46 protein-coding genes and 4 pseudogenes are annotated in these 52967 nt (G+C 62.0%); 26 read left to right on the top strand and 24 right to left on the bottom strand.

What is annotated here, in order from left to right:
* Positions 1-211 precede the first annotated feature (211 nt).
* A complete protein-coding gene (locus LD110_RS21235) occupies positions 212-487 on the bottom strand; it encodes a hypothetical protein (RefSeq protein WP_225501920.1) in 276 nt (91 codons plus the stop codon).
* A gap of 589 nt (positions 488-1076) precedes the next feature.
* On the opposite strand from LD110_RS21235, the gene LD110_RS21230 reads away from it, so the two are divergent.
* Both LD110_RS21230 and LD110_RS24140 read left to right on the top strand, forming a co-directional pair.
* Complete coding sequence (locus LD110_RS21230) at positions 1077-1283, top strand: DUF4177 domain-containing protein (RefSeq protein ID WP_225501919.1); 207 nt, start codon at positions 1077-1079, stop codon at positions 1281-1283.
* Between the two features lie 1130 nt (positions 1284-2413).
* Positions 2414-2623: pseudogene (locus tag LD110_RS24140) on the top strand (nucleotidyltransferase domain-containing protein); the annotation flags it as partial.
* A gap of 54 nt (positions 2624-2677) precedes the next feature.
* Here LD110_RS24140 and LD110_RS21220 read toward each other — a convergent pair.
* On the bottom strand, positions 2678-2920 hold the full coding sequence (locus LD110_RS21220; protein ID WP_225501925.1) for a hypothetical protein: 243 nt from the start codon (positions 2918-2920) through the stop codon (positions 2678-2680).
* A 59-nt stretch (positions 2921-2979) separates the two neighbouring features.
* On the opposite strand from LD110_RS21220, the gene LD110_RS21215 reads away from it, so the two are divergent.
* Together LD110_RS21215 and LD110_RS21210 are read left to right on the top strand one after the other, a co-directional pair.
* Positions 2980-3249 carry a hypothetical protein gene (locus LD110_RS21215; protein WP_225501924.1) on the top strand — a complete coding sequence of 90 codons (270 nt, stop codon included), beginning with the start codon at positions 2980-2982 and terminating at the stop codon, positions 3247-3249.
* A gap of 606 nt (positions 3250-3855) precedes the next feature.
* Positions 3856-4146 carry a hypothetical protein gene (locus tag LD110_RS21210; RefSeq protein ID WP_225501918.1) on the top strand — a complete coding sequence of 97 codons (291 nt, stop codon included), beginning with the start codon at positions 3856-3858 and terminating at the stop codon, positions 4144-4146.
* A gap of 124 nt (positions 4147-4270) precedes the next feature.
* On the opposite strand, the gene LD110_RS21205 is transcribed toward LD110_RS21210, so the two are convergent.
* The gene (locus LD110_RS21205; protein WP_225501917.1) at positions 4271-5209 is read right to left on the bottom strand and encodes a hypothetical protein; all 939 of its coding nucleotides are present in this window, start codon (positions 5207-5209) and stop codon (positions 4271-4273) included.
* 290 nt (positions 5210-5499) lie between these two features.
* On the opposite strand from LD110_RS21205, the gene LD110_RS21200 reads away from it, so the two are divergent.
* On the top strand, positions 5500-6744 hold the full coding sequence (locus LD110_RS21200) for a UPF0158 family protein (protein WP_225501916.1): 1245 nt from the start codon (positions 5500-5502) through the stop codon (positions 6742-6744).
* A 580-nt stretch (positions 6745-7324) separates the two neighbouring features.
* Here the strand turns inward: LD110_RS21200 and LD110_RS21195 are convergent.
* The gene (locus LD110_RS21195) at positions 7325-8050 is read right to left on the bottom strand and encodes an ATP-dependent DNA ligase (RefSeq protein WP_225501915.1); all 726 of its coding nucleotides are present in this window, start codon (positions 8048-8050) and stop codon (positions 7325-7327) included.
* On the opposite strand from LD110_RS21195, the gene LD110_RS21190 reads away from it, so the two are divergent.
* From LD110_RS21190 to LD110_RS21175, 4 genes are all read left to right on the top strand, one after another.
* Positions 8049-8258 (top strand): hypothetical protein, encoded by a 210-nt coding sequence (locus LD110_RS21190; protein WP_225501914.1) that lies wholly within the window; start codon positions 8049-8051, stop codon positions 8256-8258. The two genes, LD110_RS21195 and LD110_RS21190, sit on opposite strands and share 2 nt — an antisense overlap.
* A 332-nt stretch (positions 8259-8590) precedes the next feature.
* A complete protein-coding gene (locus tag LD110_RS21185) occupies positions 8591-13417 on the top strand; it encodes a DUF6531 domain-containing protein (protein ID WP_225501913.1) in 4827 nt (1608 codons plus the stop codon).
* Positions 13417-13812: a hypothetical protein gene (locus tag LD110_RS21180; RefSeq protein ID WP_225501912.1), complete on the top strand. Its 396-nt coding sequence runs from the start codon at positions 13417-13419 to the stop codon at positions 13810-13812. The genes LD110_RS21185 and LD110_RS21180 overlap by 1 nt, the downstream gene beginning before the upstream one ends.
* 78 nt (positions 13813-13890) lie before the next feature.
* Complete coding sequence (locus LD110_RS21175; protein WP_225501911.1) at positions 13891-14214, top strand: hypothetical protein; 324 nt, start codon at positions 13891-13893, stop codon at positions 14212-14214.
* Between the two features lie 146 nt (positions 14215-14360).
* On the opposite strand, the gene LD110_RS21170 is transcribed toward LD110_RS21175, so the two are convergent.
* From LD110_RS21170 to LD110_RS21160, 3 genes are all read right to left on the bottom strand, one after another.
* Positions 14361-14711 carry an SOS response-associated peptidase family protein gene (locus LD110_RS21170; RefSeq protein WP_225501910.1) on the bottom strand — a complete coding sequence of 117 codons (351 nt, stop codon included), beginning with the start codon at positions 14709-14711 and terminating at the stop codon, positions 14361-14363.
* 314 nt (positions 14712-15025) lie between these two features.
* Positions 15026-15346 carry a hypothetical protein gene (locus LD110_RS21165; protein ID WP_225501909.1) on the bottom strand — a complete coding sequence of 107 codons (321 nt, stop codon included), beginning with the start codon at positions 15344-15346 and terminating at the stop codon, positions 15026-15028.
* Positions 15309-15659 (bottom strand): hypothetical protein, encoded by a 351-nt coding sequence (locus tag LD110_RS21160; protein ID WP_225501908.1) that lies wholly within the window; start codon positions 15657-15659, stop codon positions 15309-15311. The genes LD110_RS21165 and LD110_RS21160 overlap by 38 nt, the downstream gene beginning before the upstream one ends.
* A gap of 452 nt (positions 15660-16111) precedes the next feature.
* Between LD110_RS21160 and LD110_RS21155 the strand changes: the two genes are divergently transcribed.
* A complete protein-coding gene (locus LD110_RS21155; RefSeq protein WP_225501907.1) occupies positions 16112-16570 on the top strand; it encodes a T6SS immunity protein Tdi1 domain-containing protein in 459 nt (152 codons plus the stop codon).
* A 12-nt stretch (positions 16571-16582) separates the two neighbouring features.
* On the opposite strand, the gene LD110_RS21150 is transcribed toward LD110_RS21155, so the two are convergent.
* Positions 16583-17809 carry an IS110 family transposase gene (locus tag LD110_RS21150; RefSeq protein WP_225501906.1) on the bottom strand — a complete coding sequence of 409 codons (1227 nt, stop codon included), beginning with the start codon at positions 17807-17809 and terminating at the stop codon, positions 16583-16585.
* A gap of 291 nt (positions 17810-18100) precedes the next feature.
* Here LD110_RS21150 and LD110_RS21145 point away from each other — a divergent pair, with 291 nt between their 5' ends.
* The 3 genes from LD110_RS21145 to LD110_RS21135 all read left to right on the top strand — a co-directional run bounded on the left by LD110_RS21145 (position 18101) and on the right by LD110_RS21135 (position 19838).
* Positions 18101-18592 carry an RHS repeat-associated core domain-containing protein gene (locus LD110_RS21145; protein ID WP_225501921.1) on the top strand — a complete coding sequence of 164 codons (492 nt, stop codon included), beginning with the start codon at positions 18101-18103 and terminating at the stop codon, positions 18590-18592.
* A gap of 40 nt (positions 18593-18632) precedes the next feature.
* Positions 18633-18881, top strand: coding sequence for a hypothetical protein (locus LD110_RS21140; RefSeq protein WP_225501905.1), 249 nt, complete (start codon positions 18633-18635; stop codon positions 18879-18881).
* Positions 18882-19133: 252 nt separating this feature from the next.
* Positions 19134-19838: an RHS repeat-associated core domain-containing protein gene (locus tag LD110_RS21135; RefSeq protein ID WP_225501904.1), complete on the top strand. Its 705-nt coding sequence runs from the start codon at positions 19134-19136 to the stop codon at positions 19836-19838.
* 1414 nt (positions 19839-21252) lie between these two features.
* Here the strand turns inward: LD110_RS21135 and LD110_RS21130 are convergent.
* Positions 21253-21615 carry a hypothetical protein gene (locus tag LD110_RS21130; protein ID WP_225501903.1) on the bottom strand — a complete coding sequence of 121 codons (363 nt, stop codon included), beginning with the start codon at positions 21613-21615 and terminating at the stop codon, positions 21253-21255.
* A gap of 175 nt (positions 21616-21790) precedes the next feature.
* On the opposite strand from LD110_RS21130, the pseudogene LD110_RS21125 reads away from it, so the two are divergent.
* From LD110_RS21125 to LD110_RS21115, 3 genes and pseudogenes are all read left to right on the top strand, one after another.
* Positions 21791-22584 (top strand): annotated as a pseudogene (locus LD110_RS21125) (TniB family NTP-binding protein); the annotation flags it as partial.
* A pseudogene (locus LD110_RS24135) lies at positions 22581-23066 on the top strand (TniQ family protein); the annotation flags it as partial. The pseudogenes LD110_RS21125 and LD110_RS24135, both read left to right, overlap by 4 nt.
* Before the next feature lie 99 nt (positions 23067-23165).
* Positions 23166-23540: a hypothetical protein gene (locus tag LD110_RS21115; RefSeq protein WP_225501923.1), complete on the top strand. Its 375-nt coding sequence runs from the start codon at positions 23166-23168 to the stop codon at positions 23538-23540.
* On the opposite strand, the gene LD110_RS21110 is transcribed toward LD110_RS21115, so the two are convergent.
* Both LD110_RS21110 and LD110_RS21105 read right to left on the bottom strand, forming a co-directional pair.
* Positions 23525-24127 (bottom strand): recombinase family protein, encoded by a 603-nt coding sequence (locus LD110_RS21110; protein WP_225501902.1) that lies wholly within the window; start codon positions 24125-24127, stop codon positions 23525-23527. The two genes, LD110_RS21115 and LD110_RS21110, sit on opposite strands and share 16 nt — an antisense overlap.
* A 930-nt stretch (positions 24128-25057) precedes the next feature.
* Positions 25058-29542, bottom strand: coding sequence for an RHS repeat domain-containing protein (locus LD110_RS21105; RefSeq protein ID WP_225501901.1), 4485 nt, complete (start codon positions 29540-29542; stop codon positions 25058-25060).
* 2017 nt (positions 29543-31559) lie between these two features.
* Between LD110_RS21105 and LD110_RS21100 the strand changes: the two genes are divergently transcribed.
* Positions 31560-31898, top strand: a complete 339-nt coding sequence (locus tag LD110_RS21100) for a hypothetical protein (protein WP_225501900.1) — start codon at positions 31560-31562, stop codon at positions 31896-31898.
* A gap of 100 nt (positions 31899-31998) precedes the next feature.
* On the opposite strand, the gene LD110_RS21095 is transcribed toward LD110_RS21100, so the two are convergent.
* Positions 31999-32217, bottom strand: coding sequence for a hypothetical protein (locus LD110_RS21095; protein WP_225501899.1), 219 nt, complete (start codon positions 32215-32217; stop codon positions 31999-32001).
* A 1010-nt stretch (positions 32218-33227) separates the two neighbouring features.
* Between LD110_RS21095 and LD110_RS21090 the strand changes: the two genes are divergently transcribed.
* From LD110_RS21090 to LD110_RS21075, 4 genes are all read left to right on the top strand, one after another.
* Positions 33228-33713 carry a helix-turn-helix domain-containing protein gene (locus tag LD110_RS21090; protein WP_225501898.1) on the top strand — a complete coding sequence of 162 codons (486 nt, stop codon included), beginning with the start codon at positions 33228-33230 and terminating at the stop codon, positions 33711-33713.
* 14 nt (positions 33714-33727) lie between these two features.
* The gene (locus LD110_RS21085) at positions 33728-34135 is read left to right on the top strand and encodes a hypothetical protein (protein WP_225501897.1); all 408 of its coding nucleotides are present in this window, start codon (positions 33728-33730) and stop codon (positions 34133-34135) included.
* Positions 34136-34428: 293 nt separating this feature from the next.
* Positions 34429-34785 carry a type II toxin-antitoxin system RelE/ParE family toxin gene (locus tag LD110_RS21080; protein ID WP_225501896.1) on the top strand — a complete coding sequence of 119 codons (357 nt, stop codon included), beginning with the start codon at positions 34429-34431 and terminating at the stop codon, positions 34783-34785.
* The gene (locus LD110_RS21075) at positions 34785-35087 is read left to right on the top strand and encodes a helix-turn-helix domain-containing protein (RefSeq protein ID WP_225501895.1); all 303 of its coding nucleotides are present in this window, start codon (positions 34785-34787) and stop codon (positions 35085-35087) included. The genes LD110_RS21080 and LD110_RS21075 overlap by 1 nt, the downstream gene beginning before the upstream one ends.
* A gap of 601 nt (positions 35088-35688) precedes the next feature.
* On the opposite strand, the gene LD110_RS23755 is transcribed toward LD110_RS21075, so the two are convergent.
* The 3 genes from LD110_RS23755 to LD110_RS23980 all read right to left on the bottom strand — a co-directional run bounded on the left by LD110_RS23755 (position 35689) and on the right by LD110_RS23980 (position 36646).
* Positions 35689-35817: a hypothetical protein gene (locus LD110_RS23755; RefSeq protein ID WP_263855416.1), complete on the bottom strand. Its 129-nt coding sequence runs from the start codon at positions 35815-35817 to the stop codon at positions 35689-35691.
* A 351-nt stretch (positions 35818-36168) separates the two neighbouring features.
* Positions 36169-36486 (bottom strand): thermonuclease family protein, encoded by a 318-nt coding sequence (locus tag LD110_RS23750; RefSeq protein ID WP_263855415.1) that lies wholly within the window; start codon positions 36484-36486, stop codon positions 36169-36171.
* Positions 36461-36646 (bottom strand): thermonuclease family protein, encoded by a 186-nt coding sequence (locus LD110_RS23980; protein ID WP_308012471.1) that lies wholly within the window; start codon positions 36644-36646, stop codon positions 36461-36463. The genes LD110_RS23750 and LD110_RS23980 overlap by 26 nt, the downstream gene beginning before the upstream one ends.
* Before the next feature lie 297 nt (positions 36647-36943).
* On the opposite strand from LD110_RS23980, the gene LD110_RS21065 reads away from it, so the two are divergent.
* Both LD110_RS21065 and LD110_RS21060 read left to right on the top strand, forming a co-directional pair.
* Positions 36944-37438, top strand: coding sequence for a hypothetical protein (locus LD110_RS21065; RefSeq protein WP_225501894.1), 495 nt, complete (start codon positions 36944-36946; stop codon positions 37436-37438).
* Positions 37439-38704: 1266 nt separating this feature from the next.
* On the top strand, positions 38705-38887 hold the full coding sequence (locus tag LD110_RS21060) for a hypothetical protein (protein WP_225501893.1): 183 nt from the start codon (positions 38705-38707) through the stop codon (positions 38885-38887).
* A gap of 283 nt (positions 38888-39170) precedes the next feature.
* Here LD110_RS21060 and LD110_RS21055 read toward each other — a convergent pair whose 3' ends face one another.
* Positions 39171-39335: a hypothetical protein gene (locus LD110_RS21055; RefSeq protein ID WP_225501922.1), complete on the bottom strand. Its 165-nt coding sequence runs from the start codon at positions 39333-39335 to the stop codon at positions 39171-39173.
* A gap of 53 nt (positions 39336-39388) precedes the next feature.
* Positions 39389-39709: pseudogene (locus tag LD110_RS24130) on the bottom strand (serine hydrolase); the annotation flags it as partial.
* A 300-nt stretch (positions 39710-40009) separates the two neighbouring features.
* On the opposite strand from LD110_RS24130, the gene LD110_RS21045 reads away from it, so the two are divergent.
* On the top strand, positions 40010-40306 hold the full coding sequence (locus LD110_RS21045; RefSeq protein ID WP_225501892.1) for a hypothetical protein: 297 nt from the start codon (positions 40010-40012) through the stop codon (positions 40304-40306).
* A gap of 1482 nt (positions 40307-41788) precedes the next feature.
* Here the strand turns inward: LD110_RS21045 and LD110_RS21040 are convergent.
* From LD110_RS21040 to LD110_RS21030, 3 genes are read right to left on the bottom strand one after another with little or no spacing between them, the layout of a single operon-like run.
* The gene (locus LD110_RS21040; protein ID WP_225501891.1) at positions 41789-42583 is read right to left on the bottom strand and encodes a carbon-nitrogen hydrolase family protein; all 795 of its coding nucleotides are present in this window, start codon (positions 42581-42583) and stop codon (positions 41789-41791) included.
* A gap of 35 nt (positions 42584-42618) precedes the next feature.
* Positions 42619-43974 carry an APC family permease gene (locus tag LD110_RS21035; protein ID WP_225501890.1) on the bottom strand — a complete coding sequence of 452 codons (1356 nt, stop codon included), beginning with the start codon at positions 43972-43974 and terminating at the stop codon, positions 42619-42621.
* Positions 43975-43984: 10 nt separating this feature from the next.
* Positions 43985-44863: a carbon-nitrogen hydrolase family protein gene (locus tag LD110_RS21030; RefSeq protein ID WP_225501889.1), complete on the bottom strand. Its 879-nt coding sequence runs from the start codon at positions 44861-44863 to the stop codon at positions 43985-43987.
* Positions 44864-44960: 97 nt separating this feature from the next.
* Between LD110_RS21030 and LD110_RS21025 the strand changes: the two genes are divergently transcribed.
* On the top strand, positions 44961-45719 hold the full coding sequence (locus LD110_RS21025; protein WP_225501888.1) for a FadR/GntR family transcriptional regulator: 759 nt from the start codon (positions 44961-44963) through the stop codon (positions 45717-45719).
* Between the two features lie 194 nt (positions 45720-45913).
* Here the strand turns inward: LD110_RS21025 and LD110_RS21020 are convergent, their stop codons facing one another.
* From LD110_RS21020 to LD110_RS21005, 4 genes are all read right to left on the bottom strand, one after another.
* A complete protein-coding gene (locus LD110_RS21020; protein WP_225501887.1) occupies positions 45914-47146 on the bottom strand; it encodes a M20 family metallopeptidase in 1233 nt (410 codons plus the stop codon).
* A 26-nt stretch (positions 47147-47172) separates the two neighbouring features.
* Positions 47173-48648, bottom strand: coding sequence for an MFS transporter (locus LD110_RS21015; protein ID WP_225501886.1), 1476 nt, complete (start codon positions 48646-48648; stop codon positions 47173-47175).
* Between the two features lie 79 nt (positions 48649-48727).
* Positions 48728-49897 (bottom strand): acyl-CoA dehydrogenase family protein, encoded by a 1170-nt coding sequence (locus LD110_RS21010; protein ID WP_225501885.1) that lies wholly within the window; start codon positions 49895-49897, stop codon positions 48728-48730.
* A 13-nt stretch (positions 49898-49910) separates the two neighbouring features.
* The gene (locus LD110_RS21005; protein WP_225501884.1) at positions 49911-51440 is read right to left on the bottom strand and encodes a long-chain fatty acid--CoA ligase; all 1530 of its coding nucleotides are present in this window, start codon (positions 51438-51440) and stop codon (positions 49911-49913) included.
* Positions 51441-51610: 170 nt separating this feature from the next.
* Between LD110_RS21005 and LD110_RS21000 the strand changes: the two genes are divergently transcribed.
* Positions 51611-52234: a TetR/AcrR family transcriptional regulator gene (locus tag LD110_RS21000; RefSeq protein ID WP_225501882.1), complete on the top strand. Its 624-nt coding sequence runs from the start codon at positions 51611-51613 to the stop codon at positions 52232-52234.
* The last annotated feature ends 733 nt before the right edge of the window (positions 52235-52967 follow it).

The following is a 52967-nucleotide window of genomic DNA, read 5'->3' as shown; positions in this document are numbered from 1 at the left end:
CGAAGAAGGATTACCATGTCACCAGGCACTGAGGAATAACGTGACGAAAGCCCTGGGGAATTACGTGGCGGGCGACACGTGTTCGTCGAGTTCAAGTTCGAACAACCACGGCTCGTGCCGGAGCGCCCGAGAGACAGCCTTGCTCAGTCTTGTCAGACCAAGCACACGTGCTCTGGCGCCATCTTCAGAATCCAAATGACGCCTCCGTCCGCTAGAACTCAATTAAGTCATCAACAGCGGCGTGCAGCCAGCTGTTGAAATCAGGGAATTCGCCCTTGGCTTCCCACCCCGGAGACGCCCAGTCGTGCACCAGGGCCACTTTTCCTGTGTCCAAGTCAAAGCAGACGCAGTCATCGTTGTCCTGACGTTTTGCGAACAGCACCAAATGACGCTTTCCGTAGCGCTTGCGGATCCCCTCTTGCAAGTTACGCAAATGATCGCCTGTCAGTATCCACCACGGTTCCAGCTCGAAGAGTTCCAGTTCCACCAGCCGACGGAGTCCTCGAGGGTATGAGAATCCCTCTGGCAGCTCCTCGGATGTGAAAAGTAACTCGCTCATTGGTCCTCCCCGGGAATAGCAACATCAATCTGCACAAACACTAAACCCCTATGGCCGCACCTCTGCAGCCCGACGCCGTTTCCCGCGCTGGGAGCGAAGACGGTCGATGCTGGCATCACGAGGCGAGTCATCATCGGCAGCCAATCGCCCCCACCCTCACAGCATGAATCCAAGTCAGTCCGAGAGGGAGCAACCGCAAAGGAGCATGCCGAGCCGCGAGAGGAAGTCCTCAATCGGCAGCGAAAAACCGCCAAACCGAGCTGTGAAAAAGCCGCCATTCTGATCTAACAGTCATAGGAAACTCTTCTGATTCCTAAGGCGTCCGATGGAGGGCCGGCTAACGGGCTGCTAGGAAAGGCAATGTCATCGTGCCTCGCGATGCCAAATTGCCCGGGATAACGGTGGGCGACGGAAGTGAGTCTTCGGGTTGCGCCCATCGCTCAATGCCCGGAGGAGCGACCTTCGGCAGCGAGTAGCATTGCTCCCAGCTGATCAGCAAGGGAATGGGGGCCGTGTCATGCGGTATGTCGTCGTGCAGGTGATTCTTAAAGAGAAAATGTGGGGAACCGGTTCGGGCAACCTGACCGAGCTGGAGAAAGCCATTAATGATCAGGCCGCGAAAGGCTATCGACTCCACACCATAACCACCGCGAGCAGCGGGAGTAAGGGAATCGGCGGCGGTGACCGCATTCAGGCAACGATGGTGTTCGAGAGCCTCGGATAATCGCACGTCGTGAAATGAGCTGCGCGGCGCGCCCACATACCGCAGAGAGAGCGCTTGCTCCGGGGAATCCAAGGGAGTCCCGAAGTGGGAGCTGAAACCCCACATGAACTACTGAATTGCCCCGCGCATATGCGAACCCCTTCTAGCCCGGGGCACCTGACGGCTGGCCCGCAGAATGGACTAAATAGCCAGAGTGCCTCTAGCTCGGGCAAGAGTGGGTGGGCGGGCCCAAACATTTGAGACTTCGTCCTGGGAGGCTCGTGGCTTCACCATGCTGGGGCCGGAATGGGTTCGACTCGACTTCGTCGCGAGGCTCGGTCCTGGGCCCTTTGCGGGCAGTGGAAGCCGATGTTTTGGTTCCGCAACGACGTCATTGCTCGCGTGTCAGACTGCGGACAGGTGCCGGTATGAAACGAGGGTGAAAGCACCGCCGACAATGATCCCTGTAACGCCGGCTACTAACACACCAACCCATCTATCTACCCCAAACGGGAAAATACTGAAGAGGCCGAACGTCAAGGCAGCTGAACACGTTAACGCCGCTGCCCCGGTGACAATATCGCGGGCTATCCGGGACGCGGTCCTGGGTACGAGACTTCGAGCGATCATGGCCACACCAGAAACAACCACCCCCAGGATCGCCAAAACAGGGGTTTCAAAAACGAGAAAGGACAGACCCCATAGGAGGTTGTTGGGAGTTATGTGACCGATCAGGGAACCGAGCTGGAAGACCAGAGCACCTACAGCGCCAAGGATCGCGCCCAGACAGAGCAGCCTCCACTGAACCCTGCCGGAGCGCCACCATCCCGGTAATGACCTAGTTTTGGCCATACTTCAACACCACATGTCGGAGGTTTGCGGGCTGGGCAGCCCATGTACCTTGCTCCATGCCAAGGACAATGATGGAACCTGCCACCAAGAAATTCACACCGGTGGCTTTCGCTGTCTGGTCCAAATAGACCCCGTCCTCACGTTCATTGTCAAAACTAATGACAGACCCCGGGTGCATCAAAGTAATCGTTAGAGGTGGCTGTGAATGTCACGTTTTGTCTCCGAAGTCGGACCGGGATACGTGTCCGGTAAGGGATCCTTGACCGGGACACCGGTGCTATGGCGCGCCTGGGAAGAAGATGGAAAGGGCGCGACCGGTGCCGATACCCCATAGTGTTGCTTTCGACCCTCTCCGAAAGGCAGGCGCCCTCGTGGATGATTCCTCGTTGGTTGACCACGTAGTCGATCAGCTCGCCGCCCTTCCCGGCGTGCTTGCGGTGTCGCTGGGAGGGTCTCGAGCATCCGGCACCCATACCCCTGGCAGCGACTGGGACTTCGGCCTGTATTACAGGGATCGTTTCGATCCCGCCGACCTGCGGGCGCTTGGCTGGGAAGGAACGGTCTCAGAAATCGGCGGCTGGGGTGGCGGTGTCTTCAACGGGGGAGCCTGGCTTGAAATCGAGGGTCGTCGGGTCGATGTCCACTACCAAGACTTGCACGTTGTCGAACATGAGCTGGCCGAGGCCCAGCAGGGCCGCTTTCACATCGAGCCCCTCATGTTCCACCTGGCCGGTATCCCCAGTTATCTGGTAGTCGCCGAGCTCGCGATGAATCGTGTCCTGTGCGGAGACTGTCCCATCCGGCATATCCACAGCCCCTCCGGAACTCGGCTCCGCCCGTTTGGCGCGGCCGGGCCGACCTCACATTGCACTACGCCCGCGCTGCCTACGTCGAGACCGAGAAGATCACGGAGCTGGCTGGCGCCCTTGCCACATCCGCCATGATGACCGCCCACGCCGTGCTCGCTGCTCGCGGTGAGTGGGTCACGAATGAGAAGCGACTTCTGGAGCGCGCCGGATTGCGTGACCTAGACGAACTCATCACAAGCCTCCGTGCCGATCCGTCCGTACTTGAGGATGCGATCGAACAAGCCAACCGGCGCTTTCACCGAGCCTTGTCTGCCGCCACCGGCTAATACCTCCGCAGAGCGAGCTCGAGAAAGATCCGGGACCACCTCCCACTCGATGGCCGACAGCTGTCGGAGGTGCTGTCCGACTGTCCCGTGGACGACCGTCCACGGGACACTCGCCCGAGGAATTGTCGCTGTGGAGTTTGCCGACATGCGCCCGGTGAAGGACCGGCTTGCGGGCGGGTTCTGGAAGCCGGATGAGTAAGACCTCCGCACCGCAAATTAACGACCATCCGGCAACCGGACGGCGTGAGCCTCGGGTACTGGGCCACGTTTATCTGACTCCGGCGTTTGCCGGTCACGTCAGTTCATGTGCCTTGCCCAAGTAGAATCCTCCATGGAAAGAGCGGGGACGGCCTCCGTCGCCAGAAAGGGCACGGACTACATGAGCCAAGAACCGCAGCGGCTGACCGAGGAGACATCCGAGCGGCCCGACCTGCCACCACGAGCAACTCGAACCTTTGCCTTTTCTTGGGATAAAGCAATGAGATCACGGCATTGGCGCTTTTGGATGGGACTTTTCGAGGCGGTATCTGGATTGTTCATGGGAGGGGTTATAGTGCTCGCTTCCATCCCGGTCATCGGGCAAATACAGAACCTAAGGGTTCAGAAGTGCAACGGCAGGCAGGATGGGTTGCGTCCATCATCGCCATAATCGTGGCCTTCAGCGTGGTGGCCATTGCTGGCGTGATCATCGGAGTCTGGAATCTCGTAACCATAAGGAGTACGGCAAGATCACCGTTGGTCGCGGCGATTCTAGTTTCCGCAGCGTCAATCGTGCTGCTGATGTTCTTCTGGGGCGAACCGTTCGATCCAATAAAAATCTCATTCGTCCTCTTGCACGTGCTGTTAAGCGTTTGGACCGTCGGAATCCTTCGGCTAACGAAGGACCTCGTTACGTAACGCTGACAGGCCCGACCAGACCCGGCTCTCGTCCACTCGATGTGATATGTCCGGCAATGGATCCCTAAAAGTGCGTGCTGCGGGAGGTTTGCGTGAGTCCTCCGCACTGCGGCGAGACGCTCGGTCAGGTGTCGCTGGGGCGTGGACGGGTGGTCAACGGCGACCAGGCCGACGCCTTTCCCAAGTGGATCGCTCGAGACCCTTCCTCCAGCGGCGGGATGTCCTCAGGGGCGAACTCTCTCCAGGCCGGATTCGCCGGGCTGGGATCAACGGCCGCTAGGAGTGCTCGAACCTCTTCTCCGCTGGTCGGCTCGGCACTATGGGCAGCCGCCTCCGGGGAGCTGATTTCGGCGATCTTCTCGCCGCCTTCCCGGAAGGCCGTACAGCGGACAAATCGGCCGCCATCCGGCTCGAAGATCAGGTAGGCGCCGTCCTCATGGGTAGCCAGGACAAGGCGGGCGAGGAGAGATATCCTGGACATCCCCAATGCCGCGGACACCTGCTCGCCCATCCGCTCGGTGGCCGTGATCGCCTGCCTGACTTCGTCGTCGTCGAGCCGGCCAGGATTGATCTGCAGCTCGGGGAAGCCGTGCTCGCGGGTCCATTCCCAGGCCGCGTCTTCGTAGCCGGCCCACTCATACCCGCCGGAGTTCCGTAGCTTCACGATCGGCCAGCCGAGCCCGTAGAGACGGGTCTCTGTCCAGAAAAGGATCGCCTTCACGGTTGCCCACGGGAGGCTGTAGGCCCATTCCGGGTGGTCCTCGCCGGTCTGGTAGTTGTAGCACCTCGCCGCTAAGTAGATCTGTACCAGATGCCTGGGCTCGAGCCTTTCGGTCAGGATCTCCTCGACCGGGGTGAACCTGTACTCCGGCTCGGCATTCTCTTCCTGGTAGTGGTCTGCGACCGCCACATTGTTGAAGTGGGCCAGTACTTCCCCGATCGACTGTGCGGTAGCAGTGTCCTCGTAGTCGAAGAAGTGATCCGGCATCTTGCCGTTGCGGATCCTCCGGGCGGCGGTCGCCAACAGGTCGATCAGATCGGTGCCGACAACGAACGAGCTCAACGCGGGTCCCCTTGTCTCGCGAGCCGCGGCCGGCCCGGTTTCCGCAGCCTATCGCCGACAATCGATGCTGCCAAGGGTGGTGATCGCCGCGGCCGCGCCGAGCCCGCAGAAGGATCCTCAAGCGGGATAGCAGTAAGCTGCTATGGATCGCAGCCACATCATCACAGTCAAGCGCCTGCAAACGTTCGCTCGTCCGACTCGCCGAACAGCGCCTTCCTGCGGGATGCTGCGCCGGGGGCTCTGTGGTAACGCGACTACGGCAGCACCGTGGCGCGTGTCATCCTTGGGGTATGGCACGAACCTGGTTGTCGGTTACGGTGGAGCTGCTCGGTGGTCGTGGTGAGGAGCTGTGGCCTTGGCCCGGGCGTATCTTCGCGGTCGGGCCGTCGCACACCTTCATGGATCTCGCCACTGCCATAAACGATGCCTTCGCCCGATGGGACCGCTCGCACCTGTCAATGTTCACCCTGGCCGATGGCCGAGTAATCACTGACGAAGAGACGGGGGCCGAGATGGCCGGAGCGGTCGGGGGCCCGATCATCGCACCAATCGACATCGCTGTGGCCAAGGTGGCCCGGACTGTGGAGCCGGGGACTGAGTTTCGGTTCACGTTCGACCTGGGTGACGTCTGGACGCACCGATGCGTGGTCGGCGAGGTAAAGGTCGACCCGCTGGAGGTATTGGGTATCCGTCCTGATGCCCCACTGCCGTACTGGGGCTGGGGCAGCATCCCGGACCAGTACGGGCGCCGGTGGGCTACCGACGACGGGGAGAGCCGGGCGCCGGGGAGGCCGAGCCGTTCGCACCCGATGCTGCTTCAGGCGTGGCCCGTACAGGTCCAGGTGCCGGGGCTCGACCTGTCCGAGCTGCGCGCGGCCATCGCTGCTGGAGATGCGGTCCGCTTTCTTGCGGCGGTGACGGGACGCGACATCGATGACGCTCTGCAACAGGTGGGGACTGGCATTCCGATGGCGCTTGAGCAGAGACGTCAGGAAGCCGAGCCGGTGGCAATCTCGGTTATCAACCGGCTGAATTGGCGCGGCGGAGCTGGTGACCAGGTGCTGGCCGAGGACCTGCTGGCCTGTCTTCGCCGCGTGCCGCTGACCGACCGAGTGGTGGTGCCTGTGGCCCTGGACATGCTCAGCACCGTGCTGGAAGGGGATCTCGAGCTGTCTACCGGTGGCTATCTCGACCTGCGCACTGGGCAGGTGTACGACGATACCTTTACTGACTCGATGATGGTCGGGGACGGTGCCGCCATCGACGTGGAGGAGGAGCCTGACCGTTGGCTTCGACTGAACCGCACCGGTTCGCGGAACGGCTGGCAGGACATGGCGGCCTTCGCCGAGCGGCAGCGCGATGAGGCCCTTCGGGAGCGGCTGAAGCGGGCGATCGAGGGCAAAGGTGCCTTCTTCCGGTTCCGCGATCTGGTCCACGGCGAAAACCTTGGCGAGCAGTGGTACGCCTTCTCCACCGACCGCCAGATGGGCCGTGCCCGCGAGTTCCTCGCTGAGAATGGCATCCGCGCGGGCTGACGAGCCGGGCCCGGTCAGTGCCGGCGCAAGACCACGCCCGCTGCATGGACTCAACCGTGAGAATTCCTCGCCTCAAGCGGAGAGTACTGGCTCGCCCTTTATCGTGGGTTGGTGCCTGATTACGCCCTCCGTCATTGCGGGATGGTGCTGTCCCGTCCGCGAAGCGGATCGCTACGTACTTCCGTAAGACCGGGACGCTTCCGAAAACGCCCTCGGTGGCCGACGAGGAGAAGGACCTTGGACGGGCCCTGGCAAGGATCCGGCTGCTCAAACGGAGAGGCCAGTTGGAGCAGACAGCCTCCAAGGTTTTGGACAGGGCGTGCCCCGTCTGGGCGGACGGCTATGCCCTTCCACAGTGACAGGCTGTGGCAGGAACGCCGGGACGAGATGTCGCATGGATACACGCCAATGGCCGGCCACCGTACCCCGCTTCGGGCGACGCAGCCGAGCGTGCTTTGGCGGGCTGGATTGCCACCCATCGCCGGCACGCCCGCCATGGGCGGCACCCCGGGCGCGTCAGGGTACTCGATGAGAGAATCCCACTTTGGCGCCAGCCGCCGGTGTGGGTGCCGAAGGCCCCCTAACGGGCCGGAGCCGTGACCTCTGTTGGGTCGAGCTCCGGCCTGGCACGCTCGAAACGAAGAGAGTGGCGGAACGACCGGCCCGACCAGGCCGTGTCCGCTGCGACCTCCACGACGAGCGGTTCAACGACAGTCAGCATCACCGGAGTGGTGTCCCGGTTGAAGCGGTCCAGGGTGGTGCCTTTGACCGTGGTTGGCCAGGGGTGGCCCGGCGTGGCCGGCCGCAGCCACTTTGCCAGTGCCCGGCTGGCGGCGGCGGTCAGCGGCGCGGACCTGCCGACGATGCGCAGCCTGCCCGCGAGGGGCAGCCCGGCGATGATCTCCGGGTCGGTGGTGGTGGGGGAGAGGGACAAGGGTGCGGACCATTCTGTGGCGAGTTCCTCCAGGAGGGCCCGCCGGTCCCGGAGGGGCAGGTGTCTGGTGTCGTGGCCGGCGACGCAGAGCACGTCGAAGCCGACGAAGCTGGCCGGGAGGTCACGGACCATCTCACGGAGGGATTCCTTCCCGGCGCTGAGTCTGCGCTGCAGCGCGTCGAAGTCCAGCCGGTCACCGGACCACACCACGGCTTCGCCGTCCACGATGCACCCTGGGGGGATCATCTCCCCAGCCCCTGGTACCAGGTCCGGGAGGTACCTCGCGAGGTCTTTCCCCTCCCTGGAAAACAAACTGGTCCTGTCCCCGTCACGGATGACAATAGTGCGCTCGGTTAACTGCACTAAGCCCATGCTCCAGGTCGGTCCGAAAATGCAGCCCCGGCTCTTGGTGCTCCGGACGGATCTCCAGCAACGGCGCGATCGGGCGGTCACGGAAGGTTGGCGAGGCGAAATTGAAGGTATCGACCTCACGCTGCGCCTCCTTGAGGAAAAAATCCGCCAGACCACCACCGTGGCCAACAGCCCTGTGGCTCTTGGAATGCCCGCATTGCGTGTTTGAGCGTGTCCGGCGCCGACCCCGACAAGGCTTCCATAGAGCTGGTGTCCACCCTCGGGGGCGGGCCAAGTCGGCGGTTAACCTAGTTTTTCCCCAAGATTGGATCAAGATCGTTGATCTACCGGTGGCATACTCCTACTGTCAGGCGTATCTCTCTTCGGGGGGGGGCCGGGGTTTTCGCAGTATCGGTTTGCCTTGGGTCTCATGTCGTCGAAAGTTCATCGGGGATTGGATGTATCCGGCGCCGGCGTAAGCCTGCTTCCTTCCGGTCATTTCCGTTCTCCCCTGAATGGCAGCCGCACGTCACTTAAAGCACGACCCCCGTGGTGAAGAGAGTGTCGTCAAATGACGGCGGCTTCCTGAACTGGGGGATCGTGATGGCCGGACAAACCCGTCCACTGACTTCGTTCAAGCTCTGGCTTGTTGTGCTGCTTGCCGTGGCGGTTGGCCCGGCAGGGCTCATCGGTATTGCAGGGCCGCTGCCGCAGGCCAGGGCGGCGACAGTCATCACGAACCAAACCCTGTACTCGGACACCGTCTGGACGGTGTCAGGCTCGCCCTACTGGGTGCAGGACAATCTGTCCGTTGCCGCAGGCGTGCGGCTGACGATCGAGCCCGGCGTCATCGTGAAGCTCGGCAACCCGTCGGACAAGTATGGGCGGATGACGATCTACGGCCAGCTGGTCGCGCGGGGGACCGCGGCTGCACCGGTGATTTTTACGTCCCACCGCGACGACAGCATCGGTGGGGACACCAACGGCGATGGTGCTGCCACGGCACCCGCGCGGGGTGACTGGTACATGATCAACTTCACCAATTCAGCGACTACTCAATCGGTGATCGACCGGTCAAAGATTCAGTACGGAGGATACGCCGGGGGTGGGTGTGCCTCGGGGAGCCTTTGGGTCTCGTCCAAGGCCTCGCTGTCGCTCACGAACAGTGACCTTCAGAACATCCAATCCGCGGGTGTGTATGTCGCAGGCGGGGCCGGAGACGTCAGGGTTGCGAACAACCGTTTCTACGACAGTGCCTGCGGGGTCAGCGCGGACAGCGGTACTTTCACGGAGAACATTTTCGAGGACTCAACTGGCACCGGCGCAGATTTCCTGTATCCCACGCGGGTGAGGTTCTACGACAATTACGTTGCCAAGCCGGTAAGCGCGGCCGGCAGTGCACCGACGAGGGAACAGCTGGACATGCAGGGCAACTCCCTCCTCGGGGGCGTCGGCGAGAAACCCGCCTTCCAAGCTCCCCAGGACCTCACAAACAACTGGTGGGGGCGGGTCGTGGATGACCCGCCACCGCCCACACCCTGTTGGGATTCAAACACGACGTACATCCCGGCAGTGACCAAGGCCTTCGTCCAAGGAAGCACGTGCAGCCAGCAGAACCAACTGTCGATAACCGGCTACTACACCAAGGTCATCCCGGCACTGACCGCGGCACCGCCGATGCCGTCCGCCGGGATCAACGGCGTCGGGACCTATGCCGGCTCCGTTGCCGACGGGCAGGTCTACGGGCCGGACGGCGGATCGGAGCTGGCCTCCGCTCCCACTGGTTCGCAGGCCGACCCCGTGAACACGGCGATCGGAGCCTTCACGCACTCCGAAACCGACCTTGGCCTGGCGTCCAAAACGGCAAGCCTGTCGGTGAACCGTTTCTACACTTCGGCTGACGCGGCAGACGGTCCGTTCGGCCGCGGCTGGAGCCTGGGCTACGACACGCGCCTGACAGTGCAGGGAACCGAGGCCGTGCTGAAAGCCGGAACCGGGCAGCGGGTCCGGTTTACCCAGAACCCGGACGGCAGCTACACCGCCCCGCCCGGCGCCACGTCCAGCCTCACCCACAACCAGGACGGCACGTGGACGGCAACCACCCGGTCCGGGCTGACGCACTCCTTCAATACCCAGGGCTGGCTCACCTCCCTCACCGACGGTTCCGGACGCGGCCCCACCTACAGCTATGACACGGGCGGGCGCCTGACCCAGGTCACGGACGGGACCCGGTCCATCACCTTCACCTGGGACACCACGGCGGGCAGGATCACCGGCGCCCAGACCTCCGCAGGGCAAACCGTCAGCTACAGCTACACGAACGGGCTGCTGACCGGGGCCACGAATGCCCTCTCCGGCACCATCACCTACACCTACGACGCCGCCCAGCGGCTCACCGAGGTCAAGGCACCGTCGGGTAAGACGGTCGTGCGGAGCGCCTACGACATCATCACCGGCAGGGTCACCGAGCAATGGGACGGGCTGGGCAACCACAGCACCTTCAGCTGGGACGCCGCGGCCTCCACCGCGACGATGACCGACCCGCGGGGCGGGGTCTGGAAGGACGTCTACCTCGGCAACGTGCTGCAGCGCCGCGTCGACCCCGTCGGCAACACCACGGACTATGAATACGACACCCAGCTGCGGCTGATCGCCACGTTCGGCCCGGACGGAGTACGCAACGCCATCAGCTACACCCCCGGCGGAGATGTGAAGTCCTTCCAAGGCACCACGGCGGCAGTCAACGCCACCTACAATTCTCAGCACCTGCCCACGACCACGGTCAACGCCCGCGGCTACACCAGTACCCGCGGCTACGACACCGCGAACAACCTCACCCAGCTCAGCCGGCCCAACCCGGCAGGCGGCACCATCACCAGCTCCTTCGGCTACGACGCGGCCGGGAACATCACCTCCGCCACCGACCCGCTCGGAAACGTCAGCACCGCCGAATACAGCGCCGACGGGGACCAGACCAGGTCCACCACTCCGCTGGGCTCGGTAACCTCGATGGCCTACGACACCGCTGGCCGGGTGACCAGTGTCGTCTCCCCCCGGGGCAACGCACCCGGGGCCGACCCGAACCAGTTCACCTGGCGGTACGAATACGACGCGCTCGGCCGCATGGTCAAAGCCACCAACCCCGCCGGACAATACGAGACCGTCGAATACAACGCCGATGGCCAGGTCACCAAAGCCACCGACACCTCCGGCCGATCCACGACCTACCAGTACGACGCCGCCGGGCACGTCACCTCCGTGCAGGGGCCGGACCTGACCGTCCCGCCCACCACCACTGCCTACGACGCCAACGGCAACATCACCACCACAACGGACGCCATGGGCCGGACCACGACCCTGCAGTACGACGCGGCCAACCGCGCCACCACGTTCACCAACCCGCTGGGCACCTACACGCTCACGTACACCCGGCGGAACCAGATCGCGAGCATCAAAGACCCGCAAAACGCCGTCACCACGTACAAGTACGACAACGCGGGCAGGCTCCTCAATGCCGACCTGCCCCTCAGCAACGACGGTGACGTCACCTACACCTACGACGCCAACGGCAACCGTGCCTCCATGCAGGACTTCAACGGCACCACCACCTACGCCTACGACTCCCTGGACCGGCTCACCACCGTCACCCGCGCCGGCCGCACGTTCACCCTCGCCTACGACGCCGCCTCCCGGCTCACCAGCCTGACCAGCCCCGACGGTGCCGTCACCGGCTACACCTACGACGCAGACGGACGAGTCACCCAGGTAAGGAACGGCGCCACCGTCGTCGCGAACTACACCTACGACGCCGACGGCAACACCCTCACCGTCACCCGCGCTGACGGATCACAGGCAACCCGCACCTACAATAACCTCGGCCAGCTCACCCGCATCACCGACGCCACCAGCGCCGCGACCCTGCTGGACGAAAGCTACGCCTACGACACCGCCGGAAACCCCGTCAGCATCAGCCGCCCCGACGGCACGGCCGACACCTTCACGTACGACACCCTCGACCGGCTCACCAAGGCCTGCTACACCACAACCTGCGCCAGCAGCACCGAAATCCTGGAGTGGAGCTACGACCACGCAGGAAACATCCTCACCGACACCCGCAACGGACAAACCACCACCCACACCTACAACACCAAGGGACAACGCACCCAAAGCACAGGACCCGGCGGCACCACCAACTACACCTACGACTACCGCGGCCAGACACTCACCGCCGGCAACAAGACCTTCACCTACACCAAGGGCGGACGCACCGCCACGGTCACCACACCAGCCGGCACCACCAGCTACAAGTACGACGGCGACGGACGCCGGCTCAGCGCCACCCTCGGCACAGCCAAGACCACTTTCGAGTGGGACCCCTTCTACCGGCTCGCCAACGAACTGGACACCAACGGTGCCCTCATCCGGCACTACACCAACGCAGACCAGCCCCTCACTGCGAACGACGCCACCGGGGCCGCGGCCTACTTCCACACGGACCGTCTCGGCTCGATCCGCGCCCTCACCGACGCCACCGGCACCATCACCGCCGCCGGGGCCTGGGAGCCCTACGGGCGACCACGGGCCACCGGACCGAACAACCCCAACGCCCCGCCCCTGGGCTGGCTCGGCCAGTACCAGGACCCCACCGGCCTCACCCACCTGCGCGCACGCCAATACGACCCAACAGGCGGGTCATTCCTCGCTCCCGACCCGGCCGCGTCGACCAGCATCTCCGGAACCTACACCTACGGCACCGCCAACCCCCTTCGCTACATCGACATCACAGGGCTCTTCTCCTGGGACGAATTCCTCGACGGAGTCCAAAACGTCAGCGGCATCGTCTCCGACGTCGCAGGAGTCCTCGCCATCGTCGCGACTGCCACCGGCGTCGGCGCCCCAGTCGGAGCCGTCCTGGGCGCAATATCCATCGGTGCAGGCGTAGTCCACGCAGGAACCAAAGCCATCCAGGCCTACAACACCTGCAACAGCGGCAAAGGCTCCTGCGGCGACGCCATCGGCGAGGCCGTTCTGTCAGCCGCAAGCATCCCCCCTGGGGGCAAACTCATCAAAGGAGCCGCTACAGGGCTAAAGGCCCTTGGACTTGCCGGGAAGGCCGCAAAGGCGGAGGCTACGGCCGTCGATCGGGCCTTGAGTAAATTGCCTAAGGACGCGCAGCGGTCGGAGAAGCCTCCGGGATTCGACCCTGAAACCTGGAATTGGATGGGCGCTTCGCGCCAGGGTCTTGCGGAAAAGCACTGGTACGACCCTCGTGGCGGCGAGTGGCGCAACCACCCTGCCGACAAGTGGCACGACTCCCACTGGGACTACAACCCATGGACCGAATGGAACAGCCCTTGGCAGCACATATACCCCGGCGAGGTCCCGTGATGATGCCATCGCCCCCCATAGAGGGTGACTTCGGAGAAGGTGCGTTCGGGCCAACCATTCTGTTGCGTCTGCCGACCCACGCAGCGGCCGCTCATCTGCGGGAGCTTTTTGGCTGGCTAGCTACACAGCCGAGTGGAACGATGCTCAACCTCGTTGGCCAACCTGGCTTTCGAATCGCCGCGTCGATCTGGTCGTTCAGGATCGGCGTCCGAGAGGGCACGGGTGGCCAGCGTCTCGTCAGCGATCCTGAAGGCTTCACCTGGTTGGGTGACCCGGAGGAGTGGACGACGACCGCGTTACTTGTGGACCCGCTCACGCGACAGCCTGGACACCAATACCTCACCGACGAGACTCTCGACGATGCGATCGTGGAAGTCAGTTGTGGCGAGTATTAGCGCTGAAACAATGGTTCCTGCACGCCTCAGGTACTTCGGTGGACCACTGGCCGGTCAGCCGGTTCCCCTTGAGATGCCATGAGCGAGCAGACAGACCTTAGGGAGGCTTTGCTGGACCTCGGGCTTGAGGACTTGATCCCATTGCCGGAGATAACAACAGCAGAGGAGATCCGCAGTGTTCGTGAAGGCGCTACCGTGGCGGACCTAAGCGCTGCGTTGATCGGGCTCCTGCGAGAGGGGCTGATCCAGATTTGGAGCGGTCATTGGTCGCAAGATCCGGAAGTGGTTGATCCTGTGACAGCCGAAGACCTCCTTCGTGTCCCCGAGCAGTACACCTTCAACAGCCCGGCAGATCAGCGAATGCGCGTCTACTACGTGAACGTCGACAACGTGCGCGCGTGACTTGCCCGGCCATGGAGGCTTGGCAGGGGTGGCGGTTAAGGAGCCAGAACGGGAGTCATTCGTCGTTGAGTCGGAGTATTCGGCCCGGTTGGCTAAGGGTGGCGCCAATCACCTTCTGCGTGGCCACACACGAACGGTCGCAGGCCTCATGTTCGCGGTCGACCATACTCCGCCATTATGAACGTCGCGAACTCAGACCAACATTGCCAAATAGCCAACCGATCAGGCACCAGAACGACCTGCGCCGCAGCCTTAGTGCAGAGAAGCTTGGCGCCGAGCTTGATGTCCTGCGCCCAGGACGGCACTAGGCCCCACCGTGCCGTCAGCAGGCGGCGTTCCACCACGCCGCCTTCTTCGAGGCGCTCGGTGATGATCGGCTCGACCTGGGTCGGAGCAACATTCCACGACGGAGCAGTTTGCTGCTCACTGCCTTCCACCGCATCGTAGTAAGACAGCAGATCACCCCGAGCCTTGGCATTAACGTAGCGGCCACACATGGCCCTCATTCTGCCACCGCACCGACCAGCTGCGGCAGCGGATCCGGACTGTGCGGGGCGTTCCCACCGGAAGGTGAGGGAAGGGATGCATCGTCTGGGGGGAGACGATGCATCCCTTCCCCGTGTTTTGGCCTCTGATTGGGGCAGAGGCAGAGCACCGAGGATACCTACAGGGCCAGCCTGTGAGCGCCCCGTGACATCGTCGCTGTGAACACCTGCCCTGTACCTGCTCGAGGGACGGCAGGCCGAACCCCTGCCGGATGCCGTCCCACAGCCGATCCGCGACGGGGCCCGTGAAGCCGTGTACCGGGGTGTCAGCCGTCTGTCACGGCGGCAAGGAGCCACTGCTCCGAGAGCGGCTCCCGGCGCAGGTGGAACGTCCGCCGCGCGGACGTTGACCCGCCCAGGCGGACCTCTACGCGCCAGTGCTCGACGCTGACCATGTCACCGGACCCGACCGGGGCCCGGCGGCTGGTGTTCCACCAGTCGCAGCGGTCGAACCAGTGCACCGGTTCGGCGACGACGGCCCAGATCCGGGCCTCGTGGCGGACGGCCAGGGGAGTGCCTTTCGCGGTGAACCGCACCTCCACCGGGGCGTCAAGGGTTGGTGCTGTTTCGTTCAGTGTTGCTGTCACGTTTTGTTCTTTCTCCCAGGTTCATGCGGTTCCAGTCGGCGGGGCGGGTGACGGCCGATGACCACACCCATGTCCGGTAGGTGAGGGGTCCGTCCTTCCACGTCACTTCGACGGCTTTCGCCGTCCAGGCGAACACCTCGCCGTCAACGAGTTCGGCACAGGACGGGAACCTGATCCAGGCTTTGACCGGGATACCGGGGTAGCCGTTGCTGACCGGGAAGCGCTCGAAATCGAGCTCTTCCGCGGTCAGCCCGAAAGGCCCAGCCCGCCGGGCGTACCGTGCCTGCAAGGCACTGGCCTGCTCCGGACCCATACCACAACCTTAGTGCAAATCTTCGCATAGCCACGCCGACAATAGAACAGGTCTTCGACCTCATGGCAGCATTATCGGTGAGGGGTCTGACAAAAATACGGGCGGTTGCACCCAGATCGCCCAGCTTTGAGCTGCGTGGAGGGCTCCACCTGCCCACAGTGGGCACAACCGGCCCCAAGGAGCCCTGGTTTCCGCTGCGCTGCAACCAGGGGAAATGGTCGTCCGCTTCGCGGCCGGCTGTGGGGTTCAGGGTGCGCCGTCGCAGACCTCCGGACCCCCTGAACCTGTTTATCTACGACGATGCTCCTATAGTCGTCAATTTCAGATTGTGATTGACGCGGACTGGCCCTGCGAGCTGTCCAGGGGCCATTGGGCCATAGGGCAAAGGACGGCGCGGTTCGTTTGTTAGCGGGTTGCGAAGCTGCTTGCGTCGCCTGAGCTAGTGTCGCCATATGGAGCCCCTTCGCCGTTTCCCACTTGATCTATACGCTGCTGCCCTCGATTCGTGGTCATTTCTTGACTTCGATGGCAAAAGCCCCGTCTTCACCTCCCCGTTTGGAGACGTCTTTTTCCAAGCAAGCAACGGCTTTTGGTTCCTCGATGTGCTCGGGGGTGAACTGCGACATTTGTGGGCGAACCAGGACGAGCTAAACGCCGAGCTAAATTCTCGTTCAGGGCAAGACGAATACCTGATGCTTGGCTTGGCTAGCCAGGCGGAAAGCTCCGGTCTGCACCCAGGTGAGGGCGAGGTCTACAGCTTCCGGGTTCCACCTGTGCTTGGAGGTGTGACCGACATCGATAACGTGGAAGTCAGTGATTTCGTCGTAGCACTCGATATCGCCGGGCAGATCCACAAACAAGTTCTGACACTCCCGCCCGGTACTCCGATCAGCGGCATTTCATTGTCCTAGCCGTACGTCGCGTCAAACTGGGACCGGCGTCGTTCGTTCCTTCAACCACTGGCGATAAGTTTTCGCGAGATGGTCGTCTCGGAGCATGCCCCGTTCCAAAAGGGAGATTTTGGAAGGCCATTGACCGAGCTCGCTTGCCGCGGTGGTGATGGTGCAACCAAGTGTGACGCGCATTGGGCGCAAGTCTGAGTTGTTCGGCGCTGCTTGAGGGTTGGTGATCTGGCGGTAAATTTCCCGGGCTGCGTAGCGTTTGAGGCAGCGCATGATTTCCCGTTTACTTTTGCCCTCGGCCGTACGTTTGGCTACGTAGTCCTTGGTCCGTCGGCATGAGGCCATACGAACCAGGACGACCTGGTAGAGAGCGTGGTTGGCGTTCCGATCGCCGCCTCTGCTGAGGCGGTGGCGTGTGGTTTTGCCTGATGATGCTGGCACGGGAGCGACTCCGACGAGGGAAGCGAACTGTGCCTCGTTCTCTAATCGGTCAGGGTTGTCTCCCACGGTAACCAGCAATTGGCTGGCGACTTCCGTGCCAACTCCGGGCAAGTCGCAAAGCATCGGTGCATAGGTATCGAGGATCTCCTGGAGCGCAGCGTCCGTGGCGGCAATTTCTGCGTTGAGTGCTTGGCATCGGGTAGCTAACGACTTCAACGTAAGCATGCAAACGTAATCAGGATCAGCCACGTGACCCGCCGGTCTCGCTCGCTGCAGTGCCGTGAGCATGGAGGCGGTGCCAAGGGAACGGTATTTAGCCCGCAGTTTATCCGGTGCGGAAACGAGAAGACTCTTGATTTGATTGATGGCTGCGGTGCGGGCCTTTACCGCCGAGGTGCGGCCGGCTCGTAGGATCCGCAGGCATTCAACCGGGCCGTCCTTGGCCTTGGGGATCGCTTTGCTGCGGCCGTCCAGGACCGATTGGGCAGCTTGGTAGGCATCCAGGGGATCGGATTTGCCCTTCAATCGGCGCGCTGCCCGGTTCGGGCGGTTTACCTCTAGCACGCTGAGTCCATTGCTGCGGAGGATCCTTGCGAGCTCGGCACCGTACGTGCCGGTCCCTTCAACGCCAATAGCTAAGACAGCACCATGGCCGGTGATGAAGTCGACGATTTTGCGGTATCCGGAGCCCACTGCCAGGAATTCCCTGTCCCCGAGGGGTTTGCCGTGTTCATTGATGATGGCCACGTGGTGTGTGTCGGCGTGCGTGTCGATACCCGCGATGACTTTCGTTGTTTCGCTTGCCAAGATGGAAATTGCCCCTCAGTCGAGATCCATGCTGATTGATCGGGCGCGGGCCAGGTGGGCAGACAAAACGGTAATGGGACTGGTCGTATCAGGCTCCTATGAGGTCATGTCCGCCTGGCTCGACACCCATTGACGGACCTTGAGCCGGCGGACAGATCGTCGGAAAGACAGTGCCGCCAGGCACGTCAGTTTTTTGCTGGGCCACGCCGGCTCAAGGACTTTTCCAGTATTACCGTTTTTTGCTGCTGTCCTTCGGATTGTACGTGCCCGCTCCGGCCTTTCTAGCCCCTCCTGCGTTCCGCGGGTGCACAGGCGGCAACCAATCCTTGGCAATACGCCGGAGGTTACAAAGACGCCAGCACCGGGTACATCAAGTTCGGAGCCCGCTACTACAACCCGACCCTTGGGCGGTTTACTCAGGCTGACCCATCCGCCCAGGAAATAAACCTCTATGGTTATGCAGCGGCAAACCCTATGAACAATACTGATCCGACAGGACTCACATTTGAAGGGGCGGTAGCCAGCGCTACCATCGGGACGATATTTGGCGTGCTCGGAACTTTGGCAGGTTGCGGCGCAACGGGAGGCATCGGATGTCTTGTCGGCGGCGTACTCTTCGGCATGGCCGGAGGTGCAATTGCTGGAGGTCTGACGGCGGCCTCCGACAGCGTAACTGGGCAGGAAGCCGGCCCCGCCGTTCTCCAGGGAACGGTAATAGGTGGAATTACTGGCTTCATCCGTGGCATCCCTGGATTGGTTGAGGCATTTCCACCCATGCTTTGACCAATGGTTTCGTTTCATCTCGAAATGGATAGGAGCCGTCGTGGCTAAAATTCCTGGTTGGACCGGAGCGGGACCAATTGAAAAGGCCGCCACCCTCATAGCGGTGCCAGGCGCACCTGTACTGTTCGTGCTCATATATGTCCTACAGCGCCAAGAAGGAGGAGGGGGCTTCGCGCTTTTCTTTCTAGGCGTCTACATAATTGTCGGTCTTGCGGTTGCCTTCGCCGCCCGTAGAGAACGAATCAAGAGGATGGCTAGCCACGATGAAGAGGGAATGGAGGGGCAGTGAGCATTCAAATTGAGGCCACGAGGCTCGGGGCATCTTTGATGTTGGACTATATTCCGTTGCCTCTCATTTGATGCCGCCCCCACCCTCCATCGCAGCCGTTGTCAGCGAAGCCCAGTCGACGTTGAGGTAACGTTCTGCATCCTTGACGCTGAGGCCGAACAGATTGCAGAGTTTTCGGATGTCCTGGTGGCGTGCGCTTCGTCCGGTATCCGGTCCTCGCCAAGAGCCTGCTGGACAAGCCGAGGGTTGTCGATGGAGATTTTGGTGGTGTTTGCCTTGGCGGGGCGGTCGCCCGGTCTCACAGTGGCATGGCTGGCAACGTGTGGGGCTTGGAACCCGCTGCGACTCACCGCAGGAGCCACCAGCTTCCTCAACGGAACCCTCGGCGTCACACAGCAGGCCAGCTCCGGGGCGACCACGTCCTTCATCCGAGACCCCAACGGCAATCTCATCAGCATGCGCAGCAGCACGGGGGCCAGCTTCTACTACACCACTGACGCCCTCGGCTCCACCATCCTGCTCACCGACAGCACGCAAGCCGCCGCAGCCACGTACATCTACGACTCCTGGGGCAACACCACACCGGCAGGCACGCAGGCGGCAGTCAACCCGTGGCAATACGCCCGGGGCTACAAAGACAGCAGCACCGGATACACCAAATTCGGCGCCCGCTACTACGACTCCACTATTGGGCGATTCACGCAAGCAGACCCCTCCGGAAAGGAAACCAACCGCTACGCCTACGTCCAATGCAACCCCATCAACGCTACTGACCCGAGTGGGCTCGATGCTTGGGGCTGCTTTGTGGACTGGTTTGGTATCACCGCAGGCATCATAGGCTTTGGTATCGGCGTTCTGGCAGCCCCACTATCCTTTGGCGGTAGTGTGGCTCTTGCCCTCACCGGCGCCGGCACGGTCTTATCCGGGTGGGACGCAATCAAGAACGGATGCTACTGATGAAGTCCAAAGCTCTTCGAATTGCCGCAATCATAGTTGCAATCGCAAGTCTCGTTGTTCTTATCCTCGTGATCGTCACTGGGCGCTTTGAACTGATCTACGCACCCGGGTTACCACTCGTCCTTTGCGTTGTTTTGTTGCTGATGAAGCCCAGACAAGATTCAAGAGACGGCTAACAATGGGAATCCCAAGCCCGGAATACCGTCGCCGGGGTCTGTTCTTCAACCAAATCAGCGAATCCGTGAGCGCTCGTTTGAACAGCAACGCTATCGCGCCAGCGGATTGAGCCTCCTCACTGCCATCGCCGGATCACACCAGGGGACCGCCCAGGCCTGGAACGACTCTTCTAGGTGCAATCAGCTGCTACGCGGGCAGTTATGCTCTTCTGTTCTCGATAGCGATGTACGGCTTTACCCCTTTTTGCGGACATCGGGACGGGGGTCAGGCTGACCGGCTCATGTGGATGATAGAGAAGCAAGGCGGTTGCAAGGCATTCCTAAACCCAACTTCGGTTCTTAGGTTCTTGCAGGCTCAGGGAGGACATCAATGAGTCGCTTTTGGAACAAGAAGACGCCCGGCGGGGCACCAAATCTTGTACGGGGTTGTATGTGCGACCTCCTACTTGGCAGTTTCTGCGAACGATCCGTTGGGATATTGGCCACCAACAATCCTGCTGATAGTCCTTGTCCTCACAATCCTGAACAATCTCAGAATAGATCGACGAGATGCGCAAGAAATCGATCAAAAAGACGACCACACGTGATCTGAGTTGGATTCTCCGTGCTGCTTAAAGTCCCCGGGCTAAGGTCCCCGGGAACATCGCAGGGGCAAGCTGCAACTATACGAGTGACGAGTGACGACACTCCGGCCACGAGAAGTCGAGGGCGGAGCATTAGTCACCCCTGTTGATGGGTGCCCTTGATAGTGTTCGGGCACATGCCAAAGCCCATAACGCGGCAGTGAGGAGGACTCCCGTGAATATCAATGCACCTCGCACTTGAGCGGAGAAATAAGCAATCGGTTCAGCATTCCTCGTTTTGGCGCTCTCCGCTGTGGCTCCAGAATGAGAAGCCCGCAGATCTAAATCACTCTTTCGTGGCTGCTACGCTTCACGCGATCCGTACAACATCTGTCGGCCTTAGATCAATGCATGGCTGATTGCGGTTCACCCACTCCGGTTCGTATTCAAGGGCCCAAGGTGGTGCAATCTTGACAAGGTCCAGTGAAGGAAGCCATCAAACTTCATCTCATAAACCGAACCGCCAGGCAGCGCATCCTCGCGCGGAATCAACTCCACAGCCCTGGCAAGGGCAAGAGCCACGGGAGGACGCAAACCGGCCGGCACACCCTCAAACATCGTGCGCACAGCGTAAGCCCACCCCGGCACCACCGGTAGCGGCCAACTTTGGGATGGTTAGTCGTTCCTTGGGGCTACATCGAACCAGCGCACAACTTTGTTTCCGCCATGGGCCCGGGTGAGCGTTTCCTTCAGCCCGTCCGCCTGCTGGACCGCCAAATCGAGCTCCATGACAGCCGTGATGACGCCGCGCCTGCTTTCATCATGACCCTCGGCATAGTGCCGGCCAGCCATCGTTGACCGGTGCCATTCCGCCAGCTGCCCCAGCACCTGCCCTATCGATCGCTGGGCATCCACCAAATTCGCCAGCACGGCATCACTATCTGAAGGCACCTCAAGGGCCCGTGCCGCATGAGCGAGCTCCCGCGCCGCCTCAGCCAGGCGCTTCGACGAATGCAAGGCATCCCGAAATTCAGTCAACGTCCACCCTCCTGCCCCAGTCAGCCGCCGCACAAAACAACGGAATCAGACGCCAAACCAGACCCCGAACGGGCCGCCCCAAACACACCAGGCAGCCCCATCATCCGTCACCGCCTTCCTCCAGATCACCCAGGTTTCCGGCCGCAACACGATCAGCCGTCTTCCGGTAAGCCTGTACCCAAAGGCCTTGGACGCAGTTGCGCGCCTGGAAGTGCTCTTCGGCTGGCCGAAGAAGCAGCGCATGCCCAACCTCCTGCTGGTCGGGCCAACGAACAATGGCAAGACCATATCGTAGAACGCTTCCACCGGATGCACCCGCCCGTAACGGGACCGAACGGCGAAAACATCCCGGTCGTGTGCATGCAGATGCCTTCGGAACCGTCGGAGCTTCGGTTTTACACGGCCCTGCTCTCCGCCATCGGTGCGCCCTTCCGGCCACATCTGCGTCTCCCCGAGGCCGAACGCCTGACGCTCTCGCTCCTGCGCGAAGTCGAAGCCCGGATGCTGGTGATCGATGAGTTTCACAACGTACTCGCCGGCCGCGGTGAGAAACGGCGCGAGTTTCTGAATCTACTCCGGTATCTGGGCAACGAGCTCCGCATTCCGCTGGTCGGGGTCGGCACACGGGAGGCCTATCTGGCTGTCCGGTCCGATGACCAGCTGGAGAACAGGTTCGAACCGTTCATCCTGCCGCTGTGGGAAGTGGGCCTGGAGGCCAGGTCGCTGCTGGCCAGTTTCGCCGCCGCATTCCCCTTGCGCTCACCGTCCGTGATCGATACCGAGGATATGGCCAGGTATCTGCTCGTCCGAAGCGAAGGCACCATCGGTGAACTCGCCCACCTTCTGACCGCAGCCGCCGTCGCGGCCGTCGAGACAGGTGAGGAGAGGATCAATCACCGGACCCTGACCCTGGCAGATTACATAGGACCAACGGAGCGGCGCAGGCTTTTCGAAAAACAACTGCCGTGACCGCTGTGCGGCGCTGGCCGGTGCACCCTGCACCGGCACCCGGCGAGGCGCTTTCGTCCTGGCTCCGACGTATCGCGGTCCGCTACGACCTCCACCCCGAAGACCTCGTGGCCGACCTGGGATTTTGGCCGGGCAGGGCCGCGGGCCTGGACACCTGCCCACCTGAACGCTTAGCCCACGAACTCTCGAAACGAACCGGAGTTGACGTCCAGCGGATCCGGAGAATGAGCCTCAGTGGCTGGTCACCCTGGCTCATAGAACAGACCGAACCAGACCCTGGGATGTTTGCCAAGTACACCCGGCACTTCTCCGTGCTGCTGCCAGAGGGAAAACGACGGGTCCGTGAGATCTACCCGTGGATGCCATGGTGTCCGACGCGGCCTGCAGTGAGGGCATGCCCGCACTGCATCGCTACGACAACACCGCCGCACCCTTACCAGCTGCTGTGGCTGCTGCCGCTGACTCTCAGCTGCCCGGTCCATGGATGTCTCCTCGAAAGATGGACAAAGTCGGCCAGCTATTTCGCGGGTTGGGAACGCAGGCCGCCAACACCAAGACCTGTCCCCGCAACGCTGCTTGCGATGGACACCAGAACCTGGCAGGCCATGGCCACGGGGAGAGTCCAGCTGCCCGGCCAGCAGGTCCATGCCGGGACCTGGTTTCGATTGATGCGGACCATCATCGACGAACTGGGAACACCACTGACCGAGTGCCGGACGGCCGGTCGCATGATCATGTGGGTTTGGAAAGAAGCAGGTTATCCCGGCCGGTTAGGGCCGTTGAAATGGCAACCCCACGAAGGCTATTCCATCGACAGTCAGCTCCGTAACCTCGAAGCAACCGCGACAGCAATCCAACTGCTCGAAAGCAACGCCCTCATCGGCCGAGGTCCGGACAGCGCCTTCTTCCGAGCTGCATCGAACGCACGCGTCGAGGGGCCTTATAAGGGGTCTTGACCTGCCAGTCCCTTGAGTGTGCGCGACCTGCGGTAAAACGATGCCCGGGACATACCAAGGTCCCTGACAACCTGCGCAACAGGTTCGCCGTCATCGACTAAACGAAGAGCGTTGCGAATCTGGCTGTCGGTGATCCGGCGGGGCCGGTCACCGAGATCCTTCCCGGCTTCGCGCCGCTTGTTGATCGAATCATTGATGCGTTCACGCTTGATTTCATGCTCCATTTGCGCGGGAGCAGACATGACCGTGAACAGCATCGAGCCCATGGGGGTTGAAGTGTCGACGTCGCCACCGCCAAGGTTTAGCACCCGCAGTCCCGCGCCCTTTGCACGAAGCTCGTCGGCGAAGGAGAGCATGTTCTGTGTGGAGCGCCCGAGCCGGTCAAGTGTCGTGATGATCAGGGTGTCGCCTTCAATGAGCGCATCCAGTGCCCGGGCCAGCTGGGGGCGGGAAGCCTTCGCTCCTGATACGCCGTGATCGATGTAGAGGTCATCCCGCCGGACACCGGCGGCCAGCAGATCGGCTAGCTGCCGGTCCGTCGACTGCTGTCTCGTCGAAACCCGGGCGTAACCGATCAGCTTCGCCATGCCCCTCCGATGTGTCTCGAAACTATCGGTGCATAAGCCGATTCAACCAGAAGGTTTCGATACATAGTTAGGAGAATCGTCGGGCCATGAAGAAACTCCGCTATCTCCAAGGAATCTTGGGCGCGACAGAACCTTGCTCAGATCGCGTGCCGAGACGTCTCGTATCTTATGGGTTACAAGACAGTGTTTGAGGCATTCGTGCTGCTAAATGCCGGTAAGGCTGACACAGCACCCGGGACGTGCCAACGAAGGGCGCACTAATCAAGTGCGGACCATGGCACCAAGGCCGCCCAGCCCTGCGCTACGCACACGACAACAGAAGCTGCTAGCGCAAGTTCTACTTTGGCGACCCAAGCCCAGGCGCTCTTTAAGCGCCCTAAGTCGCAGCACTGAATTGACTGCATCTGGCTAGCTTCAGGTTTGAACACCCGTAGTCATTCATCCCTCCCGGACCTCCCCTCGATCCTCTCGGTGAGGAGGTGGATGAACAACCCTAGGTCCTTAGCGCTCTGGCCATAATCCATCACGGTCGACGCAAGTCGGGGTCGGCAAGAGGTTATGACCTCCGTACCTCCATCACTTTTGCTGAGGAGCTTGATTTCTATTACCTCGCCCCATGTCCATAGGTTGCCTCGCACTTTTACGCGACCTCCCGCTGTTGTTCTGTCGGCCCCTGAAAACCGTCCTTCGTGTGCGCAGACGACCAGTACCGCTTCCCAAACACTGTCCGGCATTACTGCCACCTCGAACGATTTGGTAGCTTGAACGCCGACAGTCCGGACTCCATCAGCTTCCGTGCTTTTCCTGGCTCGTCCCGTGCGCATGACAGCGATCCCGGCCAGCAGAATCACGAACAAAAGGAGAATGCCGACAATTGCTGACAATGGCAGCGACCACTCTGGCATTACTGTTCCCCATTCCCGACAGCGGTTAGAAGTGCCATGGGACGCTCGGATCGGGTCGCATAAATTCAAGGAAAGGCGTGCGGCAAATGATATTCCCGTAAACAATCCCCTGATAGGAGCCCCGAACGCCTCCAATGACCGCACCAGCAACTGCACCTCCGAGTGCCCCGAACGGCCCAGCCGTGGCCCCACCGACAATGAGTCCAACAAATAATCCTGCCGTCAATCCGTAAAAAAACTGATCAACGATCATGTGCTGCACGCAATCGTCCGCCGCATCGAGTCCAGAGGGATCAACCGTGGTGATCGGGTTGCAGGTGGCGTAGACATATCGGTTGGCTTCATGACCGGAGGGGTCTGCTTGGGTGAAGCGGCCAACTGCCGAATCGTAGTAGCGAGCTCCGAATTTGATGTATCCGGTGGCAGTGTCTTTATAGCCGCCCGCGTATTGCCACGGGTTTAGTGCTGCCTGGGATCCATTAGCGGTTGCCGTGCCCCAAGAGTCGTAGGTATAGCTGGCGGCGGCGGACTGGCCGGAGTCGGTAATCAGGATAGTGGAGCCAATTGCATCGGTCGTGTAGTAATAGCTGGCTCCCGAGCTGCTCCGGAGGCTGATGAGTGTGCCGTTGGGGTCACGGACGAATGATGTCGCAGCCCCGGACGTGGTTTGTTGCGTGACACCGAGCGTTCCGTTGAGGAAGTTGGTGGATCCGGCTGAGGTGCGCTCATCGTTCCGTGGTCCGGCGTACGTGAAGTTGGTTGTGGTCGAGGAGACTGTGATGCTGGTGAGTTGGTCGAAGACGTTGTAGTTCGATGTCGCTGTTCCGGCAGCGGTGGTGTTGCCGTTGGCGTCGTAGCTGTAGCTGATGGCACCTGTGGGTGCTGTGGTGCAGGTCCCGGTGCTGGGGCCGGTCCAGCAAAGCTGGTCTGCTGCGTTGTAGGCGGCATAAACGCTTGCCGCGCCGGTTTTCGTGGCCTGCGTGCGGTTGCTGTTTGCGTCGTAAGCCCAGGTCTCCGTCGTGGTCCCGGTAACGGCGGAGGTGAGGCGGTTGAGTTTGTCATAACCGTAGGTGGTAACGATGCTTGGGGTCTCGGTGGTCATGGTCTTGCGCAGGGCACCGTCTTTGGTCCCGTTGAGGATGCTGGTGTAGGTGTAGGCGCGGCTGGCCAGGACGTTGGCGCTGGAGTTCACTGCCGTGATCGACGTGATCTTGCCGGCATTGTCGTAGGCTGTGGTGTTCTTTACCCCGTTAGGGTATTTTGTGGCGGTCCGGCGGTCGGCGTTGTCGTAGTCGAAGCCGGTGCACTTGGTGACGTTCGGGAACACCAAGGTGGCCGGGCAGCTGCCTCCAGGTTCGGCGACGGCGATCAGCCGGTTGGCGGCGTCGTAGCGGTAGGTGACGGTGCCGAGCGGGTCGACGTAGCTGAGGATGTTGGAGGCCCCATCGTAGGTGACGGTGGTGGTGACACCGCCGATGGTCTTGCCGGTGGGCCTGTTCTGCGCATCCCAGGTGTAGGTGGTGGTGCCGACGGCGTCGACGCGGGTGGTGAGGTTCCCTGCAGCGTCGTAGGTGTACGTGACACAGTTCGTGGGGGCACTGGCCGGGGTGCAGTTCGCGCCGAAGCGGGTCTGGGTGATCCGGTCGTTGGCATCGTAGGTGTAGGTGGCGGTTTGGTTCTTGCCGTCAGTGCTGGTGGCGATCCTTCCCGCCGCGTCGTAGGTGTAGCTGATGGTCCCTAGCGGAAGCGGACGGGTGACCGTTATCAGGTTGCCTGCAGTGTCGTAGCTGTAGGTGGTGTCGTTGCTGTTGCCGTCGGTGGAGCGGCAGAGCTGGCCAGGCTTGGCCCCGCAGGTGGTGCCCGCTGTGTCGCCCTGGTAGAAGCGCTGCGGCGTTCCGCCGAGGTTGTCCGGCGTGATGATCCTGGACGGGTTCTTCGTGTTGGCGTCGTATTGGATGGTGCTGGTGTTGCCCTCGCTGTTGGTGGCGGTGTCGGGCCGATAATTCAGCAGGGGATCCCCGGTCACACTCGGGTACGTGAACGTGACGTCGCCTGCGGTGCCGCTGGCGCCGGCAAGTGGTGAAGTGATCTTGGTCAGGCTGTTGTTGGCGTTGTAGGTGTACGTGGTGCTCTTCTGGAGGCCGTTGGTGGCAACGGTTCGGTTATCGTGCCCGTCGAACGTAGATGAGGTCTCGTGGCCGTTCGGATCAGTGACACTCGAGACGCGGGTCTTGCTGGCATCCAGGTTGTAGGTGGCCTGCTTGCTGTTCGGATCGGTCAAGTACGACTGCGTTGGTCCGGTGTTGTGCGTGAGCGTCCACGTCGCCGCAGCCGCGGTGCCTTGCGCGTAGGTGATGGTGTTCACCCAGTTGTCCGCAGCGAAAGCGAGAGCGGTGGTGTTGGTTCGGCCGTCGGTGATGGAGGTGAGTTTGCCGTTGGTGTAGGCGAAGGTGGTGATGGCGCCGGTCGCCTCGGTGATCTTGGACATCCGGCCCTCCCCGCCGCCGTATTCGATGCTCACGGTGCGGTTCAGGGAGTTGTCGGTGATGGCGGAGGGCTGGTTCAGGTTCCTGGTGTCGTTATAGACGTACGAGACCGTCCGGCCCTGGGTGTCCGTGGTCTGCGTGAGCCGGCCATTGCCGTAGGTGTAGGTGACCGTGTTCGGGTTGGTGGTGTTGGCGTCGAAGGAGCGCTGCAGCACGAAGTTGGCGCCGTCGTCCTGATAGACGTTGGTGATGCCGGTGTCGTTGAACCGCAGCCGGTACTCCGTGCCGGAGACCTTCGTCAGGGAGGCGTTCAGCTCCTGCGCCATCGTGTACGTGGAGCCGGAGAGGACGAAGGTGTACCAGCCGCCGTCCGGGGCGGTGTAGATCATGTTTCCCGTGGCCGGGTCGATCCGCAGAGCGGTTTCCAGCCGCCCCATCGACAGCGTGGGTCGGTGGTCGAACTTGGAGTTATACCGCCAGCCCACGTTCATGTCCTGCCCGATGCCCCGCACGTGGAACAACCGCCCGGTCACCGAGACGTTGCCGTTGGTCGGGTTCAGCGCCAACTTGGACATGTCGGTAAGGGCATGGCTCACCATGGAAGCCTTGGCCCGGGATCCGGATTCGGTGCCGTTGGTGGTGACCGGAGGCAGCAGGTTGGCGTTGTTGAACCAGCCCTGCGAGTCGATGACGACGTGCACGGGACTTGAACCGTTGTTGTAAATCTTCACCTTGCCCGTGGTGGCGCTGGGTCTGACCACCACAACATTGGAAACCGAGTCCGCCGTGTAGTTCAGCGTGCTCAGGTTCGGTTCGGTCTCATCGGAGGGCCAGACCCGCAGATAACCCCAGCCAGAAGTGACCGGGGTGATGTTCATGACCACGCCCGCAAGGTCCGTGGACGCCGCCGGCAGGCCGCCGACGCCGGCGATCTGTACCTCGACGGTTCCGTTGGCCGGGACCGGAGTGTTCGGGATGCGGGAGTCGTAGATCCGGGACTCGACCGTGGTGAACGCGCTGTTGGAGACCTGCCCGTCGAAATAGCCCTGGATATCCACCAGCACATGGAAACCCGTGGCATACGACGGGTCGTGTTTGATGTCCACGACCCCGGCGGCGTTCAGGTTCAGCACCGCCGCGACCGCAGTCGTGGCCTGGCCGCGGAAGTTGATGGTCGTGCCGGGATCGGCGCCGCCGGCGAAGCCACCGCCGGGCAACGATGCGAGGGTGATCTGCGCGGTGTCGGTGTCGTTGATGATCGTGATGTTCGCGAACACCGCGGTGGCCGTGTCGGGGACGCCGCCCTTGCCTTTCAGGGTCAGGCTCTTGATCCCGGACCCGGACCACGCACCGGCCGGATAACCTGTCCCGTCGCGGGTGTCGATCACCCTCGACGTCGGAACGGAAACGAAGGCGCCCGGTGCGGGAGTGTCGCCGGAGGTGAAGTAGCCCTGAACGTCCACGATGAACTGCTGGGCAGACGAGGAATACAGTGCCAGCTGGCCGTCCGTGCCGACAGCGACCACCGCGGAGTTGGAAATCGTGTCGTTGATCCCGGAATACAGCACGGTGGTGTCATGGTGCCTGGCCGTGTTCGGCACCAACTGTGCGACATTCGTCGTGGTCCCGTTCACGATGGTCAGGCTCACCAGAACGGCGTCCACACCAGTGGTGGGGACACCTGCCCGGCCGAGGATCTGGAACGGATACCACGTGTTCGCCGCCACCGGACCAGTGATCCCGCCCAAACCGGAGCGGGTGTCCACCGCGCGGCCCTGCACCGGTACGAACACACCGGCCTGCACCGACGGATTCACCATCGGCACCAGCGACGGCGCCTGAACCGACGTTGTTCCGAGGCTGGATCCGGCCCCCAGCGGGAGTGCCGCGAACGATGGTGCCGCGAGTCCGCAGACGGCGACCCCGAGTGCGACGATCACGGAAAAGATGAGTCTGAATGCCGTCTGGGCGGCGGTGTTGAGGTGAAAAAGGGCAGGCTCACGCCGGCGACGAACAGTACGCATTTCCCCAGGACTTTCTACGAGACCAGATCCAGGCGATCCAACATCCCGAAAGCCCCGACCCCCAAACGAGTGATGGGCTAGACGCTAAACGGCACCTCAAGGCCGGATCAAGGATCTTGAGCAAATCCTGTGGAAAAACTAGGATTCAGGAAATGAAATAGCGACCGGTTGGATCACCGCTGCGCAGCGTCTCGACACTGTTCGGCCACATGATCTTGGAAACCACAAGGGGATACAAGCCTCGGAGGAAAGCCTCGTGCACCTTCGCCACCAGCGAGGAGAAGCACAACCCACCTAAAAGAGTCGCTTAGCCCGTAGTTGCGGTGGCTTCGGCACCGGGATGCTCAGTCAACTGGGTCTGAGCTCTGCGTTTTCGGAGGTCCTTCTAGTTCCCTGTGTTCCCGCCTTGCTGCAATCCCCATTGGCACTAACGCGGCGGTCATGACCACACCCAATAGCAACATCGTCGGCCAGAACCCCAGCAATGGCCGAAATACGAGTGCCGCGGTCATGGCCCCACAGAAGAGCCAGAGGCTTGTGCGGGCGAGTCGTTTCATTTTAGGGGGAAGGTCGCGGTATTGATCCAGGTTGCTCATGCCTACCCTATCTGCTTGGGTGCCGGCTCAGAGGGGCGACAACAGAACGGCCCAAGGCGATCATTCGACCACGAACGTCGTCGGCCTCCAGTACGGTGTCCTCGAGCGCGACGAGAACGCGGTCCTACCAACCGGATCACAACAACGCAGGCCGTCCCGCACTTTGCGCCTGGTGCCTGTCAGAACCAATGCCGGACGTCTCTCATGAGCCGGGCGAGAAGGGCGCCGGAGGCAAAGGGCGCCAACAGGTACAGCACCCAGATACCGTGCATTCGACGCCCTGGCCACGGCTGCTCCCTTCGCCTCCAGCCAGTCTACGGGTCGAAGCTTCGCCATGAGTTGGCCACGAACAAGTACCTTGACGTCCGCTAGAACCGTTTCTAGTCCCTCGTCCAAAGATGTACGACCGGACCCAACTGACCGCAAGTTCGCCGTGTGTCGAAGCCCAACGACTGCGTGACGAATATAGAAGCATCTGTAACTCACGCCGCCGCCCCACCAATCACGGTGGCCAGGGTTCTTTCAGCAGGGACAACAAACACCTAGAGGCGGGGAAGGCCTGGGTGCGTACGGCTCCTGGGCGCATAGCCGGCTCTTAAGGCACAGGGGGACTGGCGCCGAGGTTCTGGCGGTGACAACCACAAGCTGCAGGGCGGCGACAAATCACCACCACACTTCCGCAATCCTCCTGACGTTATGGACGGCACCAAACTTCCAGAACGTGCCAGGCGTTCCCCGAATACGCCCTGTTTTTGCTGATTGGGCTGACCTTCCCGTGATTTCCAGGGGTGGTGGCCTGTGAACACAAGCTGATGGTACCCCTCTGCACTAACGTCGCTTCTGCCCAGCACTCCGCCGTCCATGACTTAGTGAACGGGACTTCTGACATTTGTGCCGTCAGCTTCTGAAAATGACAAAAACTGTCATTTTCAGAAGCTGACGGCACAGAGTCCCCTGTGATTCCGGGAGTTGTGAATAGGACTCTTGAACACTGGATGGTCGCTAGTCCCCTGCACTATGGTGCTTTTGTTCGGTACTCCTGTTCCCAAAGTCTTCAAAACGCGCTTCTTTGTGTCCCCTGCATCGCAGTCGAGGGGGCCAACCGTCTCGATTGGAGGATCGGCGCATTTCATGCGGAGGAAGTACTCTTCTCGCTCGAGGAAATGGGCTATCCGGTGGATTGGCTTCGCGGCTTCTGAGGCCAGCAAGACGCTTGTGAGGTGGACCGTTAGGCCCGTTGGCTATAGGACGTCACTGCTTTGGCGGGTGGGTGCATTGTTTCCAAGCATCGTGTCTCGGAACGCAGAGGGAAACGAGACGTGCCAAGTGGAGTAGCCTCGAGACACTTGGGACCGTGCACGCTCGGCCAGGGCTCGTCACTCGGAGGGGGAGACATCAGAACACTTCGTCTCATCAAGCGGATGTTCGTCGAGGAGCCGCAGCCCGCCAAAGGTCTCTTTCGTTTCTTCCTAACTTCCGTTGCCCTCAGCTTTCTTCTTGCAGTACTGAGAGGCCCGGCATGGCTGCAGCTGGTGATTATCTATCTGATGGGACTCTCAATCTTTTTCTACGGTCTCTGCATCTTTAGGGACATCAATGGTGCCGCAACTTCTTGGTCCCGTATGTACAAAGAGAGCAAAGGAATACCGCCAGAAGGCTTTACCTTCGCCGACGTTCCAACGATAAAGTTCATGGGCTTCATGTACATGTGCATGGGAATTCTGGCCTTTGTCGGCCTGACAATCGAGTTGCTCCGTTAGTCCCGCGGTCGGGGTGAGGGTCGTGGTCTTCCGAGATTGCGCCACTGCCGCCGGCGGCGGGGGTTGGCGGGGCTTTCAGCACGGCGTCATGCCGTATGGCCTAGCCGCGCGTCGGTGGCCTCTTCACGGCTCGGCGGTACAACCATAAGCTCATGGCCACGAGAATTAGGTCCATAGCCAGGACAATCCAAAAGAGGACGGTCGCAGGGCGGCCCTCCACCAACACGGCAACCACAATGTTGGTCGCCAGCAACAGCGCAATAACACCCATGAACAAGGCCTGGCCTTTGGTTGGTTGCTTCTTATTCCAGGCACCCATGCCGCCGATCCTATCGGCAGCGTCAACAGAACGACATGGAAAGGTTGGGGTTGGCAACGGCAAAGAGTGCCAACAGGGCCAATCACGGTGGCCCGGGTTTTTTCAGCAGGGACAACAAACACCTAGAGGCGGGAAAGGCCTGGTTGCGTAGGGCTCCTGGGCGCATAGCCGGCTCTTAAGGCACAGGGGGACTGGCGCCGAGGTATTGGCGGTGACAACCACAAGCTGCAGGGTGGCGACAATCACCACTACACTTCCGCAATCCTCTCCTTGCGCTATGCACGGCACCAAACTTTGCAGGACCTGCCAAGCGTTCAATACTGCCTGTCACTTTTAGAAGCTGATTGCGCTGACCTTCCCGTGATTTACAGGGTGGTGGCCTGTGAACACAAGCGGCTGGTACTCCTCTGCACCAACGTCGCTTCTGCCCGGGCATTCCGCCGCCCAATTGCTTAGTGAACAGGACTTCTGACATTTGTGCCGTCAGCTTCTGAAAATGACACCGGAGCCGGGCAGTGGCATTATTCAACACTATTAAGTTCCCCTAGGTAATTGTGTTTGCTGGCAGCGGGGTCGGGTCCGCGGCTGCTGGTTTTCTGAGTGCCTGCCGCTGTGGGGCTTTGTCCCGATACGGGCCGATCATTGTCGGAGCCGGGATGGTCAAGGGTTGTCCGGAGGGCAATCACGAAGTGACGCGAAGCGCCCTTTACCGTTCCGGTGGAGGCACTAGAATGATCGGCTCGGGGCAGAGCACCTAGGTGGGACTTAGGCGCTGGAGGTGGTGGGTATTCAGTTCAAGAACATGATGCTTTCGAGAACGGGTTTGTCCAAGACCCTGTGCCTGGCGGGCAGCCGCGCACAACCGGGGGCACCGGCCCGCGGGAAGCCCACCACTGCTTACCGGTGATGCCGGGCCCGGTGACAGGCTGTGGGACGGTCGGCAAGTGCACAGCACTGACAGCTCATCACGGTCGGGATAACATTGGTTATACAGTGGAGGAGGGTCGGGCATGACGATCGCCGCCAACTCCGAGGCCGCAATTGCGAACGCCCGCCGTGCACGTGCACGCCGCGAGCTTGGCGCCCTGGACTACATCAGGGACATCCGGGCGGCGGTGGAGACGGCAGATCAGCGTGTGGTTGCCCGTGCTCTGGGCGTCAGTCAGCCGGGTATCAGCAAGCTGCTGACGCAGGCGGACGCCAGAGGGGTGAAGCCGATCCCGGAAGGGTTCAGCGGTGCGAGCCCCTACGAAATCGCCGAGCGCTACGCTGCCGGCGACATTGACCGGGACACGATGATCCGCGAACTGTCCGTGTGGGCTTATGCGAAGAACGAAGGCTTGGCCGCGGCGCAGGCCGAGTGGGACTCTACCCCGTACCCGGATACACCCGGTTCCTTCGAGGAGGTCGGCCAGGCCTTCGATGAGGGGCTCATCGACGGTGAGGCGTACGACCTGATTCTCGACGCCTCGGACGAAGTCCCCGCGTCCGAATGACTACGCTGTAAGGCGTGACGACCGAAGAACGGGCCGCAGTCCACCGCGCCCTCTTGGAGGCGCTGGGCGCAGACGACGGACCCCTTACGGCCCGCAGCCGGTACGCCACGAGCCAGAACCCCGAATGGTTCAACGTCCGACGACGGGAGCCGCGCCTTGGTCGTCGGCAGCTCCACGCGGAGATCCTGGCCCGCTTTACCGATTCACACCCCGAGGTGCGCCGGGACAGGAAGGCAATAGTCCTCGCCGGCCCTCCCGGTGCCGGCAAATCCACGGCGCAGAATGCCCTCATCAGAAAGACACGCGGACGCAGCCCGGACACTGGGTGGTTATCAACGCAGTATCAGGAACTGGGGACATCCGGACGGGATCCGTCATTTCTTCCGGCTAGCATCAATTTGCAACTACGACGAAACGCTTGAGCGTGACCTCCTCGTGCCGCGTGGGTGGCTGCCGTTGTTTAACGCAACTGGTCGAGTCAAGTGCCAGCTCGCTGCGTCTTGATGACCGAAGGGCAGTCCGCACAGCCTGGGTTCGAGTTCTCGGCCGGACATGGCCGCCCGCAGTCGCAATCGCTGTGCCTGCTGTATCGGATCCAAGAACATTGCCACAATTCACCTCCGATGAAGGACACATTGACCCGGTTGGATGCGAGCCGTGCCGATCGCAATATAGCTCTTGAGTTGTAGAACCTAAGAGTTGTAGGGTGGTGTTGGTGTGGAACGTTGATGTGGGGCTTGTGGAGACATGGCTGATCGGGCTCGATCAGGACTCGTACGAACAGGTGATCGCAGCGTTGGAGCTTCTTGCTGAGCGTGGTCCGCAGCTGGGTCGTCCGCTTGTCGACACGGTGGTGCGTTCGCGGCATAGGAACTTGAAGGAACTTCGGCCGGGATCGAGCGGGCGGTGGGAGTTGCGGATCTTGTTTGCATTCGACCCGGAGCGGCACGCGATCTTGCTTGTCGCAGGAGACAAGGCCGGGAATTGGACCCGGTGGTACAAGACGAATATCCCGATTGCGGATGACTTGTTCGATGATCATCTGAGGATTCTGAAAGGAGAATCGAAGTAGTGACGTCTATTGAGGAGATGCTGGCAAAGCGTCCCGTGGACCGGGCCGCTGTTGATGCCCATAAGAAGCGCCTGCTCGATGAGGTCCGGGCCTACCGGCTTCGGGAACTTCGCGAGGCATCCGATTTGACGCAGGTTGAGCTGGCTGACCGGCTGCACGTCAGTCAGAACAGGGTGTCCCGCATCGAGCACGGGGATATTGATCGCGCCCAGGTCGATACCTTGCGCAAGTATGTCGAAGCGGTCGGTGGCCGGTTGCGGATCGAGGTTGAACTCGGAGACCAACGGATTCAGATCGGCTGAACCGGCAATTCGCGATCCGCCCCCAGAAATCATCTCTCCAGGTCACGGACGAGGTAGGTTTCGTCGGGCTGACCATTGCTTGATGCTGGCCTTGGTCGGCAGTATCACCGCTGGCCTACCAGCCTTGTACCTGGCATCGCTCAAACCGCCCTGTGCCCGGTCAAGCGATTTCCGGTCATCAAACCTTGAAGGCCCCACACCCCGAACAAAAAGCAACTGCCGCGCCCCGTCCAAATGGGGTACGGCAGTTGCTTGCATTGTTCGAATCTGTTCAAAATCTCTCAGGAAGGCCCTGTTGACAATGACAACGCTTTTCGCCGTGGACTGGGTCGTACATCCGCCGGACTGGGCCGGATTGCTGATGTTTTCTGGAGTTCCCTTTGTTTGCAAGGGCGAAATTCAGGTTCGAGTCCCACCTTGGGCACGCGTTTTCCCCTAGGCTGGGGGCCTTTTAAGGGTCTCTAGCCATGTGGACACTGTCCACACCTTTGCCAGCGTGTTGCTGACGGTGTGTCAGTTGCGGGAGTGTGTAGTTATGGTTGGCCGTTGGCGTTGCGTGGCCGGCGCTTCCTTCCTGTTGGTTGGGCGAAGTTTTCGCTACTCACTCCTTCATGGACTGGTGCAGCCGGAGCGACATGACGAGGCCCGCGAGGGGAGCGTGGTGGTGCGCTGCTGGTTGTGGGTTTGCGTGCTCATACATGTTCATGGCCGCTTTCATGGGCTCCTGCATGACCCTGACCAAAATTTTGTGGAATCTTTTTGTGGCCAGTTCCGCTGGCCGGGGGCAAGTTTCCTCGGTCGGATCTTCATGGTGTGACCGGGTGAGAGCTACCTGACCGTGCCGCTGTGCATCGGATCGGATGTGCGGGAATTCTGCGAGTTGGAGCCCCGCCGGATCTGTCGCGGAGGGACCGGCGTGGCGGGCTAACGCGCCCCGTGATTGATCGTGGGACCGGGTTGTGGGAGCGCCGGCACGGCCGCTGTGGTCTTTCCTTGCCTACCCCTTCATTGCTTGCGGGCTGGACGGCTACATGACATTTGCGTCGCCCGGGTCCGGGAATCAACTAGGGCACGGCCCGGATCAATTCGGACGTCGGCTGGTGATCGTAGCGATGCTCTGTCTCGCGGGCCGGGTGCTGGTTAGTTGGTGTTTCCTTGGGCAGGTAGCGGGGTTCCAGGGTCCCCGCTGGGCGGTGCGGGCTGCTTGTTCGGCGTCGCGGAAGGCGTCCCGGTATTTGTAGGGAACGGTGTAGGTGTATTCGTGGGCGTAGCCCTCGGTGACCAGTCGTTGGTTGATGAGGTCGGTGTAGTTGAGCCAGACAGACGTAGGCCAGGGTGCGGCCGTAGCGGTCGTGCCGGGCTTGGCTGGGGTCTTATTCGAGCCAGACCTGGGACCCATCGAGGAGTTCGTGGGCGCGGCGGGATGCCTCTTGCCCGAAGCATCGGACGGGTTTGCGTGGATCGGTGACCTCCGGAGAGTCGATGCCGATAAGGCGCACAGGGGTGGATTTGCCGTTGATGGTGACGCGGATGGTGTCCCCGTCGGTGACCGAGGTCACGCGGAAGGGTCCTTCCGCACTTGACGGGCGGGACACTGTGGTCCCGTTCTCGTGAGCTGCGGTTGGCGTTGGGGCGGTCCAAGTTGCGGTGCATCCGGCAAGCAGGAACACAGAGAGAAGGGCTGCAAACGGGGCGCGCCAGGCACTCAGGCGCATCGTCACAATGACTCTGGCCTGATGCGGTTCGTCCGTGCCTGTCGGCAGCACAGCCGAGACGGGATGGTCTCTTGGGCGTGTCGGTGCAGGTAATCCTCCTGCGACGTTTTTGGCGCGGAGTCTGCGACGATCTGCCGGCGCTTGTCGCAGCTCGCGGGCGGCGTGCTCCGGCTTCGCGAGGGTGAATCGGCGACACCGGCGCGGCTGCACAGCCTGGAAATCTCACAGGACCTGGCATGGGGAGTCATTGAAGCAGGCTTTCAGTCTCGGCAGTCGGGCCAGATTTCGAATCCACCGTCGTGGACACTGTTCCCTGAGGTCCAGGTCTTCGCAACGGTCGACGACGTCCACCACCCCTTGGCCGGGGAGCTGATTCCGCTGGACACACGGACCTCGGTGCTTTCGGAGGAAGGTCCGCAGATGGGCCGGGAAGCTGTTATCCGCTTCATCTCAGCCAGCCATCCTGACCAGAGTTGCCGCGACGTATGCGTTGTCCAAGGCTGCTGCCTGATTCATGGCTTCCTCCAGGTCCCGGGTCTTCTCGTTGCCGGCCGTGTGACCGGCTTTGATTCTGAAGGGCTGTTGCTGGGTCAACCATGCCGCTGCTGGATCAAGGACTGCCGTGGTTTTCCATAGCCTTGGTGCAGTTTTTGGGCAGGAAAGGGCAAGCACCTGGGTAAGGTCTGTCGGGGTGGGATGGATGGTGAGCGCTTCCATCTGCGTGATTCCCTCCTTTTGCGTTGTGGACTGTGGCCGTTGGTTTGGTGGCGTCATTCTGTTAGAGGATCAGGCGCTGGGCTGAGGGCGTGGAGTGCAACTTGGGGGACCGGGGACAAACCCAAAAGTTTGCGAGGAAGGAAGTGACGGAGGAACGCCGAGCAAGAGTTTTGGGTTGGTACCCGGCGCGGTAGCGCCCTGGTTGTGCGGAGGGCCGGCCCAGCGATCATGGACGACATCAGAACGACAAACAGCATGATTCTGGCTCTTCATTGCCGCGGGCAGACACACCTGCATGGCACAGCAATCCCACAAGCCCGGGACAGTGCTGCTGGCCCGTCGGTGTCGCGGCGGCTTGCTGGACCAGCGGCCATCCCGTCCCCGCTGCCCGGGCTGGAGCTGGGCCTGTCCATGACCAGGTGCGGAATTTCACGGTGGGCAGGGACAGGTACCGCCCTGGCGGAAGTTGGACGCCATGTTTCCGATTCGTCTGGCACTCGCGGGCGTGCCCTGAGCACTCAACGATGGACAGCAATGACGCCGCGGGCCAGCGTGCCGCGTCGTCGGGCAACGAGAGGGACGCGGATCCCGCCGATCGACCGCCGCGCAGACCCTCATCCCGGTTGATACTCGTGCACCGGCGTGTTCCCGAAGTCATTAGGCCCGGGACGGATTCCCTGGATCAATCTGACACCGAGCCCCTTGGACAGATCGTCGGGGTCGATTGTCGTGTGGAGGATGTCGTGCGGACACGGTGCAAGCGACAGGGGGAAGGAAACCAGCTAATCGCGGATCGGGGCGCAGTTCGAAGGTTCGCATCACCGGACCGGAGGCGCCCAGACCTGCCTGCACGCGCCAATTTTCGACGCTGCCCAGGCCCAGCGGCTTCGACCGGTGCGGGGTTGGTGTGACGTCAGTCGCAGCGGCTGAACGGGTGCACGGGAAAGGCGACGACGGCTTCACGCGCCCTTCGTACCGGATCCCCCGGGCAGTGTGGGCGGCGATGAGCCGCACCTCCACCGACGTGCAGCGAAGCCGCGGACAGGCACTGAAGATTTCCTGGGCAAGTCCTGCGTTTACGCAGGGGTGTTGGTCAAGAACTGGGCAAATCCTGCCCTGGTGACAAGGGGGTGGAGCGATTTTGAGCAATTACGCTTGTTCCGGAGGCTGGAAAGAAGGACCAACGTGAAACTCACCGGACATATTAAGCGGGCGGCGGATGGAAGCCTGGACCTGGAAGTGAGCGAACTGCCTGAGTTGGTGGCACACGCGGGCAGCTTCGAGGGGATTTCTGCTGTTATCAGTGCCGCCGCTGCACGGCTCACCGGGCTTCCGGAGACGGATTTCGAGATCGAAGTCAGGTTCTGACCGGGAAGACTTCAGGTCAAGGCCATTCCGTGGCGTGCAGATCGATTGGTCCGCAGCCAGTCTGGAGTTGTGGACAGTCTTTAGGAACATAATCCGGCAGCGGTAGCTCTCGTAGTGTTTCTTCCATCTGCCGGACGAGAGGGGAACGGTGCCAGGGTCCAGTGCTGCCGGCGGCAGTACCATGGCGGCGGACACTTGCTGCCGGCCGTCTGCGGTCGTCGGGGAGTAGATGGCGCAGGGGCCGCCTCCGCCGGAGGCGAGCACGTGCTTCGTGCCGGGGCATTTAATCTTCTGTGGTCTGCACCCCCAGGTCGTAGGCGCTGCTGTCTGTCATCTGCTGCCAAGTTCCGGCGTTGACGAGCCTGCCGGTTGTCGGCGTGGCCAGGAACCGCTCGACGTCGATGAGCGTTGAGACGACGCCGGCGTCAGCGGGAGCCGGCAATCGCATCGATGCGTGTGAAGTCCATTCGCGAGTTTCTGGATAGGACGTAGCCATGCAGCATCGGCTCCGGCGGGCTGCCCGGGGCCGGGTATCAGCGAATCCGTCATGCGTGCCGGCTCGAACACGTGGGTCCGGAGTTTTTCGGCCAGAGACTTGCCCCGAATCCGTTCCACTAGCCGGCCCGGAACCTCCCATTCCGTCGCCGACCATGTTGCCGCGAGCACGGGATGGGGTTCGGCGCCGGCGGTGGCGGCAAGGCGCAACCTGTCTCGGAAGGTCAGTACCGTCGTCTGCAGCTTCTCGGGCGGCATGGACGCCACGAGCGGTGGGACATAATCCGGGAGGCCGGTGCGGCTGCCAAGCAGTTCACGAACTCTCACTGGTGCAAGCAGCCAACACGATGATGATGCACACCGACATCGCGGAACTGAGCCACTGATGGCGAATGCTCTTCAACTTCCCGCGCATAGCCGCAATCTCCGCCACACCAGCGGCTCCAGCAACAAGACGTCTGACCATCTAAAGGCCCCGGCGGTAGACGGGGAGAAGATCGTCGAGGGGACTGATTTGCCCGGTCCACCGATGTTAAGGGTTCTGTAATCAGAATCTCTTGATCGAAGTGATTGGGCTTTGTACTTTCTTGGCATATAGAGGTAGCGACGTGAAGGACAGTGGTTGCCATGTTTGTTCAGGTAACGAGAAGCCGGACTCTTGGTAAGGATCAGTATCGGGCGGTGCGGGACCAGGCCACCGGCGGGAAGCTGCTGGATGGTGAGTTGTTCTACGTCGATGGCTATCATGGCGATGAGGTCTGGGTTGTCGACGCGTGGGAGACCCGCGAGGCGTGCGACCGTGGGATGGAGAAGTGGGGGCCGGCCATGCAGGCCGCGGGGGTTTCGATGGACGACATGACTTTGGAGGAGTTCGAAATCGACCAGCTGCACCTCGGAAGTGCCGGCGTCTCGATGGGCTCGTAAGTTTAGCCCGCTGTCCCTCGGGCTGCCAGGGGCTGGATTGTGCCCGGACGTTCACAGCGAGTTCCTGCTCTGACTAACCAAGTTGAAGCCCGGCAGGCCCCTATCCTGCCTGAATGGCTGGTGCCGGAGGCTGCCAGTTGGGTGTTCGCTGCCGCCTGCAACTGATCAAATTTGCTGTCAACTTGGTGTGATCCGAAGGGTGATGGGCGGCGTCCTCATGGGCCCTCCGCACTGCTCTGGGCCGCCGACCCTGACCCAGTGAAGGTCGCTGTCCTGTTCGGCCAAGACGGTTCCGTCCGGAGCCAGGGCACGCACAGTCACTCGTGCCGGGAGGCCTGTGCTCACGGTGAACGTCCAGCTGTCGGCGTCAGTTCTCCTGCTGCGGAAGGGCGGTCGGGACGTGGCTGGCTGTGCCAGGCCAGGCTCGGGTCCCTGCGTGAAGTCGGGGACGGCAGTTGTTTTCGGTACCGGAGGGCCGGGGACTGGCTCAGGCTCTGAACATCCCTCAGCTGTGCACAGCTTGACCTCGTCGACTCGTGCGACGTCGCCTTCAAGGTTGACCGTAATGGTGCTGATGTAGCCAATGGCAGGGCATGCCCTGGGGAAGTCGCAGGAGGTGACCTGCAGACGGCCGGCAACAACAGCTGCGACACGAACGGCCCCCAGCCTTTCTTCATGGCGTGAGTCTACGGCTGATCGTTCGGCTGGTCGCTGCGTCCGCTCTGGCGTTGGCTGCGGAGCGGCTGGGGTTCAACCCGTTACCGAAACCTCGTCCCATGAAAGATTGAGGCTAAAGGCGCCATCGTTTATGTGAGCGTCAGGCTGGCGCAGATGCTACGGAGCGCTCGATTTCTGGGTTTGTAAACCAGACAGAGTTTTGAGGGGTGGCAAGGAGCGTTTCTGCGGGGGTTCGGGGACCGGAGTGCAACTTGCGGAACCTGCAGATCCACGGGAATGTCGTGAGGAAATAGGCGAGGCAGGAGTGCCGAATGAGATTTTCGTGGGCGGCCGGCGCGGAGCGCCCTGATTGTGCGCAGGGCCCGCCCAGCGAAAACGGAGGATCAAAATGACACTCGCGAAGGTGTATTGCATCCATGCGGGAGCGGGAAGGTTGCGGCAATGCAGAGACTTGTCGAAATCGGATAACTTCGCATTTAGAATCGCTGGGTCCCCCGGCTTGGGGGCGACGTACGGTTTGTTCGTCGATATGTGGTTTGTTCGTCGATATGTCTCGTATAAGGGCCGGGCCCGGACTGCCGTTTGCGGTTCACGACGGCAATGTCTGGCGACAGACTTTTCCAGGAGGTTACCCAGGGACCTTGAGGGCAGGGACGATAAATATCCGCTCAGGCAAGCCCATCCTCCGCTATCCCGCGAATCCATAACCAAGAACAACGCCCTTTGGCGTTGTGAAAGGGGCGATTGTGCGTATGGTGGTGGTCCTTTCTTGGTCGGTGCGACGGGGGTGAGCCAGCGCCCGCGCTAATGGGCAGGCGGCGATAGCCGACGTTGCCTGAATGTTGGGAACAGTTCCCGTGTGCGGGCGACTACGTCGGGGGAGATTTGTGCCACACGGACGGTGGGTTCGAGGCCGAGGTCGGCTTCGGTGGCACCCATGGGATTAACCAGCAGGCTGCGTCCCACGGAGATCGGCGGGGCTTGGCAAATTCCTGCTACATACACGCTGTTCTCGATGGCGCGTGCCGCATTGAGGGCCAGCCATTGCTCGGTCTTGTGCGTGCCGGGCACCCAGGAGGAACAGACCAGCAGCACCTCGGCTCCCGCGTCCGCGAGGGCCCTGGCCAGTTCGGGGAATCTTAGGTCGTAGCAGGTCATGAGCCCGAATCGGACGCCCTCGGCTTCGAAGATGACCGGGCTGGTGGACGCGCCGGGCTTGATGAACGTTGATTCGCCGAAACCCTGGGCGTCGAATAGGTGGATCTTCCTGTAGGCCGCCAGCAGATTGCCGGCCGGCCCAAACGCAACCAGTGTGTTGTAGGCCGATTCCGGCTGTTCGGAGGTTTCCACCACGCCCGCCACCAGCGCTATGCGGTGGCGGCGGGCCATGGCGGCGAGTGCGTTGCACGTCGGCCCGTCCAAGGGCTCGGCGACCACGGGAAACGAGGCGTCGATGACTTTCTTCTCGTAGGTCGCGTACTCGGGAAAGGCAACCAAGGTCGCGCCGTGATTGGCTGCTACCGCTGTAAAACGGTCAATGTCAGCAAGGTTTGCCTTGATGTCGGTGCCCGACTCCAACTGCCCCAGCGCTATCTTCATACCCGTCCCTTTCCCGGTGCCAGGAGGGCCCGCGCTTAGGCGGCTGCCTCCACGGTCGCCTTTTCCGTGCTGGCCATTTCCGGCGGTGCCGTTCTGAAGCCTCGTGTGATCACAGCCAGGACGATGATGCCCAGGATGAGCCAGGACACTCCCAGCGTAATGGCGTTGCTGTCCAGCTGCGAGAGCAGGTATCCGCAGACGATGGCTCCGACCAGCGGAACGGCAACGTAGGACAGGGCATTGAGCCGGTGCCCGGCACGGCGTTGGCGGACGTAGTGGAAGATGACCGAGACGTTGACCAAGGTGAAGGCGGTGAAGGCGCCGAAGTTGATGAACGACGTCGAGGTGGCGACGTCCAGGAAGATGGCGATCAGTCCCACGGCACCGGTGATCACGAGGTTCACCACCGGTGTGTGGTACTTCGCGCTGAGTCGGCCGAAGACCGCCTTGGGCAGTACAGAGTCACGTCCCATGGCGAAAATGAGGCGTGATGCGCTGGCCTGGGCGGCCAGGCCAGAGGCGAACTGCGCCACCACGAGCCCGGCGAGGAACACCGCGCCGAAGAGTTGGCCACCGATTTGCAGCGCAATGGAGCTGGCGGCGGAGGCCGCGTCGTCGAACACGCCGCCGGGGTGGACCAGCTGGGTGATGTAGGAGACCGCCACGAAGATGCCGCCGCCGATCAGGGCGATGAGCATGATGGCCCGCGGCATGTTCTTGCGGGGGTCGATGGTTTCCTCGGTCAGGGTGGTGACGGCGTCGAACCCGAGGAACGAATAGGCGGCGATGGCTGCGCCGGCGGAGATGGTGGCGAGGCTGGATGTGCTGTTGAAGAACGGCTCGGTGCTTGCGAGGCCGCCGGCCCCGGAGGTCGAGACGATGTTGCCGATGGACAGTGCCACGAAGAAGACGATGACCAGCAGCTGGAATGCCATCAGTACATAGTTGGCTTTGTCGGCGACCTTGATGCCCAGGACGTTCAGGATGGTGGTGATCACGATGAAGCCGACAACCCACATGCCGATGGGCACGGCGGGGAATTGCGCGCTAAGGTACGAGCCGCCGATGAGCCAGATGACCATGGGCAGGAACAGGTAGTCCAGCAGGATTGCCCAGCCGACCAGGAATCCCACCCTTGCGTCGATGGATCGGCGCACGTAGGTGTACGCGGAGCCCGCGACGGGGTAGGTGATGGCCATGCGCCCGTAGCTGTGGGCAGTGAACAGCATCGCGACCAACGCGACGAGGTAGGCGGAGGGGGACGCCCCGCCTGTGGCTTCGGCAATCACGCCGAAGATGCCAAGAACGATCAGCGGGGTCAGGTAGGCCAGCCCGAAGAGCACCAGGGAGGGCAGTTTCAGTGTGCGGGTGAGGGTGGGTTGCGTTGTCACCGCTGTTTCCTTAGGAGTTGAGGGACTGGGGCGTCCAGGTGTCCGGGTTCATCCGGCCTTGGTAGATGGGCAGTTCGATGGCGGCCTCGCCGGGGCGGAGCTGGGACCAGGGGCGGTTGAGGTTTTCCGTGCCGTGCGTGCGGACGTGCTCGACGGCGGAAAGGTCCAGTTCCGCTGCGAGCAGGGTGGGACTGTCGTCCGGAGCCTCGGCAAGCGTGTTGCCTTCGGGGTCGACGATGATGCTGCGGCCCGTGCCGGTTGGTCCGGCACAGTTGACGCTGACCACGAACACCTGGTTGACGATGGCGTTTGCTTTCGCCAGCACCAGTTCCTGCCGACGGTCCGGCGTCGTGGTCTTGACGACGTTGAGGATGACTTCGGCGCCCATCCAGGCGAGCTGCCGGGACACCTCCGGGAACCAGGCGTCGTAGCAGATGTTCAGGCCGATCCGGCCGATACCGGCAAGGTCCACGGTGGTGAACCGGTCGCCGGGATCGTAGGGCTCAAACGGACGCCAGGGGAAAACCTTCCGGTAATAGGCGGCCAGTCCGCCGTCGGGGGAAAGTACAAGCTGCGTGTTGAACAGCTGGCCTTCCGGCCCCCTTTCGCAAACGCTGCCCGGCACAAGCCAGGTGTCCAGGTCCTCCGCTAGCTGCTGCAACTCCTTCACTCGCGGACCGTCCAGCGGCTCGGCAGCGGCCTGCAGCATCTCGGTGCGCTGGAGGTCCGGCTCGGAGTCGCCGAAAAGGTGAAGTTCCGGAAAAACCACCAGCTTGCTGCCCGGGCTGCTTTCGACGGCGGCTTTGGCCTCGTCCGCGAAGGCGGACAGGGGTTCACCGATCAGCCGCGGCGGCGCCTGGGCTGCGACAAGGGACAGGATTCGTTGCATGGGGTGTCTCCACGTTTGGGGGATGTGATCTACACGATATTAGATCATAATGATCAAATAATGGGAAGGAGGAAATGTGGGCCGTAAAGTAGCGGGTATGAATCGTCAGCCCGAGCTCACCGACCGGTCACCCATCGGTGCCGGCGCACTGGCCGGTATTGACCGGCGGAGCGCCATCGACGCTGTTCGGTCACGCATTGGCATGGCCATTTCCTTGGGCCTGCTGAAGCCCGGTGAGAGGCTGCCTGACCAGGAGGATGTGGCGGTTGGCCTCTCAGTTAGCCCGATCACGGCACGCCGCGCGTTGGCGGGTCTGGCCGAGCAGGGCGTGGTGGTCCGTCGGCGCGGCAGGGGCGGCGGAACGTTTGTGGCAGATGACCCGCCCCGAAAAGTCTTGGCCGAGCTGGTAGCTTCCCCGGCCGAATCCCGCGCCGTGAATCGGCTGGTGGACAGGCGCCTCCTCTTCGAATGCGCTGTGACCCACTACGCTGCGGTCAACGCCACGGCCGGGCAACTTGATGAGCTTGAGCGGCTGACCCGGGAAATGGCCAGCTCTTCCAATTGGTCCGAATACCACCGGGCCGACGAGCGTTTTCACCAGCTGGTAGGGGCGTCCTCGGCCTTGGGTACGGCAGTGGACGCCTATCACGAGACCTTGGCTGAGCTCTACGCCTACTTCATCCCGTATCCAATCGAGATTCTTCACACTTCCAACCGGGACCACGTTGCGCTGGTTGAGGCGCTGCGAGCCGGCGACGGTCAGCGCGCCGTCGAAGTCTCCCGCAAGCATGTGGACGTGCTGCACAAAACCATGTTCATGGGATTGATCGACGGCGCTGTCAACGCCGGAGACTGAGTGGGCTTGAAGGCCGTCAGGACCATCGACACCAGGACTGGTGAATGGCGCCTGCGCGATGCTGTCTGGTCGTTGGCGTACTCGACCCCTTTCGGCGAGGAAGACCGGCCCGGCCACGACTCCCGGAATCATCTCCGATGACGGGTTCGGTGCCAACTCCTTCACTTGTTTCGCAGGTTGCTGTTGTAGACAGGCTATCCGCGCTGGAGGCGGTCGATGGCGAGTGCGGCGAGTGCGGCAGCGTGGTCTCCCAGGATGGAATCGTCGAATTGCACCAGCGGTGAATGGTTGTATGCGAGTGTCGAGGGATCGATTTTTTCCGGTGATGCGAGGAGCCGGAAGAAGCTGGCGGGGACCTCCCGGGCTATGAACGCGAAGTCCTCCGAGCCCATGACGGCGAGGCTGGCGTCGGCGCGTGTCACTCGCGTTTCGCCGAACATCCGGGTGAGGACGTCCGTGGACTGGTTGGTGAGAGCTTCGTCGTTGACGAGGGCGGGGCACCCTTCGATGATTTCCGCTGTGGCGCTGGCTCCGTGGGCCTCGGCGATGCCCCTGACCAGGCGGTTGACTCGCCCGGTGAGGCGTTTGAGGGAGTCCTCGCTCAGGTTGCGGATGGTGCCGCCGGCACTGGCCTGGGCGGGGATGATGTTACCGACGGTGCCCGCCTGGAGAGTGGTGATGGACAGGACCACGGGATCCTGGGCGTCCATTTGCCGGGTGACGAGGCTTTGCAGCGCGAGGATGATTTCGGCGAGGATCGGGACGGGGTCAACGGTTTCGTGGGGGCGGGAACCGTGTCCTCCCTTGCCGTCCACTGTGAGGGTCAGGCGGTTGGAGCCGGCTGCTGAGATCCCGGACGAGAGGCCGAAGTGGCCTCTGGGTCCTGGTGCGACGTGGATGCCGTAGGCGGCTACGGGGTGTTCACCTGTGGCGTTCAGGAGGCCTTCGGCGAGCATCATTTTGGCTCCCTGCAGGGTTTCTTCCGCGGGTTGGAACATCAAAATGACGTTCCCTGGGAGCTGGTCCTGGCGGGCGGCGAGCAGTTTCGCTGCTCCTATGAGGCCGGCCATGTGAAGGTCGTGCCCGCAGGCGTGCATTGCCCCGTTCTCGGATCGGTATGGCAGTCCGGTTTGTTCGGTGAGGGGCAGGCCGTCCATGTCGCTGCGTAGGAGCACCGTTGGCCCGGGGTGGCCGCCGCGGAGCACCGCGACGATGGAGCTGAGTCCCTCGCCGAGCGTGATGTCCAGGGGCAGCCGGTCGAGGGCGCCCAGCAGCCGACGTTGGGTGCGGGGCAGTTCGGTACCCGTTTCCGGGTGAGCATGGAGTTCACGCCGGAGAGCGGTAAGCTCGGGCAGCAGTTCGGCGGCCTCTGCACGCAGGCCGCCTGTCAGTTCGGTGGCGTGAGCGTCCGTGGTGAGTTCACTCATGATGGATTCTTTCCTTGTTGTTGGATTCACTGATTCGTGTTCTCGACGACGGCCATGGTGCCGGTGGGCGTGGGACGTGCTGAGAATCCGGGTGTCGGATCGGGTTTTCTGATGGCGAGAACGATCCCGGCCAGAGCGAAGCAGACTGCGGCGATGACCCAGATAAGGGTGTAGCCGCCGTCGCTCGCGGAACCGTCAGCTTGAGCGAAGACCGTGAGGATGATGCCGAACAGGGCACCGGCCATGGAGCCGCCCAGTGTGCGCAGTGAGTTGTAGACTCCGGTGGCGATGCCGGTGCTGGCATCGGGCGCGTTTTCGGCGATCAGGGCCGGTAGGGATCCCATCAGGAGGCCCATGCCGATGCCGGCGGGGACTGCCAGCACGAACACGGTCCATGCTGCTGAGTGTTCGACGGCAAAGAAGCCGAAACCGCAGGCGGCGAGGCCCGCGCCGGTGACGAGAACTTTTTTCATCCCTATCCGGTGGCTGGCCAGCGTGAAGCTCGCGGCGCCGAGTGAAGTGAGGATGGTGAATACGGCGATGACGATGGAGATGGCTACGGTCGGTAGGCCCAGTCCGTAGCCGTCGGAAACGGGGTCGGAGGCTGCGAAGGTGGTGAGCGGGGACTGAAAACCGAAGAGTACGCAGCCGAAGAGGAATCCGGCGATGTAGAGGGGGGCTAGCCTTGGGCAGGCGAGCATGCGGATGTCGACCGCCGGGTATGCGGTCCGGCGTTCCCACAGGACCCACGCCGAGAGCACAGCTAGGGCGCCGCCGATGAGTGCCCAGGCCAGTCCGGATCGCAATCCCTGGTGGGCGATCTGGCTCATGCCCAGCAGAAGGAGGACCATGCCGCCGGCCAGGCCGGCCAGACCGAGGCCATCGATCCCGGGAGCCGATCGCGTGGGAGACTCCGGAATGCGGAACATCACCGCATAGAGGGCCGCGGAGATGAAGACCGGGGGTAACAGCAGGGCCAGTGAGAGATCGGCGCAGCTGATGATGACCCCGGACAGGATCGTTCCGACAACGGCTCCGAGCGTTAGGACTGAAACCAGGATGCCGATCGTACGGCGGGCGCGCTCACCGGAGACCCTGTGATGGACGAGCGCTATTTCCAATGGCAGCCATACGGCGATCGGGCCCGTGAAGATCCTGGAGACCAGCAGCACAGCGAAGTTCGGTGCGAATGCCGTGAGCAGCGTGCCGATAAGCACCACGACGACGGCAATCCGGAGGATTCGGCGGTGTCCGAACATGTCACCGAGTTTGGCCAGAAGCGGGACGCTGATGGCCGCGGACAGACTCTGGACGGCGTGGAACCACGTGATCTGGGCGTCACCGACCTGGTACTCAATGGCGAAGAGCTTTTGCAGGGGATCGTAGAAGCCCTGCAGGAGGCCGCTGACGAATTCGACCAGGACCAGGAAGCCGATGACTCCCAGGAGTTTTGGGCTTGTGTCGGAGCCTTCCTTCATCGTGAGGGGTGACGCGTTTGTCATGGTCTTCCTTATGGGCGGCGTACGGGGAATGTGGAAGTTCTAGGACCCGGGCAGGATCTGCCGTGTTTTCGCACTGGGCTCAGGCGAGGGACCTGGCGATCGCGTTCTTGTGGATCTCGCTGGTTCCGGTCACGATGCGGAACATACGCAGGGTCCGGAACAGCTGCTCAATCTCGTTGCCGTGGGTCAGTCCGGCCTTCCCATGGATCTGTACTGCCTGGTCGGCCACCCGGAAGCAGGCCTCGGCGGCGAACAGCTTGCACATGTTCGCCTCCACAGCAATGTCCTGGCCGCGGTCGAGCGCTGCCGCGGTTGCGGTCACCATGGAGCGGGCGGCGTAAATCTCCGTGGCCATCTCTGCCAGCTTGTGCTGGATGGCCTGGAGTGCCAGCAGCGGCTGGCCGAAGGCGATGCGGTCTTTGCTGAATTCCACGGAGAGGTTCCATGCCCGGCGGGCGGCTCCGATGATGGAGGGGCTGTGCAGGAGCCGGTTCAGGGTGATCCGCCCGATGCCGATGCGCATTCCCTCCCCGATTTTGCCGAGCAGGTTTTCTGCCGGGACGCGGCAGTTGTCGAAGTCGAGGTCTCCCTCGATCTGCTGACCGGACATCGGGACTTCGCCTTCGCGGACCGTGCAGCCGGGTGTGTTGAGATCCACCAGGAAAGCGCTGTAAAGCTCCTCTTTGTCGGCCATCCGGGCGACCACGATCGCGAAGTCAGCGAATGGAGCTGCCGAGCTAAAGACCTTTGCCCCGTTGAGGATGTAGTGCTCGCCGTCCGGTTCCGCGGTCGTCCTCATGCGCCGGACATCGGATCCGGCGTCGGCCTCGGTGATCGAGAAACAGCACGCTCGTTCGCCCCGGATCACCGGCATGAGGTATCGCTCTAGCTGGTACGGCGTTGCGTACTGCATGATGGACCCGGCCCGGAGCGGGCCGCCCATGTCGCCCAGGACGGAGTGGGACAGTACGGAGCCGTGCGCTGTCAGTTCTTCCTTCAGCGCACACAGTTCGCTGATGGTGATGCCCTGCCCGCCAAGTTCGGCCGGGAGGCTGATTCCGTAGAAGCCGAGCTCGCGACTGCGCCGCCACACGGGTTCGAGTATTTCGCGGCTGAGGTTCGTCTCGGGCGTAAGCCCGTGTTCCTGCTCGTAGGGGATTAGTTCCTGAAGCAGGTAGCTTCGTAGCTGCTCGATAAGGTGCTGGAGCCGGGGATTGTCGTGATAGGTCGGTTCGAGTGTGAAAGTCATCGATGCTCCTGGGTTAGTTGACGTGGCGGGCGGCACTGGCCCAGTACCGTTCGCGGATCGTTTTGCGGTCGGTCTTACCGTTCTGGTTGATCGGCAGCACTGGTGCGAAGTCGACCGATCGTGGTTTTTTCATCCGGGACAGGCGCTTTGAGCAGAATGCGATCAGCTCTTGCTCGTCCAGTACGACGCCGTCGCGGGGGACGACAACGGCCTTGACGGCTTCGCCCCATTCCTCGTCGGGGACTCCGACGACGGCGGCTTCCAGCACCCCGGGGTGCTGGTGCAGCACGGATTCGACCTCGACGGAGTAGATATTGAAGCCGCCGGAGATGATCATGTCTTTCTTCCGGTCGACGATGAACACGTAGCCGTCCTCGCGGCAGCGCGCGAGGTCACCTGTGAGGAACCATCCGTCGGCGAAACTTGCGGCGGTCAGCTCCGGGTCCCGGTAGTAGCCGGCCACGACATCGGGCCCGCGTACGGCGACCTCACCTATTTCTCCCGGGGCCACCGGCTTGCCCTCGTCGTCGATGACTTGCACTTCTGTCTCCGTGAACGGCCGACCACAGGAGAGCAAAAGCTCTGGATCCTCCCCCTCGATCGCTCTGCGATGGTCTTCAGTGCTCAGAAACATGACCCCCGACGTCGTCTCTCCGGCGCCGAAGCCCTGGGCCAGCACCGGGCCGAAGAGGTTCCATGCTTCCTGAATCCGCTGCGCGGACATGGGAGCCGCCCCGTAGATCACACGCCGGAGGCTGGAAAGGTCATAGTCCGCGGCGTCCGGCCTGGCAAGAACCGTGTTGATCATGGTGGGGACGAGGAACGCGTGCGTGGCCCGCTCACGCTCGACGAGCGTGAGGAAGTCCACCGGGTCCCAGTTCCGCATGACGATGGCGCAGCCGCCGGTGAAGAAGATGCTCATCAGCGGCATCCCCGAGGCGTGGGTGATGGGTCCGGCGAGGATTTGCTTGCCCCCTGGTTCGATTCGGGTGTCGGGATGCATGGTGTTCTTGCGCATCAGCACCATGCGATTGCCGTAGCTCTGCATTGCGGCCTTTAGCTTCCCGGTCGAACCGGACGTGAAGTGAAGCACCGCGAGGTCGTCCTCGCAGCATTCCACGTCGACCGGGATAGGCGTCGTGCTGCTCAGCAGTTCCTCGAAACCGGGCACGGTGTCGCTGGGGCCGTCGTAGCAGATGGTGAGCCCAACGCCTGTGCCCTTCGATGCCGCGCTTGCCATCTCAAGGTGTTCTGAATCGGTGAGAAGGACCTTGGCCCCCGACTCGGACAGCAAATGGCGGATCTCCAGAACTTCGAGCCTGGCGTTTATGGGCGCCCGGACAAGTCCGGCCTTGTACAGGGCAACTTCCGTGACCACCAGATCGGAAGTGTTCCAGGCCAGGGTGGCCACGCAATCGCCCTTCCGGAGGCCCGCGTCCTGGAGCGCAGCGGCGAGAAGATCGCTGCGTTCATCCAGTGCCCTGTAGCTCAGACGGATCTCCCCGCAGATGAGCGCCTCGGCATCGGGCTGGAACGTGGCCATTCGGCGCACATAACGACCAAGATTCAATTTCACTCCAAAACTAGACGTGTCGTCTATTACTAGACTGAGTGTTCAGGACTATAGTGTGATCCAGGTCATGCGTCAATGGCCCTGGCGGGCGTTACCTCAGCCGCTATGTTTTCGTATGAGGTTTGGGAGGGGAGAGCCATATGGTTGCAGTCGGAGATCGTCGAGCGGTGCGTTCCCGTGCCGCGATCCGGGCATCATTCGTTGGTCTCGTGCTGGAGAAGGGCTTCCGCTCGGTGACGATAGATGAGATCCTCGCCCGCGCCGAGATAGCCCGAGGCACCTTCTACGCCCACTACAGGGACAAGGATGACCTGCTGCTAAGCATCGCAAGAGAAGTCGCCGCGGACCGTGAACAGCTGATGCCGGCCATCGAAGACGCCCAGCCGCAGGGATTCTCCGGACTTCCGGTGCTCCGCATTTTCGAGCACGCGGAACAAGAGCGGGCAACGTACCAAGTCATCCTGCGCGGGGAAGGAGATGGTGCGGCCTTGCGGGAACTCACGGATGCCGTGGCCCGGAAAGCCGAGGAAACCTTCACCGAACGGGCCAGGAGGTTCGGCGCCGCGCCCCGGATCCCTCTCGATGTCATGGCCCGGGCGTGGGCAGGAGAAATTGTCGGTGTTCTCACCTGGTGGGTCGAGGGCGGTAGCAACCAGACCGCAGCCGAAATCACCCGGCAGCTGAGAGACCTATCTGTCTACGGACGAGCATGGGCGTCAGGCCTGAGCTCGCGGGACTTCTCTCCCGAGAGCTCCGCAATCTGAAAGTCCCTATTTCCAAAACGTGTTCGGCGTTGGGCGGGGTAGTGGCGCGGTACCGCCCGCACGTCGAACACCCCGGTTCACCAGTGTGGAGACTGCTGCTTCCGAACAGCTGCGCGCAACTGACCGACCATCCCAAGGGACTACGATGCAAGCAACTCGTCCGCAAACGTGGCGGCGCGAGGGAAAGTCGCCTCGATTGAGGAAGCTTCAAACACATTGGAACGAGGAGGGCGGACCGGTTTCCCTTCACGGCGGGACCGACCCTTTGATCTGGTGGATCCGGAAGCGGCTGTGGGGAACAATCGCCCGGAAGACTTCGGCAGAACACAGAGCTGCCGCGCCCCTTGTTTCGGGAGGCGCGGCAGTCCCTCGGAGTTGTTCAAAATCTGTCAGAAAGGGGCGTTGACACTGTCAACGGATTTGGCGTCGGATCGGGTCGTATATCGGCCGTACTGGCTCGGATTGCGGATGTTTTCTGGAGTTCCCTTTGTTTCCAAGGGCGAAATTCAGGTTCGAGTCCCACCTCGGGCACGCGTTTTCCCCTAGGCTGGGCGCGGTTTTTGGGCCTCCAGCCCTGTTGACACTGTCAACACCCTTGCCGGCGTGTTGCCGACGGTGTGTCAGTCGTGAGAATGTTCAGTTGTGGTTGGCCGTTGGCGTGGCCGATGCTTCCTTCCTCGTGGTTCGGCGAAGATTTCGCTTCTCACTCATTCATGGTCTGGTGCAGCCGGAG

This window comes from Arthrobacter sp. M4, assembly GCF_020251205.1.
In the GTDB taxonomy this organism is placed as follows: domain Bacteria; phylum Actinomycetota; class Actinomycetes; order Actinomycetales; family Micrococcaceae; genus Arthrobacter.
Note: the sequence above shows the minus strand (reverse complement) of the source record. Positions and strands in the feature narration are given on the sequence as shown.

Coding starts and splice junctions, on each gene's coding strand:
- LD110_RS21160 (WP_225501908.1), bottom strand. CDS start 15,659: ATGGGTCCGGAGCAGGCCAGTGCCTTGCAGGCACGGTACGCCCGGCGG.
- LD110_RS23755 (WP_263855416.1), bottom strand. CDS start 35,817: ATGCAGGAGCCCATGAAAGCGGCCATGAACATGTATGAGCACGCAAAC.
- LD110_RS21005 (WP_225501884.1), bottom strand. CDS start 51,440: ATGGCCACGTTCCAGCCCGATGCCGAGGCGCTCATCTGCGGGGAGATC.
- LD110_RS21090 (WP_225501898.1), top strand. CDS start 33,228: ATGACGATCGCCGCCAACTCCGAGGCCGCAATTGCGAACGCCCGCCGT.
- LD110_RS21230 (WP_225501919.1), top strand. CDS start 1,077: ATGCGGTATGTCGTCGTGCAGGTGATTCTTAAAGAGAAAATGTGGGGA.
- LD110_RS21100 (WP_225501900.1), top strand. CDS start 31,560: ATGTTCGTCGAGGAGCCGCAGCCCGCCAAAGGTCTCTTTCGTTTCTTC.
- LD110_RS21175 (WP_225501911.1), top strand. CDS start 13,891: ATGAGCGAGCAGACAGACCTTAGGGAGGCTTTGCTGGACCTCGGGCTT.
- LD110_RS21170 (WP_225501910.1), bottom strand. CDS start 14,711: ATGTGTGGCCGCTACGTTAATGCCAAGGCTCGGGGTGATCTGCTGTCT.
- LD110_RS21015 (WP_225501886.1), bottom strand. CDS start 48,648: ATGACAAACGCGTCACCCCTCACGATGAAGGAAGGCTCCGACACAAGC.
- LD110_RS21155 (WP_225501907.1), top strand. CDS start 16,112: ATGGAGCCCCTTCGCCGTTTCCCACTTGATCTATACGCTGCTGCCCTC.
- LD110_RS21040 (WP_225501891.1), bottom strand. CDS start 42,583: ATGAAGATAGCGCTGGGGCAGTTGGAGTCGGGCACCGACATCAAGGCA.
- LD110_RS21105 (WP_225501901.1), bottom strand. CDS start 29,542: ATGCGTACTGTTCGTCGCCGGCGTGAGCCTGCCCTTTTTCACCTCAAC.
- LD110_RS21010 (WP_225501885.1), bottom strand. CDS start 49,897: ATGACTTTCACACTCGAACCGACCTATCACGACAATCCCCGGCTCCAG.
- LD110_RS21055 (WP_225501922.1), bottom strand. CDS start 39,335: ATGCGATTGCCGGCTCCCGCTGACGCCGGCGTCGTCTCAACGCTCATC.
- LD110_RS21020 (WP_225501887.1), bottom strand. CDS start 47,146: ATGAGTGAACTCACCACGGACGCTCACGCCACCGAACTGACAGGCGGC.
- LD110_RS21195 (WP_225501915.1), bottom strand. CDS start 8,050: ATGGGCTTAGTGCAGTTAACCGAGCGCACTATTGTCATCCGTGACGGG.
- LD110_RS21095 (WP_225501899.1), bottom strand. CDS start 32,217: ATGGGTGCCTGGAATAAGAAGCAACCAACCAAAGGCCAGGCCTTGTTC.
- LD110_RS23750 (WP_263855415.1), bottom strand. CDS start 36,486: ATGGGTCCCAGGTCTGGCTCGAATAAGACCCCAGCCAAGCCCGGCACG.
- LD110_RS21200 (WP_225501916.1), top strand. CDS start 5,500: ATGGCACGAACCTGGTTGTCGGTTACGGTGGAGCTGCTCGGTGGTCGT.
- LD110_RS21110 (WP_225501902.1), bottom strand. CDS start 24,127: ATGGCGAAGCTGATCGGTTACGCCCGGGTTTCGACGAGACAGCAGTCG.
- LD110_RS21030 (WP_225501889.1), bottom strand. CDS start 44,863: ATGCAACGAATCCTGTCCCTTGTCGCAGCCCAGGCGCCGCCGCGGCTG.
- LD110_RS21180 (WP_225501912.1), top strand. CDS start 13,417: ATGATGCCATCGCCCCCCATAGAGGGTGACTTCGGAGAAGGTGCGTTC.
- LD110_RS21220 (WP_225501925.1), bottom strand. CDS start 2,920: ATGCCGGATGGGACAGTCTCCGCACAGGACACGATTCATCGCGAGCTC.
- LD110_RS21190 (WP_225501914.1), top strand. CDS start 8,049: ATGCTCCAGGTCGGTCCGAAAATGCAGCCCCGGCTCTTGGTGCTCCGG.
- LD110_RS21000 (WP_225501882.1), top strand. CDS start 51,611: ATGGTTGCAGTCGGAGATCGTCGAGCGGTGCGTTCCCGTGCCGCGATC.
- LD110_RS21135 (WP_225501904.1), top strand. CDS start 19,134: ATGGAGATTTTGGTGGTGTTTGCCTTGGCGGGGCGGTCGCCCGGTCTC.
- LD110_RS21045 (WP_225501892.1), top strand. CDS start 40,010: ATGTTTGTTCAGGTAACGAGAAGCCGGACTCTTGGTAAGGATCAGTAT.
- LD110_RS21025 (WP_225501888.1), top strand. CDS start 44,961: ATGAATCGTCAGCCCGAGCTCACCGACCGGTCACCCATCGGTGCCGGC.
- LD110_RS21115 (WP_225501923.1), top strand. CDS start 23,166: ATGGACACCAGAACCTGGCAGGCCATGGCCACGGGGAGAGTCCAGCTG.